Origin of the sequence: Acinetobacter sp. WCHA39, assembly GCF_002165385.1 — a bacterium.
In the GTDB taxonomy this organism is placed as follows: domain Bacteria; phylum Pseudomonadota; class Gammaproteobacteria; order Pseudomonadales; family Moraxellaceae; genus Acinetobacter.
The window spans coordinates 11316-68986 of sequence record NZ_NHRP01000016.1; the positions used below are offsets into that span (position 1 = coordinate 11316).

63 protein-coding genes, 2 tRNA genes and 1 pseudogene are annotated in these 57671 nt (G+C 41.0%); 16 read left to right on the forward strand and 50 right to left on the reverse strand.

Annotation, left to right across the window (positions count from 1 at the left end):
• Positions 1-3: 3 nt before the first annotated feature.
• Together CDG56_RS09580 and CDG56_RS09585 are read right to left on the reverse strand one after the other, a co-directional pair.
• Positions 4-80 (reverse strand) — tRNA-Arg (locus CDG56_RS09580).
• 11 nt (positions 81-91) lie between these two features.
• A tRNA-Ser gene (locus CDG56_RS09585) sits at positions 92-181 on the reverse strand.
• 260 nt (positions 182-441) lie between these two features.
• On the opposite strand from CDG56_RS09585, the gene rnr reads away from it, so the two are divergent.
• The 5 genes from rnr to CDG56_RS09610 all read left to right on the forward strand — a co-directional run bounded on the left by rnr (position 442) and on the right by CDG56_RS09610 (position 6908).
• Positions 442-2874 carry a ribonuclease R gene (gene rnr / locus CDG56_RS09590; protein ID WP_087547728.1) on the forward strand — a complete coding sequence of 811 codons (2433 nt, stop codon included), beginning with the start codon at positions 442-444 and terminating at the stop codon, positions 2872-2874.
• 180 nt (positions 2875-3054) lie between these two features.
• Complete coding sequence (locus CDG56_RS09595) at positions 3055-5094, forward strand: M3 family metallopeptidase (RefSeq protein WP_087547729.1); 2040 nt, start codon at positions 3055-3057, stop codon at positions 5092-5094.
• Positions 5095-5133: 39 nt separating this feature from the next.
• Positions 5134-5340: a YheV family putative metal-binding protein gene (locus CDG56_RS09600; RefSeq protein WP_087536469.1), complete on the forward strand. Its 207-nt coding sequence runs from the start codon at positions 5134-5136 to the stop codon at positions 5338-5340.
• 10 nt (positions 5341-5350) lie between these two features.
• Entirely contained in the window at positions 5351-5797 is a 447-nt protein-coding gene (locus CDG56_RS09605; RefSeq protein ID WP_087547730.1) for a hypothetical protein, read from the forward strand.
• A 226-nt stretch (positions 5798-6023) separates the two neighbouring features.
• Positions 6024-6908 carry a DMT family transporter gene (locus CDG56_RS09610; RefSeq protein ID WP_087547731.1) on the forward strand — a complete coding sequence of 295 codons (885 nt, stop codon included), beginning with the start codon at positions 6024-6026 and terminating at the stop codon, positions 6906-6908.
• 103 nt (positions 6909-7011) lie between these two features.
• Here the strand turns inward: CDG56_RS09610 and CDG56_RS09615 are convergent, their stop codons facing one another.
• The 5 genes from CDG56_RS09615 to CDG56_RS09635 all read right to left on the reverse strand — a co-directional run bounded on the left by CDG56_RS09615 (position 7012) and on the right by CDG56_RS09635 (position 12301).
• On the reverse strand, positions 7012-9216 hold the full coding sequence (locus tag CDG56_RS09615) for a TRAP transporter large permease subunit (protein WP_087547732.1): 2205 nt from the start codon (positions 9214-9216) through the stop codon (positions 7012-7014).
• Between the two features lie 178 nt (positions 9217-9394).
• Positions 9395-9976, reverse strand: coding sequence for a rhombosortase (gene rrtA, locus CDG56_RS09620; protein WP_087547733.1), 582 nt, complete (start codon positions 9974-9976; stop codon positions 9395-9397).
• Between the two features lie 76 nt (positions 9977-10052).
• Positions 10053-11117: a hypothetical protein gene (locus tag CDG56_RS09625; RefSeq protein WP_087547734.1), complete on the reverse strand. Its 1065-nt coding sequence runs from the start codon at positions 11115-11117 to the stop codon at positions 10053-10055.
• 544 nt (positions 11118-11661) lie between these two features.
• Positions 11662-12057: a hypothetical protein gene (locus CDG56_RS09630; protein ID WP_087547735.1), complete on the reverse strand. Its 396-nt coding sequence runs from the start codon at positions 12055-12057 to the stop codon at positions 11662-11664.
• The gene (locus CDG56_RS09635; protein WP_087547736.1) at positions 12044-12301 is read right to left on the reverse strand and encodes a succinate dehydrogenase assembly factor 2; all 258 of its coding nucleotides are present in this window, start codon (positions 12299-12301) and stop codon (positions 12044-12046) included. The genes CDG56_RS09630 and CDG56_RS09635 overlap by 14 nt, the downstream gene beginning before the upstream one ends.
• A gap of 189 nt (positions 12302-12490) precedes the next feature.
• On the opposite strand from CDG56_RS09635, the gene CDG56_RS09640 reads away from it, so the two are divergent.
• Positions 12491-13663, forward strand: coding sequence for an acyl-CoA dehydrogenase family protein (locus tag CDG56_RS09640; protein ID WP_087547737.1), 1173 nt, complete (start codon positions 12491-12493; stop codon positions 13661-13663).
• 53 nt (positions 13664-13716) lie between these two features.
• Here CDG56_RS09640 and CDG56_RS09645 read toward each other — a convergent pair whose 3' ends face one another.
• The 31 genes and pseudogenes from CDG56_RS09645 to CDG56_RS09795 form a co-directional block, all read right to left on the reverse strand.
• On the reverse strand, positions 13717-14223 hold the full coding sequence (locus CDG56_RS09645; RefSeq protein WP_087536462.1) for a DUF2059 domain-containing protein: 507 nt from the start codon (positions 14221-14223) through the stop codon (positions 13717-13719).
• Positions 14224-14345: 122 nt separating this feature from the next.
• Positions 14346-15836, reverse strand: a complete 1491-nt coding sequence (locus tag CDG56_RS09650; protein ID WP_087547738.1) for a flavin-containing monooxygenase — start codon at positions 15834-15836, stop codon at positions 14346-14348.
• A 418-nt stretch (positions 15837-16254) separates the two neighbouring features.
• Positions 16255-16620: a 50S ribosomal protein L17 gene (gene rplQ / locus CDG56_RS09655; RefSeq protein WP_004641032.1), complete on the reverse strand. Its 366-nt coding sequence runs from the start codon at positions 16618-16620 to the stop codon at positions 16255-16257.
• A gap of 18 nt (positions 16621-16638) precedes the next feature.
• Complete coding sequence (locus CDG56_RS09660; protein ID WP_004660372.1) at positions 16639-17646, reverse strand: DNA-directed RNA polymerase subunit alpha; 1008 nt, start codon at positions 17644-17646, stop codon at positions 16639-16641.
• 18 nt (positions 17647-17664) lie between these two features.
• A complete protein-coding gene (rpsD, locus tag CDG56_RS09665; RefSeq protein WP_004641035.1) occupies positions 17665-18291 on the reverse strand; it encodes a 30S ribosomal protein S4 in 627 nt (208 codons plus the stop codon).
• 12 nt (positions 18292-18303) lie between these two features.
• Positions 18304-18690, reverse strand: coding sequence for a 30S ribosomal protein S11 (rpsK, locus tag CDG56_RS09670; protein ID WP_001040166.1), 387 nt, complete (start codon positions 18688-18690; stop codon positions 18304-18306).
• 19 nt (positions 18691-18709) lie between these two features.
• Positions 18710-19066, reverse strand: a complete 357-nt coding sequence (gene rpsM, locus CDG56_RS09675; RefSeq protein WP_000090816.1) for a 30S ribosomal protein S13 — start codon at positions 19064-19066, stop codon at positions 18710-18712.
• A gap of 107 nt (positions 19067-19173) precedes the next feature.
• Positions 19174-19290 (reverse strand): 50S ribosomal protein L36, encoded by a 117-nt coding sequence (gene rpmJ / locus CDG56_RS09680; RefSeq protein ID WP_000867907.1) that lies wholly within the window; start codon positions 19288-19290, stop codon positions 19174-19176.
• Between the two features lie 20 nt (positions 19291-19310).
• Positions 19311-20630 carry a preprotein translocase subunit SecY gene (secY, locus tag CDG56_RS09685; protein WP_171287530.1) on the reverse strand — a complete coding sequence of 440 codons (1320 nt, stop codon included), beginning with the start codon at positions 20628-20630 and terminating at the stop codon, positions 19311-19313.
• A gap of 45 nt (positions 20631-20675) precedes the next feature.
• Positions 20676-21116, reverse strand: coding sequence for a 50S ribosomal protein L15 (gene rplO / locus CDG56_RS09690; RefSeq protein ID WP_004660366.1), 441 nt, complete (start codon positions 21114-21116; stop codon positions 20676-20678).
• A 3-nt stretch (positions 21117-21119) separates the two neighbouring features.
• Positions 21120-21296, reverse strand: coding sequence for a 50S ribosomal protein L30 (gene rpmD / locus CDG56_RS09695; protein ID WP_000849088.1), 177 nt, complete (start codon positions 21294-21296; stop codon positions 21120-21122).
• 6 nt (positions 21297-21302) lie between these two features.
• Entirely contained in the window at positions 21303-21800 is a 498-nt protein-coding gene (gene rpsE / locus CDG56_RS09700) for a 30S ribosomal protein S5 (protein WP_004657688.1), read from the reverse strand.
• Positions 21801-21802: 2 nt separating this feature from the next.
• Positions 21803-22153 (reverse strand): 50S ribosomal protein L18, encoded by a 351-nt coding sequence (rplR, locus tag CDG56_RS09705; protein ID WP_004660364.1) that lies wholly within the window; start codon positions 22151-22153, stop codon positions 21803-21805.
• A 14-nt stretch (positions 22154-22167) separates the two neighbouring features.
• The gene (gene rplF, locus CDG56_RS09710; protein ID WP_004660363.1) at positions 22168-22701 is read right to left on the reverse strand and encodes a 50S ribosomal protein L6; all 534 of its coding nucleotides are present in this window, start codon (positions 22699-22701) and stop codon (positions 22168-22170) included.
• Between the two features lie 13 nt (positions 22702-22714).
• Positions 22715-23110: a 30S ribosomal protein S8 gene (rpsH, locus tag CDG56_RS09715; RefSeq protein WP_004660361.1), complete on the reverse strand. Its 396-nt coding sequence runs from the start codon at positions 23108-23110 to the stop codon at positions 22715-22717.
• A gap of 12 nt (positions 23111-23122) precedes the next feature.
• Entirely contained in the window at positions 23123-23428 is a 306-nt protein-coding gene (rpsN, locus tag CDG56_RS09720) for a 30S ribosomal protein S14 (protein WP_004660360.1), read from the reverse strand.
• A 9-nt stretch (positions 23429-23437) separates the two neighbouring features.
• A complete protein-coding gene (rplE, locus tag CDG56_RS09725) occupies positions 23438-23974 on the reverse strand; it encodes a 50S ribosomal protein L5 (RefSeq protein WP_004660357.1) in 537 nt (178 codons plus the stop codon).
• Between the two features lie 15 nt (positions 23975-23989).
• The gene (gene rplX / locus CDG56_RS09730; RefSeq protein ID WP_004641054.1) at positions 23990-24307 is read right to left on the reverse strand and encodes a 50S ribosomal protein L24; all 318 of its coding nucleotides are present in this window, start codon (positions 24305-24307) and stop codon (positions 23990-23992) included.
• A 9-nt stretch (positions 24308-24316) separates the two neighbouring features.
• Complete coding sequence (rplN, locus tag CDG56_RS09735; protein WP_004657680.1) at positions 24317-24685, reverse strand: 50S ribosomal protein L14; 369 nt, start codon at positions 24683-24685, stop codon at positions 24317-24319.
• A 92-nt stretch (positions 24686-24777) separates the two neighbouring features.
• Positions 24778-25035, reverse strand: a complete 258-nt coding sequence (gene rpsQ / locus CDG56_RS09740) for a 30S ribosomal protein S17 (RefSeq protein ID WP_004641057.1) — start codon at positions 25033-25035, stop codon at positions 24778-24780.
• On the reverse strand, positions 25032-25229 hold the full coding sequence (rpmC, locus tag CDG56_RS09745; protein WP_004660354.1) for a 50S ribosomal protein L29: 198 nt from the start codon (positions 25227-25229) through the stop codon (positions 25032-25034). The genes rpsQ and rpmC overlap by 4 nt, the downstream gene beginning before the upstream one ends.
• Positions 25229-25642, reverse strand: a complete 414-nt coding sequence (gene rplP, locus CDG56_RS09750; RefSeq protein ID WP_004657678.1) for a 50S ribosomal protein L16 — start codon at positions 25640-25642, stop codon at positions 25229-25231. The genes rpmC and rplP overlap by 1 nt, the downstream gene beginning before the upstream one ends.
• Positions 25582-26398 (reverse strand): annotated as a pseudogene (gene rpsC / locus CDG56_RS09755) (30S ribosomal protein S3). Before rpsC ends, rplP begins: the two are co-directional and overlap by 61 nt.
• 1 nt (position 26399) lies before the next feature.
• A complete protein-coding gene (rplV, locus tag CDG56_RS09760) occupies positions 26400-26729 on the reverse strand; it encodes a 50S ribosomal protein L22 (protein ID WP_004657676.1) in 330 nt (109 codons plus the stop codon).
• Positions 26730-26740: 11 nt separating this feature from the next.
• Positions 26741-27016 carry a 30S ribosomal protein S19 gene (gene rpsS / locus CDG56_RS09765; RefSeq protein WP_004641066.1) on the reverse strand — a complete coding sequence of 92 codons (276 nt, stop codon included), beginning with the start codon at positions 27014-27016 and terminating at the stop codon, positions 26741-26743.
• A gap of 13 nt (positions 27017-27029) precedes the next feature.
• Positions 27030-27854, reverse strand: coding sequence for a 50S ribosomal protein L2 (rplB, locus tag CDG56_RS09770; protein WP_004660349.1), 825 nt, complete (start codon positions 27852-27854; stop codon positions 27030-27032).
• Between the two features lie 11 nt (positions 27855-27865).
• Positions 27866-28186 carry a 50S ribosomal protein L23 gene (rplW, locus tag CDG56_RS09775; RefSeq protein ID WP_038346096.1) on the reverse strand — a complete coding sequence of 107 codons (321 nt, stop codon included), beginning with the start codon at positions 28184-28186 and terminating at the stop codon, positions 27866-27868.
• Positions 28183-28785, reverse strand: coding sequence for a 50S ribosomal protein L4 (gene rplD, locus CDG56_RS09780; protein WP_004660347.1), 603 nt, complete (start codon positions 28783-28785; stop codon positions 28183-28185). The genes rplW and rplD overlap by 4 nt, the downstream gene beginning before the upstream one ends.
• 11 nt (positions 28786-28796) lie before the next feature.
• Entirely contained in the window at positions 28797-29435 is a 639-nt protein-coding gene (rplC, locus tag CDG56_RS09785) for a 50S ribosomal protein L3 (RefSeq protein WP_004777442.1), read from the reverse strand.
• Between the two features lie 57 nt (positions 29436-29492).
• Positions 29493-29804 carry a 30S ribosomal protein S10 gene (gene rpsJ, locus CDG56_RS09790; RefSeq protein WP_000070912.1) on the reverse strand — a complete coding sequence of 104 codons (312 nt, stop codon included), beginning with the start codon at positions 29802-29804 and terminating at the stop codon, positions 29493-29495.
• A 226-nt stretch (positions 29805-30030) separates the two neighbouring features.
• On the reverse strand, positions 30031-30759 hold the full coding sequence (locus CDG56_RS09795; RefSeq protein WP_087547739.1) for a type 1 glutamine amidotransferase: 729 nt from the start codon (positions 30757-30759) through the stop codon (positions 30031-30033).
• A 167-nt stretch (positions 30760-30926) separates the two neighbouring features.
• Here CDG56_RS09795 and CDG56_RS09800 point away from each other — a divergent pair, with 167 nt between their 5' ends.
• From CDG56_RS09800 to CDG56_RS09825, 6 genes are all read left to right on the forward strand, one after another.
• The gene (locus CDG56_RS09800) at positions 30927-32120 is read left to right on the forward strand and encodes a PLP-dependent transferase (protein WP_087547740.1); all 1194 of its coding nucleotides are present in this window, start codon (positions 30927-30929) and stop codon (positions 32118-32120) included.
• Between the two features lie 19 nt (positions 32121-32139).
• Entirely contained in the window at positions 32140-33687 is a 1548-nt protein-coding gene (locus CDG56_RS09805; RefSeq protein WP_087547741.1) for a helicase HerA-like domain-containing protein, read from the forward strand.
• A 142-nt stretch (positions 33688-33829) separates the two neighbouring features.
• Complete coding sequence (gene hmpA / locus CDG56_RS09810) at positions 33830-35041, forward strand: NO-inducible flavohemoprotein (RefSeq protein WP_087547742.1); 1212 nt, start codon at positions 33830-33832, stop codon at positions 35039-35041.
• Positions 35042-35120: 79 nt separating this feature from the next.
• Positions 35121-35573, forward strand: coding sequence for an RrF2 family transcriptional regulator (locus CDG56_RS09815; RefSeq protein WP_004660334.1), 453 nt, complete (start codon positions 35121-35123; stop codon positions 35571-35573).
• Between the two features lie 74 nt (positions 35574-35647).
• Complete coding sequence (yihA, locus tag CDG56_RS09820) at positions 35648-36424, forward strand: ribosome biogenesis GTP-binding protein YihA/YsxC (RefSeq protein WP_087547743.1); 777 nt, start codon at positions 35648-35650, stop codon at positions 36422-36424.
• A 129-nt stretch (positions 36425-36553) separates the two neighbouring features.
• On the forward strand, positions 36554-37498 hold the full coding sequence (locus tag CDG56_RS09825; RefSeq protein ID WP_087547744.1) for a metal-dependent hydrolase: 945 nt from the start codon (positions 36554-36556) through the stop codon (positions 37496-37498).
• 56 nt (positions 37499-37554) lie between these two features.
• On the opposite strand, the gene CDG56_RS09830 is transcribed toward CDG56_RS09825, so the two are convergent.
• Together CDG56_RS09830 and CDG56_RS09835 are read right to left on the reverse strand one after the other, a co-directional pair.
• Positions 37555-38796 (reverse strand): dicarboxylate/amino acid:cation symporter, encoded by a 1242-nt coding sequence (locus CDG56_RS09830; RefSeq protein ID WP_087547745.1) that lies wholly within the window; start codon positions 38794-38796, stop codon positions 37555-37557.
• A 136-nt stretch (positions 38797-38932) separates the two neighbouring features.
• The gene (locus tag CDG56_RS09835) at positions 38933-39805 is read right to left on the reverse strand and encodes an acyl-CoA thioesterase (RefSeq protein ID WP_004660328.1); all 873 of its coding nucleotides are present in this window, start codon (positions 39803-39805) and stop codon (positions 38933-38935) included.
• 329 nt (positions 39806-40134) lie between these two features.
• On the opposite strand from CDG56_RS09835, the gene plsB reads away from it, so the two are divergent.
• Positions 40135-42690 (forward strand): glycerol-3-phosphate 1-O-acyltransferase PlsB, encoded by a 2556-nt coding sequence (gene plsB, locus CDG56_RS09840; protein WP_087547746.1) that lies wholly within the window; start codon positions 40135-40137, stop codon positions 42688-42690.
• Positions 42691-42741: 51 nt separating this feature from the next.
• Here plsB and CDG56_RS09845 read toward each other — a convergent pair whose 3' ends face one another.
• Both CDG56_RS09845 and CDG56_RS09850 read right to left on the reverse strand, forming a co-directional pair.
• Entirely contained in the window at positions 42742-43722 is a 981-nt protein-coding gene (locus CDG56_RS09845) for a putative solute-binding protein (protein WP_087547747.1), read from the reverse strand.
• 125 nt (positions 43723-43847) lie between these two features.
• A complete protein-coding gene (locus CDG56_RS09850) occupies positions 43848-44666 on the reverse strand; it encodes an NAD-dependent epimerase/dehydratase family protein (protein WP_087547748.1) in 819 nt (272 codons plus the stop codon).
• A gap of 18 nt (positions 44667-44684) precedes the next feature.
• On the opposite strand from CDG56_RS09850, the gene recG reads away from it, so the two are divergent.
• From recG to CDG56_RS09865, 3 genes are all read left to right on the forward strand, one after another.
• On the forward strand, positions 44685-46730 hold the full coding sequence (gene recG / locus CDG56_RS09855; protein ID WP_087547749.1) for an ATP-dependent DNA helicase RecG: 2046 nt from the start codon (positions 44685-44687) through the stop codon (positions 46728-46730).
• Positions 46723-47406 carry a ComF family protein gene (locus tag CDG56_RS09860; RefSeq protein WP_205666494.1) on the forward strand — a complete coding sequence of 228 codons (684 nt, stop codon included), beginning with the start codon at positions 46723-46725 and terminating at the stop codon, positions 47404-47406. The genes recG and CDG56_RS09860 overlap by 8 nt, the downstream gene beginning before the upstream one ends.
• Positions 47407-47623: 217 nt before the next feature.
• Positions 47624-48637 (forward strand): CorA family divalent cation transporter, encoded by a 1014-nt coding sequence (locus CDG56_RS09865; RefSeq protein ID WP_087547751.1) that lies wholly within the window; start codon positions 47624-47626, stop codon positions 48635-48637.
• A gap of 42 nt (positions 48638-48679) precedes the next feature.
• Here CDG56_RS09865 and CDG56_RS09870 read toward each other — a convergent pair whose 3' ends face one another.
• The 8 genes from CDG56_RS09870 to dxs all read right to left on the reverse strand — a co-directional run bounded on the left by CDG56_RS09870 (position 48680) and on the right by dxs (position 57587).
• Positions 48680-48967, reverse strand: a complete 288-nt coding sequence (locus CDG56_RS09870; protein WP_087547752.1) for a lipid asymmetry maintenance protein MlaB — start codon at positions 48965-48967, stop codon at positions 48680-48682.
• A gap of 11 nt (positions 48968-48978) precedes the next feature.
• Entirely contained in the window at positions 48979-49611 is a 633-nt protein-coding gene (locus CDG56_RS09875; protein ID WP_087547753.1) for a phospholipid-binding protein MlaC, read from the reverse strand.
• Between the two features lie 19 nt (positions 49612-49630).
• Entirely contained in the window at positions 49631-50308 is a 678-nt protein-coding gene (locus tag CDG56_RS09880; RefSeq protein WP_087547754.1) for an outer membrane lipid asymmetry maintenance protein MlaD, read from the reverse strand.
• Entirely contained in the window at positions 50308-51087 is a 780-nt protein-coding gene (gene mlaE, locus CDG56_RS09885) for a lipid asymmetry maintenance ABC transporter permease subunit MlaE (RefSeq protein WP_087547755.1), read from the reverse strand. Before mlaE ends, CDG56_RS09880 begins: the two co-directional genes overlap by 1 nt.
• Positions 51084-51902: an ABC transporter ATP-binding protein gene (locus CDG56_RS09890; RefSeq protein ID WP_005156344.1), complete on the reverse strand. Its 819-nt coding sequence runs from the start codon at positions 51900-51902 to the stop codon at positions 51084-51086. The genes mlaE and CDG56_RS09890 overlap by 4 nt, the downstream gene beginning before the upstream one ends.
• 421 nt (positions 51903-52323) lie before the next feature.
• On the reverse strand, positions 52324-54276 hold the full coding sequence (locus CDG56_RS09900; RefSeq protein WP_087547757.1) for a DEAD/DEAH box helicase: 1953 nt from the start codon (positions 54274-54276) through the stop codon (positions 52324-52326).
• 449 nt (positions 54277-54725) lie between these two features.
• Positions 54726-55556 (reverse strand): inositol monophosphatase family protein, encoded by an 831-nt coding sequence (locus CDG56_RS09905; protein WP_087544121.1) that lies wholly within the window; start codon positions 55554-55556, stop codon positions 54726-54728.
• Positions 55557-55691: 135 nt separating this feature from the next.
• On the reverse strand, positions 55692-57587 hold the full coding sequence (gene dxs, locus CDG56_RS09910; protein ID WP_087547758.1) for a 1-deoxy-D-xylulose-5-phosphate synthase: 1896 nt from the start codon (positions 57585-57587) through the stop codon (positions 55692-55694).
• Between the last annotated feature and the right edge of the window lie 84 nt (positions 57588-57671).

A 57671-nucleotide genomic window follows, 5' to 3' on the forward strand; every position in this document is an offset into this window, starting at 1 on the left:
AGTTGGTGCGCTCAGAGAGATTCGAACTCCCGACCCCTTAGTTCGTAGCCAAGTGCTCTATCCAGCTGAGCTATGAGCGCTTTAAGTAAAGTGGCGGTGAGAGAGGGATTCGAACCCTCGGTACAGTTACCCGTACGCATCCTTAGCAGGGATGTGGTTTCAGCCACTCACCCATCTCACCGTAACACGAGCGCAATAATACAAACTAAAACCAAATTACACAAGGGATGATCCTGTTTTTTTCTCTTTTTTTTAAATCAATCAAATGTTTTTTAACCAATTCTTATATTTTTTCGGCATTTTTTAGCTCAACGCTTGTTAATATAGTGTTCTCTCCTTTATTCAGATTGGACAATAAACAGAATCTTGCAATCTTTGACGTGCAGTTAAAGTTTGAATGACTTATGCTAAACCGATCTGCCAGATGTGAAATGAAACGATATGACTACAAATTGGGTTGATCCCGAAGCAAAAGCAGAAGCGCAACGTTACGATAATCCTATTCCTAGCCGAACTCTTATTCTAACTACATTAGAACAATTAAAAACTGCACAGTCTCATGCAGAACTAGTTGATCACTTTAATATCCCAGATCAAAAAAGTATTGATGCATTGAATCATCGTTTAAGTGCAATGGTTCGCGACGGTCAGTTAATGAAAGATGGTTTTAAATACCAACCTGCAACCGATTTACCAAGCCATGAAGCAACGGTCTATATCAATAGTAAAGGTCTAGGTACGGCAAATATCGCAGGTCAGGATGATGTACTATTACCTGAACGTGAATTACGTCTAGTCTTTAATGGTGATCGCGTTAAAGTACGCCAAACTTCTGTTGACCGTAAAGGTAAAGCTTGGGGCTTTATTACCGAAGTCGTACAACGCCGTGTCAAACAAATTATTGGTAAAGTCGCTGAACATGAAGGTGAATACTTTATTCAGCCAAGCAATCCAAATCAGCACCAACCAATTACCTTAGAAAAAGAATTGATTGAACATGCCAATGCCAAAGTTGGCGATATGCTGCGAGTTGCGATTGATGATTACCCGACTCGTGAAGAATTAGCGACAGGTCATGTTGTACAGTCGATGGCGGACAAAGCTGACACTGAAATTATTATTCCGCAAACCATTTTAGAATTTGGTTTGCCTTATGAATTTCCAGAAGCCGTCATTAAAGAAGCTGAAAGTTTTAAAGAACCTTCAGAACAAGATCGCAAAGGTCGTGTTGATTTACGCGATTTACCACTCGTCACGATTGATGGTGAAGATGCACGTGACTTTGACGATGCCGTATTCGCAGAGAAACGCTCAGGTGGTGGTTACCGTGTTGTCGTGGCAATTGCAGACGTGAGCCATTATGTCCGTTTAGACTCACCTTTAAATGAAGAAGCTGAAGAACGTGGTACATCGGTTTATTTCCCACACTTTGTTTTGCCAATGCTGCCAGAAGCACTATCAAATGGATTGTGTTCTCTCAATCCACATGTTGACCGTCTGTGTATGGTCTGCGATTTAAAGTTGTCTCGTGCAGGTAAAGTCACAGGTTATGAGTTCTATCCTGCGGTGATGCATTCCAAAGCACGTTTGACCTATAATCAGGTGGCTGCTTATTTTGACGGCGCAACCGATGCCATTCCACAAGATAAAAGCGTTCATAAATCGTTAAATACCCTATTCCAGCTTTATCAGGCACTAAAAGAACTACGTGCCAAACGTCATGCGATGGAATTTGAAACCATTGAAACCTATATGACCTTTGATGAGTTGGGCGGCATTAAAGAAATCTTGCCACGTACTCGTAATGATGCGCATAAACTGATTGAAGAATGCATGTTATTGGCGAACGTTGCCGCAGCTGAATACTCATTAGAACATGATATTCCAATGTTGTATCGTGTACATGAAGCACCAGAATTCTCACGTATTCAAAAAGTCCGTGATTTTGTCAAATTACTCGGTTTGCCATTCCCAGAGCAACCAACCCAAGCTGATTACCAAGCCGTGATTGAAGCGACCAAAGATCGTTTAGATGCGCCAAGTATTCATGCAGTGTTATTACGCTCAATGATGCAAGCCTATTATGGTGCGAATAATGCAGGACATTATGGTCTTGCTTATGAAGCTTATACGCATTTCACTTCACCAATTCGTCGTTACCCAGATTTATTGTTACACCGTGCAATTAAAGCCTATCTCGATAAGAAAGCTTATCCATTGTCTGGTGCAGCTTTAGATGATGCAGGGGAGCATTTTTCACAAACTGAACGTCGTGCCGATGAAGCATCACGTAGTGTGACGACTTGGTTGAAGTGCCATTATATGCAACAGCATTTAGGCGATGAGTTTGTTGGTATCATTAGTGCGGTGACTGAGTTTGGTCTATTTGTGACGCTGAAAGACCTCTATGTCGATGGCATGATTCATGTCAGTCAGCTCGGTGAAGACTTCTTCCTGTATGATCAAGCCAGCCAAAGTTTGATTGGTCAGAATCGTGGACAGTCATTTAGCCTCGGTGATGAAGTCAAAATTCAAGTGGCGGGCGTAAATCTGGAAGAACGTAAGATTGACTTCCAATTGGTTCAACAACTGACGCATTTGGGACGTACAATTCGTCAAAAAGCGCCAAGAACCAATACTTCAAATCGTGCTTCAACCACTGAAGAGGTATTTGGCAAACCACAATCGACAACAGCTAAAGTTAGTGAAGATGGCGAAAAGCCTGTGCGTAAGAAAAAGGATAAGAGCAAATCAAGTTCTAATTCTTATACCAAAAAAACAGGTAAAAAATCTTCTGCGAAGTCTGAAAGCAAAGAAAAGCCAAAGAAGAAAGTGAAAAAGAAAAAGTCGAATGCCAAGACCAAGAGTGAATAACATTTAATTAGAGAGCTTCGGCTCTCTAATTTTTTGCTCTTGAAATATCTGCGTTAGCAATGAATAAAATTTATAGAACAACAAAATACTCATCTAATAAATAATCAATCAACCTTGATTTATCCCCCTCAAAGCCCTACATCTATAACTATGTTTAAAGATGAATATGGCAAAAATAGAATGACACTCCAACAAGCGACACTTCCCCTTCCTCAATTTGATCAAATTCAACTTGCCGATTTAAAACAACAGATCGAACAAACCATTCAAAACGGTCAAAATTTCTTAAATCAACTCAATGAAGTTCCGCAAGGGACTGAAGCCCAACTGGCAACATTGACCGAAGTTGATCAACTTGAAAATAATATGAGTGAAGCATGGGGCATTTTGTCACATCTCAATGCCGTGATGAACAATCCCGAAACCCGTGAAGTCTATCAAGCACTGTTACCAAGTTTGAGTGAATACTACACTCAGTTGGGACAACACACGGCGTTGTATCAAACCTATCAGCAGATTCATGATAGTAATGTATTTCAAACATTGAGCGAAGCACAACAAAGCGCGATTAAACTGGCGCTACGTGATTTTCAACTGTCGGGTGTTGCACTCCAAGGCGAAGCGAAAAAACGTTATGCAGAAATCTCAGCACGTTTATCCCAGTTGTCTTCAGACTTCTCAAACCATGTACTCGATGCTACCCAAGCCTATTTTAAACCTTTATCTGAAGAACAACTCATAGGTCTGCCACAAAGCAGCATTGAATTATTAAAACAATATGGACAACAGCGTGAGCTTGAGCAAGCCGTTGCCACACTGGATTTCCCTGCTTATTTTGCGATTATGACCTATGCCGATGATCGTGAATTAAGAGAAGAACTCTACAAAGCTTATGTAACCCGTGCATCTGAGCAGTCCGACAAGACTGAATTTGACAATACACCTGTGATGGAGGAAATCCTGAGCTTACGTCAGGAGATGGCGCAACTGCTTGGCTTTAATAACTTCGCTGAATATTCCCTTGCCAGCAAAATGGCACCTGATGTTGAAACTGTTCATCAATTCTTAGTGGATTTGGCAGAGCATGCGCGTACACCTGCACTGGCTGAAATTGCTGAACTCAAAAGCATTGCACAACAAGATGGAATTGAGGAACTCAAACCTTGGGATGCAACCTATTATTCTGAGAAGTTGAAACAGCAGCAATTCAATCTTTCTCAAGAAGCGCTTAAACCGTATTTCCCTGCGCCAAAAGTGGTGGACGGTTTATTCCAGATCGTGCAACGTCTTTATGGTATTCAAATCATCGAACGCCAAGCCCCTGTTTGGCAAAATGATGTACGTTATTTTGAAATTGCAGATCAAGGTCAAGTGGTCGGTGGTTTCTATTTTGACTTATATGCCCGTAACGGCAAACGCGGTGGCGCATGGATGAGTGGTTTCCGTTCTCGTGTGCAAACGGCCAATGGTCTACAAAAACCAATTTGCTATATGGTGTGTAACTTTACCCCACCGATTGGCGATCAACCTGCACTATTGACTCACGATGAAGTCATTACTTTATTCCATGAATTTGGACATGGCTTACACCATATGTTGACCGAAGTAGATAACATCTCAGTTGCAGGCACACACGGCGTGGCTTGGGATGCGGTTGAATTACCAAGCCAGTTTATGGAATTCTGGGCATGGGATAATGAAAGTTTAGACGTACTCAGCGAACACACTGAAACCAAGCAAACTTTGCCACAAGAATTGCTGTCTGCGTTACTCAATGCGCGTTTCTTTCAATCAGGCATGCAAACCTTGCGTCAGATTGAATTTGCATTGTTTGACCTAAGCATTCACCGTCAGGCACCTGCCTTAAACAGTCAGCAAATCCAAGCGACATTGGACGATATTCGCGATAAATTTGCCGTGGTTCCTGCGGTACCTTATAACCGTTTCCAGCACAGTTTCAGCCATATTTTTGCAGGCGGTTATGCGGCAGGCTATTACTCTTATAAATGGGCAGAGGTTTTAGCGAGTGATGCCTTCGATCGCTTCGAAAGTGAAGGTATTTTTAACACTGAGACAGGCAAAGAGTTTAGAAAGTTTATTCTAGCAGTTGGCGGAAAAGATACTGCAATTGATGCATTTCGCAATTTCCGAAAAAGAGAACCAAAAATAGATGCATTATTACGCCATCAAGGTTGGACGAACACCAATAAAACCGCTTAAACTACGTCATTATTGTTCACAGGGTGGTAATTAACTGACATGAAAAGACAGTTCATCGCGGGTGCAAAGTGCCCTAAATGTGGCGCCTTAGATCGTGTGGTTAAGATCATCACTGTGGATGACGAGTGGATTGAATGTATCGAATGTGCTTATAGCGAAAAACGCCCGACCCACGTGGAAGAGCAACAAACCGCTGAGCCAGATGAAATTGGGGTGATACAATTCAAACCTCGTCATTTTGACTAGAAGGTTAAAAATGATGTCCACATACCAAACTCAAAATTCCAAATTATTATGGATGATAATTGGTGGAATTAGCGTTGTTGTGGTTTTGTTTCTTGCAATTCAATGGTTTTTATCACAAAAAGATCAGCAATCGACAAGCACAGCTACACAACCAATTGCCGAAAAAACAATTATATCCAAAGCAGAAACAACTGTTAGTCCAAATATAAATACGGCGAGCAGTGCAGTTGCTGCACCAATACAATTAGTCGAAGAGTCAGTTGTCAAATCACCACTTCCTAGCAATGACAGTTTAGCCAAAGAAGAGATTGCAAAGCTAGATGATATTCAACAGCAACTGCACGACCAACAGCGTGACTTGAAACAACAAAATAATGATGTTGATACTTTAATTAAGCTCAAAGAAGATCAAATTAAACTTTTGGAGGCTCAAATCTCCGCACAACATAAATCTTAAAACAACAAAAGCTTTAATCCAATTTAAAGCTTTTTACTCATTGAAATATCAATCTCATATTTCTAATCGCGATTTTTCATACAGACCCTCATAAGTTTGTATTTACACTGATTGCGGTATGATAGATATAAGTCACTCAACAAATCTAAAATCCAGTTTAAAAGCACATTTCTTTCATCCGTTGAGAAGCATAGAATAACTTTAGTCTCAAAGCCTCGCGTCTAATATGAATTCACTTCAAACTAATCGTAACCTTTTACTTGCGATTGGTTGCCTAACAACCTCGGCCCTTCTCTTTTCGATCATGGGTATCTGTATTCGTTATGCATCACATACGGTTGATAACTATACAATTGTATTTTTCCGCAACGTGGTCGGACTCATCCTGTTTCTGCCTTTTATTTTTAAACAAGGTATTGGCTTTGTAAAAACAGAAAAACTATGGATGCATAGTTGGCGTAGTATTGTTGGACTGGCTGCAATGTATGGCTTTTTCTATGCGATTGCCCACCTGAAATTATCCAATGCTATGGTATTTACCTACTCTTCCCCAATTTTTATTCCAGTTATTGCATGGTTATTTCTAAAAGAAAAAATCACCATTGCTATGCTTTGTGCCGCGGGACTCGGCTTTATTGGGGTGTTCTGTGTGGCTAAACCCGATCAAGGTCTACTGAACTGGATTTCTGTGATTGGTATCGCCTCAAGCTTACTTGCATCAATGGCCTTTGTCACGGTTCGGGCACTCACCCAGACCGAGCCGCCTGAGCGTATTGTGTTTTACTTTTGCATGATTGGCTCCCTGCTTTCAGTAATTCCCATGTTTTGGGTATGGCGACCTTATCATTTACAGGAATTATTGTTTTTAATTGGTGCAGGTATACTGGCAAACATCAGCCAGATTTTTATGTCACATGCCTACCGTCTTGCTCCTGCTGGGCAGATCGCACCAGTCAACTATATGGCGATTATCTTTGCGGGTATTTGGGGCTTTTTGCTGTGGAATGAAGTACCTGATTTATACAGCGTGATTGGATTTTGTATTATTTTGCTGGCAATTTTATTATGTAGTCCATTGACTCAACGTCAAAAGAAAATGATTCAACGCTAAAATATTTGATTTTTAAAAATAACTTATCAACATTAATAATATCTAAAGCATTTTAAATCTGAGAAATAAAAAAGCACCCGAAGGTGCTTTTTTATTTCAACACTTAGTGTTTATACCAACCAAACATTTGGAAGATATATGGTGCATAAGTCACCAACACTAAAGATGAGAACAATACGATAATCGGTAATAACCAACGCTCATAACGATAATAGAAACTTGTGTATTTCTCTTTCGCTTCCTTATCAGCAGCCGATACCTCTTCATCCCCGACTGAGAGTCGTGTCAGCAAGTGGTTTAATGCAACAGGTGGTGTTACATAACCAAATTCGAATGCAACCAATACGATCATCCAGAAGTGAATCGGATGAATACCGTTCTCATAAGCAACTGGCGCTACTGTCGCAGCAACTAAGATTACCGCACCAAATGGATCTGTAGTCATACCAATAATTGCAAGTAATATTGCAATAAAGGCAAGAGAAATATAGATATTATCCAAGTGAGTTGGTAATAACTCAACCACTTCAGCACGCTCGATTAAACCACCAACGCTCGCAGATAATGCCATCAGTAGAATCAAGGCACCGATATGACCCACTGTTTCTGAAGTTGCAAAACGTAATGCTCCACCAAAACCAAAACTCTTACCACCATGAGGATCATGGGTTTTTAAGAAGTCTGATTTCTGTTCATGTTCAAGAACTAACGCCTCATGCTTTGCATCAATAACTGGAGCTGGTGCAAGTTTTGCTGCAAACAATTTGTCAAACAAAATCATTGCAATCAACACCAATGGTAAAATCATTGGCGCTGTAAATTCATTGATTGATGTATCTAACGCAAGTTTATAGAACATCACAACTGCAAAACCAATGATTACATAAGGAATCACAGGTACACATGCACGTAACATTCCAGGTACAGCAACTTTTGGTGAAGCAACACGGAACTTTTCTTCAGCAAGAATCAATGAAACGCCAAGGAAAATAAATGCAGTTAACCAGAAAACATAGATACCATGATCAAATAATTCTGTAGACGTTACATGGCGGCTATCTAGCATTGAAATCAAAATTACAAGTAAGCATGGACGAATCACCACACCTAAAGAACCCGACATTGCCGATACAGCTAATGCATATTGACGGCGCGCACCAGAGTTCCAAACCTCTTTATAAATGATTGCACCTGCGGCAATAACGAAAATACCAGAAGCGCCTGTATATGCTGTTGGAATTGCCGCTGCAATTAAGATTAACCAAGTTAAAGTTTCAGGTGCTAGATTCCACGGACGCAGGATATTTAAGAATAAATCCATCACACGCGTTTGGGTCAGTAACATACCTGCCCAAATAAACAATGCAAGGTTTAAGAAAATACCAGAGAACTCAACAATAATTCCCAAGTAGATCCCTTGCCCCATTGGATAATCCATGAAGAAAGTAAAGATTATCCCCGTGATCAGTGACATTTGTGCATACAATGGTACGCTCAGCACCGCCAAACCAAAATTACCTTTAGGTTGCGCTGTTTTAGGAATTAAAAATAATTGCACTAAGCTGATTACGGTTAAAGAGACAAAGAGTGCTATCCATAACCATGAAATCGCCAATGTCTTCGTAGTCAATTCTACGCCAGAATTCAGCAACGAGTTATATTGACTAATTGTCGATAAACTCAGTAAGGCATTACCTGCAACCATAAATGCTGAATAGACACGATAGTCCATCTTCGTCTTAGGTGCACGTAAACCGATGTGGTGATAACGTAAAGAAGCTGTGATAGAGGTGAACAACACCATGATCAGTAAAAGTACAGTCTGATTTTCAGAACCTAACTTAAAAATACCAAAGAAAGTGGTTTCAACTTGACGATAAGTACGAATACTTGGATGAGCTTCCAAGTGCTTCATTGCTTTATCATAGAACTGATATTTTTCTTCACACTGTTGTTGTGCAGCTAATAAAGAAGCGCGTACATCTGATTCAGATGCTGTACCAAACATACTTGCAAACTCATCAGCAGCATTTGCTTTCATCTGCTCTTGAACTTGCGCTTCAATATTAGGATGTCGATCACAAGATGGTTTTTCAGGTTCAGCTCGTAAAAACGAATACTGCATTCCTATTTTTTCATCACCATACAAACGCTCCCCCATACGGAGCATTTGACCGTGAATCATCTCGCCAGTACCAATAAGCAAAGTCATTAGCAACAAAGCAAGAATGATGAATGTTGATATCCAATCATTCCAGATATAACCCAGTCGGGCTAATCCAGACTTTTTCTCTTGATCATTTTGCATGTATATTCCAGTTTATTGTTATCAACACCCATCCAAAGATGTTGAATCATGCGATGTCCATGGTTGATAGATAAGTGAATTTACCCTCTTCGTAACCAATCCCTTTTAACCGCCTAAATTTGCAGCAATCTTTCCCAAAAAAGAATGACTACAATCATTTTTTTGTTGGTTTTTTTTATCAACTTATATGTTCTCTCTCTATCCTTCTTAACAATGAATAACCTAACCCACAGAACAAACCACCAATCGCACCAATCAAATGAGCTTCTGTCAGAACAGGACTACCAATTAACTGTGCAGTACCCGTCTGGCCAAAAGTATTTTCCCATATTAATTTTGCTGAGATCAGCAACAAGACCAATAAGGCAAATTTTCTTTCTTTGGGATATTTCAGATACACGAGACCAACAGCAACATATAATCCATGCAACACGCCAGAAAGACCAGCATATGCATCGATATAAGGTAAGTAGAAATAAAAGATAAGACTAATAAAGGGAGGAAGGATTAAAAGCAGAATACATAAGTGCCAATTACGAGCATGAGGAAAAATAAAAGGTAAACATGCAAATGCCAGCATATTTAAGAAAAAATGCATCCATCCAACATGAACCCAATGTGCAGTCCATAAACGCCAAAACTCAGCGAATAAACTAGGTTTCCAATAAATGAAGTGATCTGCAAATACTTGCAAGCACGCTGATATAGAAACACATACAGCGATTAAAATAACTTTCGGTATCCATACGTGATCTTTCATCCATTACCACCCCATGAAAAAACTGACCTTTTACCAGTTTAAATGTTTCACTTGTAAAAGGTCGTTTAATTCAAGTTTACTCTGCTGGTGCTGATGCGCCATCTCCACCATCAAATAAAGCATCCAATTCAGATGAACTTTCTTTCTTATCGTCCCAGAAAGAAGTCAAACCTTCATCATCAGAACGTACACCTGTATTTTCAGTCCAATAACGATCAGCTATACCACGGACCATCAAGCCAGCCATCTTATCGATCAATCTAAATTGAGGATTTACTGGTTTGTCTTCACCTGTTGCAGCAGCATAAGAACGGAAAGCATCACGCAGTTTGGCATCATCGCCACTTGCTTGTGCAGCAACTGCATATAATGCATGTGATAAACGAACACCTTTTTTCTCACCAATTTGCATTGATTCTTTCATGGTTGCATAAGGTTCAGGTTTACCGTCACCCGCACCTGGTAATAAAGTCCAAATCACTGCTCGCGTCGCCATCGGCGCGCCCCAGAATTTTTCATTATCCAAACAGGTCATGCCACGCTCAACAATACCCGCAATATCTTTCGGGACATTAATCGCGCCACCAGAGTTAATATCATTGGTCATCGCTTGCAGACCACTTACCATCCCTAAAAGGTAAACTGTCTGATCTAAATCATTGCGCATTGTTGGGCATGAATCACCCAATTTATATTTATATTTTGATTCCCAACGATTTGCAAAAAGTTGATAACCTGCATATTGACGTTCAGCAGCAATCCCCGCCCAACGTTTTTGTTCAATACGAGCATCTTGAGCTTCAGAAACTTGACCTGCTTTCGAAGCACGCAAATAGCGGAGTTCCGCTTCTAAGGCTTTATTTTCAGCACAAATACCTGCTGAGGTATACAATAACACCGCCATACGTGTTGGATCAGCACCCATATCCTTGGTTGACATCACCGCTGGAGTTAAGGCATTACCTGAATTACACACCATTTCGGCGTCATCCATCGCCAAAATTGGTGGAACAATATGATTCTCACTAAAACTTAATGCGACATTAGCCCCTGTTTTAATGATTTGTGAACACCCTGATAATATTGATGTTGTGAGTAACGCAACCGCCACACCCTGTCCCATTTTTTGGAATTTAGACATTCTTCCTGTCCTCTAATTAATTTGTTTTTCCTTTTAGACGTACCTTATCAGATGCAATACTTGAATTAAAGAGTAATTGCTCTAATTTAACATGTGCATTCTGACACAATTCACAGATAAGCGAATTGACAGAGAGTTGAAAATACAAAAATTTTAGGCAAAAAAAAGTAGCATTGCGACGGTTCAGCACATGCTACTTATTAACTGGTAAAAACGTGAAACTCTTTATCTTTTAGTTTTGTTGAAAGTAATCCTTGAGTAAAGTTGCTGCTCTTCCTATAACAATTGCAAAAACAATTGCAATCACCAGAAACGACCATGTTGGAATTTCCATTACTTTGGACTTCCACCACACTTTACGTTGGTGTTTGTACTTTAACGAAAATGAATACAAGTTGATGGTCAGATTGTCTGACAATTTATATTTTCACGAAATTCTAGAATATTTAATCTAACAATTTAAATGAACGCAAAGTAAAACCAACATAAAAGATTGAAAATAAACATATAATTAATTATATACAGTTGTAGAATTGTCCAACAATTAAAGCATTTTTATTAATAATTTTAAGTTTTTCCACTGCGAAATTGACAATTGATCCCACCAAATCGTTAAAGGTTGGTACTGAGTATCAGAAAAATAAATCGTAATATAGGCTTGGTGATCAATAATTTTAGTGATTGTTCGACCTTGGATTGCGATAGAAGTATCCACAAACTCAAATGACCAATGCTGATGATCCAAATACTCAAAACGCTTTATTAAAGGACGCCGTAACAACAGAAACCAAAATAAAACCATCACAACAAGGCTAAGCAGCCAAAATGAAAGAGCTAGCAATTGGTAGGCTAAAATTAGAACAGTGACAAAAACAGAAAGTTGCAATACAAGCGAAAATCGACTGTATTGCAACTCAAAAACACGATTAGCCATGAACATAATGTTTTAATTTTAAAATAAAATCTTTTAACTCAGCACGAGGTGGCTCACCCACTTCCATAAACCAATCCAATAAGTCTGGATCTTCTTGATCAACCAACTCTGCAAATAGCGCCTTTTCACCAGCATCGGCGGTTAAATAATAGTTTTTAACATAAGGATCGAAATACACATCAATTTCTTTTAAACCACGACGTGCGCGATAAACGACCTTACGTTCTTCCAAACTTATTTCATCAGACATTATTTGTTCCACTATGCAACAATTTTATAGTCATAGTGTACTCGATCCCCTATTAACTTCGCAGCGTTTTTTCTCAAGTGACCAAATACATCAATCAAATTGAGCATTGATCACATTGTTCACTATTTTCAATTTCTTGTATCGTGGCAATGAATGTTTAAATCCAACACTCTAGGGAAAAAATAACAAATGCAATCAGGTGCAATTCGTCCAATTCCAAGTATGCTCCCACGTAAGCTATTTACTTCTGAGCATGAAGCATTTCGTGAAACTGTACGTAAATTTTATGAAAAAGAAGTTGTTCCAAATATTGAGAAATATGAGAAACAACAGCATGTTGACCGTGACTTATGGAACAAAGCAGGTGAACTAGGTTTACTCTGTACCACCATGCCAGAACAATATGGTGGCTCTGGGGTTGATCGTTTGTACAGTATGATTCTCATTGAAGAACAAGCTTATGCAATGGACTCAAGTACAGGTTTCTCATTACACTCAGACATCGTTGCCAATTATGTCAATAACTTTGGTAATGAGGAACAAAAACAAAATTGGTTGCCAAAAATGGCAACAGGTGAAACAGTTACAGCGATTGCAATGACTGAACCAGGTACGGGTTCAGATCTTCAAGCAGTTCGTACTACAGCTGTGCTTGATGGCGATGAGTATGTCATTAATGGTTCAAAAATTTTCATTACCAATGGCTACCTTTGTGACATGGCAATTGTCGTCTGTAAAACAGGCAACAATGAAAAAGGCTCAGCAAATTTATCATTAATCATCGTTGAAGCTGATCGTGCTGGTTTTAGTAAAGGTAAACCTTTGAATAAAATCGGAATGAAAGGGCAAGATACTTGCGAATTGTTCTTCGACAACGTACGAGTACCTAAGGAAAACCTACTTGGTATGGAAGGTATGGGTTTCATCATGTTGATGAAAGAACTGGCTTGGGAACGTATGTTGGTTGCGATTATTTGCCAAGCAGGTGCAGAAGCAGCATTTGCGCATACTGTTCAATACACCAAAGATCGTAAAGCATTTGGCAAAGCCATTAGTACCTTCCAAAATACACGGTTTAAATTAGCTGAATTACGTACTGAAATTGATTTCTGCCGTACTTATTTAGATCGTTGTATGGAATTACAACTCGAAGAAAGCTTAGGTGTGGATGCAGCAGCAGCAGCCAAATACAAAATTTCAGATATGTTCTCAAAAGTTGTAGATGATTGCCTACAACTCCATGGCGGTTATGGTTATATGCTGGAATATCCAATTGCCCGTGCCTATATCGACAACCGAGCCAACCGTATTTATGCAGGTACCAATGAAATCATGAAAGAGTTGATTTCCCGTACACTTTAAACATAAATTGGAAATTTAAAGGGATCGTGTTTAATTACACGATCCTTTTTTATTTATTTAGTTTCAGATTTTTCAGTTGTTTGAGCTGGCGTAGGCGTTGGATTCATTCGTGCCATTAGTTGCTTTACCGTTGGATTATCAATATGTTGCTGCATAGTGACATTCAAAGCAGTACGTGCATTTTGCGTAGTGAAATGTGCAACTTCACTTCCTATCTCACTGGCTTTTTTAGCCCATGCTTTCCCTTCTGTAGATTGATAAAAGGTTAATGCAGCTTGTAATTCCTTTTGACTAAATGTTTCAACATAGCGTTGAATAATGAATTGCTTACGCTGTTCACTATTTAAATTTTTGATCAAATCTACGTAAAAATTTTCAGGTATATCTTTAGGCAAACGCATTCGGATTTGCTCTAAAATCATTTTATCAGTGTTTTGTAAACCTTGTTCGGTTCCATCTACAGATACCAATTTTTGAGCAATAACTTCTTTCTGTTTTACATCATCAGCAAAAACAAATGTACTGAATAATAATGTCCCCAAGATTAATAGCTTTTTCACTCAGTCATCCCTGTTTTAAATGTTATTGCGCTAAATATACGCGATATTTTTGATATTTAAATAGCCACTCAAATAAAAACCCTATGCAACTGCATAGGGTTTAAAAACATTCAAGCAAAAACTTATGAGACTAATTTTGGCTTACGATTTGTTTGATCGCCACGCTTATGAAATTCTAAAACCCCGTCATTAAACTTAGCATCTTTCAGTTCTTTACGATCAGCTAGGTAATTATTGGTGATCTTCCACGGTGCTTGTTTACCTTGTTTAGGCATTACATCAGCTGCACGTGCGATATAACCAGAAGACATTTTACCCATGATTGTATCATTTTCACGCTGTAAAGGATCAGCATGTGCAATCACTTCATCAAAACCATTTTTATCCATATGATTGATTAAGCGACAGATATAATCAGCTGCAATATCAACCTTTAATGTCCATGAAGCATTGATATAACCAATAATCATCGCCAGGTTAGGGACATCACTCACCATCACGCCTTGATACAGCATGTGTTGAGAAGTATCCATTGGCTTGCCATCAATTGTGCCTTTCACACCACCCAAGATCTGGATTTCCAAACCTGTTGCTGAAATCACAATATCTGCTTCAAGGTGTTTACCCGATTTCAATTGAATACCATTGGCTGTGAACTTTTCAATTTGATCCGTTTCAACGCTTGCCTTACCTTCACGTAATGCCTTGAATAAATCGCCATCTGGTACCACACACAGACGTTGATCCCAAGGGTTGTAGCTTGGCGTAAAGTGTTTCATATCCACTTTACCTTTAAGCTGTAATTCAATTCCTTTCAACAATAAACGACGTACAGTTTTCGGATATTTTTGAGCTAATGCATAAATAGCACGTTGCATACCAATATTACGTGCACGAGTAAATTTATACGCCGTTTCCTCAGACATAAATTTACGTGTTTTCTCATAAATAAAGTCAATTGAAGGAACCGTAGCAATATAAGTGGGTGAACGCTGTAACATTGTGACATGCTCTGCTCCACCTTTCACCATTGAAGGTACAAGCGTAATTGCAGTTGCACCACTACCAATGATCACCACTTTCTTACCCGTATAATCTAAATTTTCTGGCCAATGTTGTGGGTGAATAAACTGACCTTTGAAATCTTCTTGTTTCGGGAATTTAGGTGCATAACCCTGATCATAGTTATAGTAACCGGTACAACCGATGACAAAATTTGCAGACCAATTTTGTTTTTTCTTATTGTTATCTTCGATCTCAACTAACCATTTTTTCTTTGTAGAATCATAGTTTGCTGAAATAACACGATGGCCAAAGCGAATTTTATCTTTTAACTGATTTTCACTGATCACATCGCTTAAATAGCCCTTGATCTCAGCGCCACTTGCCAATACTTTATCTTTTGCCCACGGTTTAAAATTAAAACCAAAAGTCGACATATCCGAATCAGAACGAATACCAGGGTAACGGAACAAATCCCAAGTCCCACCAAAGCTATCACGACGCTCTAAAATCTCAAAGTTACGTTGTGGAGAGTTTTTAGAAAGATGCACAGCCAACCCAATTCCAGAGATACCTGCACCAATAATTAATACATCAACTTGCTTTTCCATTTTTTTTATACCCTGTATAAACCATGACTTTATTAAAGCACAAATTTGACAATACACAATGTCAAGTTTATTCATTCATCGGCTTTTTCATATCAGTTCGGGACATTTTTAAGAAACATAAGGGAAAAATCTTGAGATTTTTACTTGGATTTAGGTGTTTTTAAAATATATCTTATAACAACCTAATGCATTTTTCGAAGATCATCATGTCTTCAAATTTTTTAGTTATGGAACTCTACACAAAAGACAAGTCATACAGTTCCAACTTTTTCATGAGCCATCTTTAGCTAAAAATTAGGATGATATACATGCCTCTCGAAGACAAATGATCAATATTTGCTGTTTCAAATAGACAATAAAAAAGGTCGGAATAAACCGACCTTTTTTGGAACAACTGACTGTTCTACACGTAGAAGTATTATTTTACTTCACGGTCAACGAGTTCAACGTAAGCCATCGGTGCAGCATCACCTGCACGGAAACCCGCTTTAAGAACACGAAGATAACCGCCGTTACGTTCTTTGTAACGAGGGCCAAGAACGGTAAATAATTTACCAACAGTTGCTGCTGAACGAGTACGAGCAAACGCTAAACGACGGTTTGCAACAGTATCGTTTTTAGCCAAAGTGATTAAAGGCTCAGCAACACGACGAAGTTCTTTCGCCTTAGGCAAAGTTGTCTTAATTAACTCGTGCTCTACTAAAGCATTTGTTAAGTTTTGAAACAACGCCTTACGGTGGCTGCTTGTACGGCCTAATTTCACACCACTATTACGATGACGCATGGTGATAGTCCTACTTAATTAACGGCTACGATAGGCAAATCGGTCATCCATACGGAGACTAGCTGGTGGCCAGTTCTCTAAACGCATGCCGAGTTGTAAACCTTTCGATGCCAAAACATCTTTGATCTCTGTTAACGATTTTTTACCTAAGTTAGGAGTTTTTAACAACTCAACTTCAGTACGTTGAACAAGATCACCAATGTAGTAAATATTTTCTGCCTTCAAACAGTTAGCAGAACGAACAGTAAGCTCGAGATCATCTACTGGACGAAGCAAAATTGGGTCAACTTCTTCGCGAGGTTCTTGAGCGACAGGAGTTTGATCTTTCTGAAGATCAACAAAAATTGCAATTTGTTGTTGCAAGATAGTTGCCGCTTTGCGGATAGCTTCTTCTGGATCAACAGTTCCGTTAGTCTCAAGATCGATCACTAACTTATCAAGATCGGTACGCTGTTCTACACGAGCATTTTCTACTGTGTAAGAAACACGCTTGATTGGGCTATAAGAAGCATCTAACTGTAAACGACCTACTGGGCGTGTTTCACCTTCTGGGAAACGAGAGTCAGATGTCTCATAACCACGACCTTGAGCTACTTTAAGGCGCATTTTCAATGAACCAGAAGAACTCAAAGTACCGATTAAATGATCAGGGTTAACCACTTCAACATTATGAGGTAAACGAAGGTCAGCTGCTGTTACGTCACCTGCACCTTGCTTCTCTAATGTTAAATATGCTTCATTTTGATCGAACAGCTTAATAGACAATCCTTTTAGGTTCAGCAAGAGCTCGACGATGTCCTGCTGCAAGCCTTCTAAAGTACTGTACTCGTGCTCGACGCCTTCTATCTCAACTTCAACCACAGCAGCGCCAGGTAAAGAAGACAATAGAATGCGACGTAAAGCATTACCTAGAGTATGGCCAAAACCACGCTCTAAAGGCTCAAGAATCACTTTTGCCGAGGTCCCGCTCACCGCTTCGACCTTGATCGCTTGCGGAGTTAGAAACTCGTTTGCAGTACGCGTCATTTATTGCTACCTCAAGGATTATTTAGAATACAATTCTACAATCAAGCTTTCGTTGATTTCAGCAGGTAAATCAGAGCGATCTGGTGCAGCTTTAAACGTACCTTCCAACTTAGAATGATCAACTTCCATCCAAGCAGGGATACCACGTTGAGCAGCTAATTCAATCGCGTTTTTGATACGCAATTGTTGTTTAGCACCTTCATGCACTGCAATTACATCACCCGCTTTTACTTGAATAGACGCAATATTTACACGACGACCATTTAAAGTAATAGAACGGTGAGATACCAACTGACGAGCTTCTGAACGTGTAGAACCAAAACCCATGCGATAAACTACGTTATCAAGACGGCTTTCAAGCAATTTCAACAAGTTTTCACCAGTTGCGCCTTTAACACGAGCTGCTTCTTTATAGTAGTTACTAAATTGACGCTCTAACACACCGTACATACGACGTACTTTTTGTTTTTCACGTAATTGTAGTGAATACTCAGATTGCTTACCACCACGAGCCTGACCATGTTGACCAGGTGCTTTATTGTGTTTTTTGGTTTTTACATCAAACGGTTTAACGCCTGATTTAAGTTGCAGGTCTGTCCCTTCGCGGCGAGAGAGTTTGCATTTTGGACCAATATAACGAGCCATGAATGTTTCTCCTTACACGCGACGTTTTTTAGGTGGACGGCAACCGTTGTGAGGAATTGGTGTCACATCGGTAATGCTGTTAATCTTATAACCCACTGCGCCTAATGCACGAACCGCAGACTCACGACCTGGACCAGGACCTTTTACAAGGACGTCTAGGTTTTTCAAACCGTAATCTAAAGCTGCTTTACCAGCAACTTCAGCAGCTACCTGAGCAGCGAACGGAGTTGATTTACGTGAACCACGGAAGCCTTGTCCACCTGAGGTAGCCCAAGCCAATGCATTACCTTGACGATCGGTAATCGTTACAATGGTGTTATTAAAAGACGCGTGAATGTGTGCAACACCTTCAGAGACGGTACGAGTGACCTTCTTGCGTGTGCGAGTATCTTTAGCCATCTTTTAGCTTCCAGAAATCTTACTTTTTAATCGGTTTGCGCGGACCTTTACGGGTACGTGCGTTAGTTTTGGTGCGTTGTCCACGAACAGGCAAGCTGCGACGATGACGAAGACCGCGGTAGCAGCCTAAATCCATTAAACGTTTAATGTTCATGGAAATTTCGCGACGTAAATCACCTTCGGTCGGAACCTTAGCAACTTCTGCACGAATCGCATCAAGCTGAGCATCATCTAATTCACGGATTTTTGTAGTCTCAGTAATACCTACAGTTGCTAAGATGTTCTTAGCAGTGTGGCGACCGATACCAAAAATATACGTGAGAGAGATAACAGCATGCTTGTTATCCGGAATGTTTACACCGGCAATACGAGCCATTCAATTTTCTCCAAAAAGGCAGTCAAGATAATCAACCGCCCCACAAAAATCTTGAGGGGCGGATAATAACCTAATTAGCCTACTGAAATCAACAGGTCTTAATTAAATTAACCTTGACGCTGCTTATGACGAGGTTCTGCGCTACAAATCACGCGAATAACCCCATTACGACGGATAACTTTGCAGCTACCACAAATTTTCTTTACAGAAGCTTGTACTTTCATGATGAAACCTCTAAGTGCGCTTATCCCTTAGGATGAGCAGTCGTTTTTCTCATTAACGTTTGATTATCATATTGATGCGAAGTAAGGTGCGCTTGAAGTTGCGCCATAAAGTCCATTACTACTACAACTACAATCAGTAAAGATGTTCCACCCAAATGAAATGGAATACTAAACGAACTTTGTAGCACCATAGGCATTAAACACACTACAGTAATGTAAATTGCACCAATAAAAGTCAAACGGTTAAGAATATGATCTAAATAACGAGCCGTTTGCTCACCTGGGCGGATACCAGGCACATATGCTCCGCTGCGTTTTAAGTTCTCTGCAACTTCTTTTGGGCTAAATACTAGCGCTGTATAGAAATAACAGAAGAAAATAATTAACGCACCAAACAGCATTAAATACAACGGCTGTCCAGGCGATAACACCAATGCCAGATCTTGTAGACTACGCTTCACAATCCCTGCATTTGGATCAGCACTACCTAACCATTGCCCTAAGCTCGCTGGAAATAATAACAATGAGCTTGCAAAAATCGCTGGAATCACACCTGCCATATTAATTTTTAATGGCAAATGCGTTTGCTGTGCAGTAAAAACACGACGACCTTGTTGCTTTTGTGCATAGTTCACTGGAATACGACGTTGTGCTTTTTCAATAAACACAATCGCAGCTAAAACGGCTAATGAGAGTAAGCCAAATACAGCCAAACCAATTAAACTACCTTGACCATTATCTACAGACGTAAACGACTGTATTACAAGATTTGGCAAGCCTGCCACAATACCTGCAAAAATGATCATCGAGATACCATTACCAACACCACGTTCGGTAATTTGCTCTCCTAACCACATCAGAAACATTGTTCCCGCAACTAACGAAGTAACTGCAGGAACATAGAATGCTAAGCCTGATGTCAAAGTAATACCTTGACTGATCAAACCAGCACACATCCCTACACCTTGCACGAGTGCAAGGAATAAGGTGCCATAACGTGTATATTGATTGATCTTTCGTTTGCCTTGCTCGCCTTCTTTTTTCAAAGCTTCTAACGAAGGAACAACCGTAGACATTAACTGCACGATAATCGATGCAGAAATGTACGGCATAATTCCCAACGCTAGAATCGACATGCGTTCTAATGCACCGCCAGAGAACATATTAAATAAGCCTAAGAAGGTACCTTCATTCGCCTTAAAAAACTGTGCTAGCGCTATATTATCAATACCTGGCAACGGAATATGCGCTCCTAGTCGAAAGACCAATAACGCGCCAATCAAAAACATTAATCGACGAATAATTTCACGATATTTCACATGAAATGGTTGGCCTTTCATCATGTTTACATGACCTGAAGAACTAGGAGTCATAGACACTCGAGATTACTCCTCGACTTTACCGCCAGCAGCTTCAACAGCAGCTTTAGCGCCTTTAGTCAACACAACACCTTGAACAGTGAATGCGCGAGTGATTTCACCAGAAAGAACGATGCGAGCACGAATTTGATCACGACGAACAACGTTCGCAGCTTTTAAAGTTTCAAGGCTAATTACATCACCTTCAACTTTATTCAATTCAGACAAACGTACTTCAGCAGTTTTCAAAGCGATTTGGCTAGTGAAACCGAATTTTGGTAAACGACGATATAACGCTGTTTGACCGCCTTCAAAGCCTGGACGAGTACCACCACTTTTACGTGAGTTTTGACCCTTGATACCACGACCACCAGTCTTACCAACGCCAGAGCCGATACCACGACCTAGACGACGATTTTCACGCTTAGCACCTTCAGCAGGTGCAAGTTCATTTAAACGCAGAGTCATGGCTTATTCCTCTACACTAACCATATAGTAAACTTTGTTGATCATACCACGGTTAGAAGGCGTATCTTGCACTTCTACAGTATGACCAATACGACGCAGACCTAGACCTTGTAAGCAAAGTTTATGATTTTTTAAACGATGCGAAGAAGATTTAGTCTGGGTAACTTTAATCGTTTTCATGATTGATTACCCTTGAATTTGTTCTACTGAAAGACCACGTTTCGCAGCGACTTTCTCAGGAGAAGTCATATCACGCAAACCTTTGAATGTTGCGTTTACTACGTTAGCAGCATTTGTAGAACCATAACATTTAGCAAGTACGTTATGTACACCTGCAGCTTCGAGAACAGCACGCATCGCGCCACCAGCAATTACGCCAGTACCTTCTGAAGCAGGTTGCATGTATACACGGCTTGCACCATGACGAGCATTCACAGGGTGTTGTAAAGTAGTCCCCGCAAGGTCTACAGTAATCATGTTACGACGTGCAGCTTCAAGTGCTTTAGAAATAGCAGCTGGAACTTCACGCGCTTTACCACGACCAAAACCTACACGACCATTACCATCACCCACAACAGTTAATGCTGTGAAAGAGAAGATACGACCACCCTTAACAACTTTGGCTACACGATCAACGGCAACCAGCTTTTCAACGAGACCTTCGTTTTGTTCAACTTTCGCCATGATTAGAACTCCAAGCCGCCTTCACGAGCAGCATCAGCCAAGGCTTTGATACGACCATGATATTTAAAACCAGAACGGTCAAATGCAACTTTAGTAACGCCAGCTGCTTTAGCACGTTCTGCGATTAAAGCACCAACCTTAGTTGCTGCATCGATATTACCAGTCGCACCACTACGCAAAGATGCATCTAAAGTTGAAGCTTGCGCTAAAACTTTGCCACCATCTGCTGAAATAACTTGAGCATAGATGTGACGCGGAGTGCGGTTTACACACAAACGAGTCGCACCCAATGCACGAATGTGCAAGCGTGTGCTTTTTGCACGACGCAAACGGGTTTGTTTCTTTTCGTTCATAAGAACCTCGCGCCTTATTTCTTCTTAGCTTCTTTACGAAGAATAACTTCATCCGAATAACGAACACCTTTACCTTTATATGGTTCAGGAGAACGGTATGCACGGATTTCCGCTGCTACTTGACCTAACAACTGCTTGTTTGCTGATTTCAAAATGATTTCAGTTGCAGTTGGAGTTTCCGCTGTTACACCTTCTGGTAAAGCGTAGTCAATTGGGTGTGAATAACCTAAAGCAAGGTTAACGACAGTGCCTTTAACTGCTGCTTTGTAACCAACACCAACTAGCTGTAACTTACGTTCGAAGCCTTCGCTAACACCTTTTACAAGGTTGTTCAATACAGCGCGAGCAGTACCAGCTTGCATCCAAGCATCTTTCGACTCTTTAACTGGAGCAAGTTGAAGTTTACCTTCTTCCTGTTTTAGCTCGACCAGCGCATGCAGGTTGAAAGACAATGTACCTTTAGTGCCTTTCACTTCGACCTGCCGGCCGTTCTGAGTAACTGTTACACCATTAGGTACAGTTACTGGGGCTTTAGCCACACGAGACATGAGGAATCACCTATTAAGAAACAAAAGCAATAACTTCACCACCAACGCCCGCAGCACGTGCAGCGCGATCAGTCATGATGCCTTTGCTTGTAGAAACAATTGCAATACCTAAACCTTGCTTAACGCTTGGAAGTGCATCTTTACCGCGATACTGACGTAGACCAGGACGGCTTACGCGCTTCACAGTTTCGATAACTGGTTTGCCTTCGAAATATTTTAACGTAATAGTCAAAGTAGCTTTTGCATCTTCTTGAGCAACTTCTACATTTGAAATATAACCTTCTTGTTGAAGAACGTTTGCAATAGCAACCTTCAACTTAGAAGAAGGCATAGAAACAACTTGTTTCTTTGCCATTTGAGCGTTACGAACACGCGTTAACATGTCGGCAACGGTATCTTGCATACTCATTATAGTCGCTCCTTACCAGCTTGCTTTAACAACGCCTGGTACATCACCCTGCATTACTGTATCGCGTAATTTGTTACGGCTTAAACCGAACTTACGGAAGTAACCATGAGGACGACCAGTTAAACCACAGCGGTTACGAAGACGTACTGGAGATGCATTACGTGGTAATGCTTGTAACTTCATCATCGCTTCGAAACGTTCTTCATCAGATGCATTTACGTTTGCAATCGTTGCTTTTAATTCAGCACGTTTTGCAGCGTATTTAGCAACTGTCTTTTCGCGTTTCAATTCGCGATTAATCATACCTTTCTTAGCCATATCGACCTCTTATTTGAACGGGAAGCCGAATGCACGCATAAGCGCACGGCCTTCGTCATCGCTACGAGCAGTGGTCGTAATAGTGATATCTAAACCACGGATACGATCAATTTTGTCAAAATCGATTTCAGGGAAAACGATCTGCTCTTTTAAACCCATAGAGTAGTTACCACGACCATCAAATGATTTCGAAGAGAAACCACGGAAGTCACGGATACGAGGGATAGCGATCGAGATCAAGCGATCCAAGAATTCGTACATTTGGTCGCCACGTAAAGTAACTTTACAACCAATTGGCCAACCATCACGGATTTTAAAACCAGCGATTGATTTACGTGCAAGTGTCACAACTGGTTTTTGACCAGCAATCAGTTGCATATCAGCAACAGCGCCATCTAATAATTTCTTATCAGTTGCAGCTGCGCCTACACCCATATTCAGAGTGATTTTCGTGATGCGAGGAATATCCATCACATTCTTAACGCCAAGTTCTTCTTGTAACTTCGCTTTAAGTTCGTCGTTATAACGTGCTTTAAGTCTGGCCATCGCCTATTCAACCTATTACTTCGCTACCGCCACTGATTCACCATTTGATTTGTAAACACGAGTTTTCGCGCCATCAATCACTTGGTAACCAATACGGTCAGCCTTTTGGGTTGTAGCATTAAAAATTGCCACGTTTGAAATATGAAGCGTTGCCTCTTGAGTAACGATACCGCCTTCAGCGCCAGTTACACGGTTTGGCTTTTGATGCTTCTTCACTAAGTTAAGACCTTCGACCTTAACTCGATCTTCAGAAACAGACAAAACAACACCTTGTTTGCCTTTTTCTTTACCTGCGATCACAATTACTTGATCGCCTTTTTTAATCTTAGCCATGATTGCCTCTTATAAAACTTCAGGAGCCAATGAAATGATTTTCATGAACTGTTCAGTACGAAGTTCACGAGTCACTGGTCCGAAGATACGAGTCGCAATCGGAGCTTTGTTGTTGTTCAAAATAACAGCTGCGTTATCGTCGAAACGAATAACAGAACCATCTGGACGACGGATGCCGAATTTTGTACGTACAACTACAGCATTCATCACGTCACCTTTTTTAACACGTGCGCGCGGAATTGCTTCTTTTACAGTAACTTTAATAATATCGCCAACTGAAGCATAACGACGGTGTGAACCACCAAGTACTTTAATACATTGTACGCGGCGTGCACCACTGTTGTCTGCTACGTCGAGCATACTTTCGGTTTGAATCATTGCCCTACTCCAAAACCGAGCATCACCGGTCGCAATTTCGAAAGGCTCAAAGAGTACTCGAAATTGTCCGATGATGCAACAAGAACGTCTAATTACTCAGCAGCTGCTTCAACGACTTCCACTAAAGTCCAAGCTTTAGTTTTAGAAATTGGGCGGCTTTCTTTGATGGTCACTAAGTCGCCAGTTTTAGCAACATTGTTCTCATCATGAGCGTGTAATTTAGTTGAACGGCGGATTGATTTGCCGTACAACGGGTGTTGAACGCGGCGTTCAATAAGCACAACAATAGACTTGTCCATTTTGTCACTTACAACTTTGCCGGTTAACGTGCGGACTGTTTTTTCACTCATTGTCCGTTCCCCTGTTTTTCGGTAAGGAGTGTCTTGATACGAGCAATTGTCTTACGAGCAATTTGCACTTCATGCGATTTGCCTAATTGACCAGTTGCTTTCGCCATACGAAGACGGAATTGGTTAAGCTGTTGCTCATCAAGCAAAGCTTTCAACTCTTCTACCGACTTTTCACGTAGATCTTTAATTTTCATTACATCACCGTCCGAGTCACGATAGTGGTTTTAAACGGGAGTTTAGCAGCGGCTAAAGCAAAAGCTTCACGCGCTAACTCATCGCTAACACCTTCAATTTCGTACAGGATCTTACCTGGCTGGATCTGACAAACCCAGTATTCCACACTACCTTTACCTTTACCCATACGAACTTCTAATGGTTTTTCGGTAATTGGCTTGTCTGGGAATACGCGGATGAAGATTTTACCACCACGTTTAATACGACGGCTAATGGTACGACGTGCAGCTTCAATCTGACGCGCAGTCATACGACCACGTTCAGTTGCTTTAATTGCAATCGAACCAAATGATACTGTACTACCACGATGCGCTAGACCAGTGTTACGGCCTTTGTGCACTTTACGGAATTTGGTACGTTTAGGTTGCAACATGGATTATTCTCCCTTGTCAGCAGCACGGTCACCGCGACGACCACGACGCTCTTGACCTTCACCACGACCACGACCGCGTTTAGCTGGACGCTCTTCAGCAGGAGCAGGGTTCATGACTTGTTTCATGCCACCTAAAATCTCGCCACGGAAAATCCAAACTTTAACACCGATCGTACCGTATGTTGTTTCTGCACGCATAGTAGCATAGTCGATGTCAGCACGAAGTGTATGCAAAGGTACACGACCTTCACGATACCACTCAGTACGAGCGATCTCTGCACCACCTAAACGGCCAGAAACTTCAACTTTGATACCTTTAGCGCCAGCACGCATTGTGTTTTGAACCGCACGCTTCATAGCACGACGGAACATAACACGCTTTTCTAATTGAGAAGCAATTGCTTCAGCAACTAAACGTGCATCCAAGTCAGGGCGATCAATTTCATTGATGCTAACTTGAGCTGGAACACCCATAATGTTGGTGAGTTCGCGCTGTAATTTCTCAATATCTTCGCCTTTCTTACCGATCACGATACCAGGACGAGCAGTGCTAATTGTTACTTTAGCAGCACCTGTAGGACGTTCGATAAGAATATTGCTTACCATCGCATTCTTAAGTTTTTTAAGCAAAAACTCACGAACTTGAAGATCTTTAAGCAAGTATTCAGCGTATTGTTTCGGACTCGCATACCAGTTAGCGTTATGACGTTTCACAACACCTAGGCGGATACCGATTGGATGAACCTTCTGACCCATATCAAACCCCTACCTTAACGGTGATGTGACAAGTACGCTTAGTAATACGATCTGCACGGCCTTTAGCACGTGGCATAATACGTTTAAGGCTCATGCCTTCATCAACGTAAATCGTAGTTACTTTAAGGTCATCAACATCTAAGCTGTTGTTATGTTCAGCATTCGCGATTGCAGATTCAAGTGCTTTTTTAACGAGCACAGCTGCTTTCTTGTTGCTGAAGTTCAAAATGTCTATCGCACGTGCAACCGACTTACCACGGATCAAATCAGCAACTAAACGTGCTTTTTGTGCCGAGATAGCGGCACCGCGTAATTTAGCAGTTACTTCCATCATAGCACCTATTAACGTTTAGACTTCTTATCAACACCGTGACCACGATAGGTACGAGTTGGTGCGAATTCACCCAATTTATGACCAACCATGTGTTCAGTAACAATTACTGGAACGTGGTTACGGCCATTGTGAACAGAAATTGTTAAACCAACAAAGTCTGGAAGGATCATTGAACGACGTGACCATGTTTTGATCGGCTTACGGTTGTTAGCAGCAATCGCAGCTTCAACCTTAGCGAACAAATGCGCGTCGACGAATGGACCTTTTTTTAATGAACGAGGCATTATTCAGATTCCCTTACTTGACGCGACGGTCGCGAATAATCATCTTAGTCGTACGCTTATTGGTACGTGTCTTGTACCCTTTAGCTTTTTGACCCCATGGACTTACAGGTTGAATACCTTTACTACGTCCTTCACCACCACCGTGCGGGTGATCTACCGGGTTCATCGCCATACCACGAACGGTAGGACGAATACCACGCCAGCGCGCAGCACCAGCTTTACCCAATGAACGAAGGTTGCTTTCTTGGTTAGAAACTTCACCAATTACAGCACGACATTCAACGTGTACTTTACGCATTTCACCAGAACGTAAACGAACGATAGCGTAAGAACCATCACGACCCAACAACTGAACTGAAGTACCAGCAGAACGTGCTAATTGAGCACCTTTACCGATTTTAAGTTCAAGGTTGTGAAGCGTAGAACCGATTGGCATATTGCGAAGTGGCAAGCAGTTACCTGGACGAATTGGAGCATCGTTACCAGATTGTACTTTATCACCAGCACGTAAGCCTTTAGGTGCAATGATATAACGACGTTCACCATCAGCATATTTCAATAAAGCAATATGAGCTGTACGGTTAGGATCGTATTCGATGCGCTCTACAGTCGCTGGAATACCATCTTTGTTACGTTTAAAGTCAACAATACGGTAGTTTTGCTTATGACCACCACCCACGTGACGTGTAGTGATGTGACCATTATTATTACGACCACCAGTACGTTTTTTAGCTTCTACCAACGGTGCATAAGGAGCGCCTTTGTGAAGATGGTCATGAACCACTTTCTCTACAAAGCGACGTCCTGGAGACGTTGGCTTACATTTTTGAATTGGCATAATTCTCGTCCTTATTCCGCTGCGTTTTCAGCGGTATCGCCCAAGTCAGCCATTTCTACATCTTGGCCAGCTTTCAGGGTGACGTATGCTTTTTTCACATCAGAACGACGTCCTAATGTTTTACCAAAGCGTTTTGTTTTACCTTTAGTGATCGTTGTATTAACTTTTACAACTTCAACACCAAAGAGCTGCTCAACTGCTTTTTTGATTTCAAGTTTGTTTGCATTTAATGCAACTTTGAACACTTGAACACCAGCAGTATCACCTAAAACTTGTGCTTTTTCTGAGAATACTGGTCCTAATAGGACTTGATAGATACGTTCGTTGTTCATCCGAGTTCTACCTCAATTTTCTTAGCAGCAGCTACAGACATTACAACTTTATCAAATGCAATCAAGCTAACAGGATCAATAGCAGTAGCATCAACCACATCAACGTGTGGAAGGTTGCGAGCTGCAAGATACAAGTTCTCATCTACAGCATCTGTAATGATCAATGCACGAGTTGCATTCAAGTCTGTAAGTTTTGCAAGCAAGTCTTTAGTTTTTGGAGCTGCAACAGCAAACTCTTCAACTAATACAAGACGATCTTGGCGAACAAGTTCAGCTAAGATACATTGCATTGCACCGCGATACATCTTACGGTTTACTTTTTGAGACCAATCTTGTGGGCGAGCAGCAAAAGTTTTACCACCACCAACCCAGATCGGGCTACGAATAGAACCCGCACGAGCGCGACCAGTACCTTTTTGACGGAATGGTTTTTTACCACCGCCAGAAACGTCTGCACGTGATTTCTGAGCTTTCGAACCTTGACGACCACCAGCTAAGTAAGCTGTAACAACTTGGTGTACAAGCGCTTCGTTAAACTCACGTCCGAAAGCAACTTCAGACAATTCAACAGCAGAGCCGGAAACAGTTTTTAAATTCACAGTATTTCCCCTCAGGCCTTGATGGTAGGACGTACAATAACGTCACCATTCGTTGCACCAGGAACAGCACCTTTAACAACTAAAACAGAACGTTCAGCGTCAATAGATACAATTTCAAGACCTTGAACTGTTACGCGTTCATCACCTAAGTGACCAGCCATTTTCTTGCCTTTGAACACGCGACCAGGAGTCTGGTTTTGACCTGTAGAACCTAATACACGGTGAGATACAGAGTTACCATGAGTAGCATCTTGCGTACGGAAATTCCAACGCTTAACACCACCTTGGAAGCCTTTACCTTTTGATTGACCAGTTACGTCAACAATTTGACCAACTGTGAACAAATCAACACCGATAGAAGCACCAACTTCACGGCCTTCAAGCTCAGCTTCAGTAACACGGAACTCTTTAACCAGACGACCAGCAGCAACACCCGCTTTCGCGAAGTGGCCTTTCTGAGCGTTAGTTACGCGCGATTCGCGACGTTCACCAGTAGTTACTTGAATTGCTTGATAACCATCAGTTTCAAGTGTTTTGATTTGCGTAATGCGGTTTGGATCGACTTCGATCACTGTTACTGGAACAGAAACACCTGCTTCAGTAAAGATGCGAGTCATACCACATTTGCGACCGACTAAACCAATAGCCATGTGCATAAACCTCTAAAAAAGCGGCCTAATTAACTTAGAGTTAATTAACCGAAAGCCTTAACCCAAAGCGATCTGAACATCAACACCAGCAGCAAGATCTAACTTCATCAATGCATCAACAGTTTTATCTGTAGGTTGAACGATGTCGATCAAACGTTTATAAGTGCGGATTTCGTACTGATCACGAGCGTCTTTGTTGACGTGTGGTGAAGTAAGAACGTTGAAGCGTTCGATGCGAGTAGGCATCGGGATTGGACCACACACTTGTGCGCCAGTACGCTTAGCGGTTTCTACGATCTCTTGAGCAGATTGATCAATCAGGCGATGATCAAAAGACTTCAAACGGATACGAATTCTCTGGTTAGACATACCAGTAAACTCCAAGCCAAAAATATAAAGAATCACCCATGACGCACCTCACCTTACTGGCAAGTGTCAAGGGCAGTGAAAATCACTAAGGTCATGATCGATGCCACGACTGTAATGCGTTAACTACTTTCTTCGTAGTGAACGCCCTCCATTTGAGGGTCGCCCATTATAACGATTGTTTAAGTCTTATGCAATTCTTCTTTTATTTTTTTAGTTTTATAGTTGATTAAGCATTCACCACATACTCTATTGCTCGATTTAGTAATTGATTACCCTGTTCAAACTTACTTTTAATCGTTTTTTTTAATTCTGCGATTGGCTGAACATATTCACCATTAAATACCGCACTATCTTCTTCATTTTCAATCAATAATTGCAAAGCATGTGGTGTCATTTCTGGATGAAACTGAAAACCCAGAACATTCCGCCCGATCTGATAAAGCTGATTACGGCACACCCTGTTTTCTGCTAGACGCACACCACCTTTGGGGATTTCAAAGGTTTCACTATGCCACTGCATAATGTTAATTTTTTCTGGTATTTGAAAGTAATTTTCGGGTACCTGTGAAACACGAACTACGTCCATCCAACCTAATTCTTGATGTTGATTTCGACTCACAGATGCGCCGAGTGCATTCGCAATCAGTTGCCCCCCTAAACATAAACCAATTGCAGGTTTACCCGCAGAGAGATAACGTCTTAACCATCTTTTTTCCAATTTTAACCAAGGATAATTTGCTTCGTCATTCACACTCATGGTTCCCCCCATAATGATCAGCAAATCAACTTCATCAATATTAGGTAGGGCCTCCAATTCAAGAGATAAATCAACGGGTAAAGCAAAGAACTCTGTGGCGGTAATTTTTGCTTGATGTGCCTTTAAATAGTCATAGCAACTGCCAAAACCCTCGCCTGCAATGTGCTGAAAATAATGCACTCTTAAATGCGACTTCATGCGCGTAAACCTATTGTAGTTAGAATGATAATTAGTCTTAGCAAAAATAAAGCCAGTTTTGACTAAAAGCTTTGATTCGTAACGATTCTGTACAAAATATGCAAATGACTAGCAGGATTCGATATTTTCTCTTAACCTAAATCATTCTATTGATTTAATGTTGCCCCATGACTAAACAAAATAGCTTACAAACCACACTCATTCATGCACCACGCCAAGCTCCCCAATACATAGAAACGATTCAACCTCCCCTATTTCGTGCATCAACGATTATTTTTAAAACAACAGCGCACCTTTTTGATCGCCACTGGACTGACCCTTATGATTATAGTTATGGCACACACGGTACACCGACCACGTTTACATTAGGAGATAATATTGCTCGAATTGAAGGTGGAAATTATTGTTTACTTGCACCCAGTGGCTTATCTGCAATCAATTTAGTAAATAGTACTTTTTTAAGCTCAGGGGATGAAGTTTGGGTTGCAGACAATATTTATGGCCCAAATCTGGAACACTTAAAGAATCTGCAAGACCGCTACGGCATTCACGTCAAAATCTACAACCCAATTGATGCAAATAGCTTCCAACCAACTGAAAAAGCTAAATTAATTTGGATAGAGGCGGCAGGTTCTGTCACTTTAGAATTTCCCGACCTCAAAAATCTGGTTAAAAAAGCACAGCAAGCGAAGGTTCTCACTGCATTGGATAATACATGGGGTGCAGGGCTAGCTTTTAATGCATTTGATTTTTCAGATGAGCATTTGTCTGTGGACATCACTATACATGCACTCACCAAATACCCAAGCGGTGGTGGCGATATTTTAATGGGTTCAGTGGTTACACGAGATCCGCAATTACATCATAAACTGTACCGTATGCATGCAACCCAAGGGATCTGTGTTTCAGGCGATGATACCGCACAAATTCAACGTAGCTTGGCTCATATGCTACTTCGTTATGAACAACAATCTAACAGTGCAATAGCAGTGCTTGATTGGCTAAAGCAACAATCTCAATTTTGCCAAGTTTTACATCCAAGTGATGCCAACTCAGCAGGCCATTTATTTTGGCAGCAAGTCTGTGAAACAGGAAAAAGTGCAGGTTTAGTCAGTGTCATTTTCAAACCTGAATATGATCTCGCAGCGATTCGAAAATTCTGCGATAGCTTAAACTTATTTAAGTTGGGATTCAGTTGGGGCGGCCCTGTCAGCCTTGTTATGCTTTATGATTTAAAACAGATGCGAGAACTAGAAAATACACATTTACAACAAGGTTTATTGGTTCGCTTCTGCATAGGACTAGAACATCCAAACGATTTAATCCAAGATATTCAAAACGCACTAAAACAACTCGAATGAAATAAAGCATAGGTGAAGAATGAATACACCCATTATTATTGCAAAAAAAACCACAGATACAACGCAAGATATTGTTTTACATTCTCAATTTGCAAACCGCCACGGTTTAATTGCAGGTGCGACAGGCACAGGTAAAACAGTGACTCTGAAGGTATTAGCCGAAAGTTTCTCACGGCTGGGCGTACCTGTCTTTTTGGCAGATGCTAAAGGTGATGTCTCTAGTTTGGCTAAATCAGGAAGGAGCAACCCCAAATTTGATGAGCGTTTAAAAAACTTACAACTTGAACCCATTCCATTTGCTGCTTCCCCTGTTATTTTTTGGGATTTATTTGGGCAACAAGGTCATCCTATTCGTACCACAATTTCAGAAATTGGTCCGTTACTTTTGGCACAAATGCTCAATCTGAATGACACACAAGAAGGTGTTCTTTCGGCCGTTTTCCGCGTTGCAGATGATCAAGGGCTTTTATTAATTGATTTCAAAGACCTTAAAGCCATGCTGACCTATGTCAGCGAAAATGCAGCCGAATTAAAAGCCGAATATGGCAACCTTTCTCCAGCTAGTCTTGGGGCGATTCAACGTAATTTATTGGCTTTAGGTGATCAAGGTGGAGAGCAATTTTTTGGTGAGCCTAGCCTGAATATTCTCGATTTTATTCAGACCGATACCAATAGTCATGGCTATATCAATATCTTAGCTGCCGACAAGTTGATGAATACCCCGAAGCTTTATGCCACATTCTTACTATGGATGATGTCAGAACTGTTTGAACAGTTGCCTGAAGTGGGTGATATGGATAAACCGAAGTTAGTATTCTTTTTCGATGAAGCACATCTATTGTTTGATAATGCCAGTCCAGCCTTGCAACAGAAAATCGAACAGGTAGTTCGCCTGATTCGCTCTAAAGGTGTGGGGATTTATTTTATTACCCAAAATCCTCTGGATCTACCAGAAAGTGTCTTAGGGCAATTAGGCAACCGAGTACAACACGCCTTACGTGCATTTACTCCAAAAGATCAAAAGGCGGTCAAAACCGCAGCGGATACCTTTCGAGCCAATCCAGCATTCAAAGTTGATCAAGCAATTACAGAACTTGCTGTAGGTGAAGCATTAATTAGTTGTCTAGATGAGCAAGGGACACCGCAAATTGTAGAGCGCGGTTGGGTCATGCCACCTTACTCTTCATTTACGCCAATCACGCCAGAAGAACGCCAAATTATTATTTCGCAAAGTATTGTTGCAGGTGTTTATGATCAAGCTGTGGATCGTGATAGTGCTTATGAAATGCTGCAAAAGAAAGTGCTACAACAGTCTCAACAAAAACAGGCAGATGAATTAGAAAAGCAGCAAAGCAAAGAACAAGATGCTTTAGCCAAACAACAGGCGAAAGAACAAGAACGCTTTGCGAAAGAGCAACAAAAAGTCGCAGAGAAAGCACAACGAGATCGCGAAAAACTCACCCAAGATATTGTGGGAACTTTTGCAAAAAGTGCGGCTCGGAGCTTGGGCGGCTCTACAGGTCAAAAGATCGTTCGCGGTTTACTTGGCTCATTATTTGGCAAATAAAAATCTTTATTATGTTAAAAAACAGGGAATAATCATTTATCCCCTATTTTTTTTATGGTTTAATCAAAACTGATCTTGCAAATAAATTTTATAAGGTATATTTTAAATATATCTTATAAATGATAGCCAAGAGAGATCACCCATGACTCCGCAGCAAATTGACCTTGTAAAAGCAACTGTACCTGTACTCCGTGAAAATGGTGTGGCACTCACGGGTTACTTTTACAACCGTATGTTAGGTAATAACCCCGAATTAAAAGAAACCTTCAATATGGGACATCAACGTAGTGGTGCACAAGCACAAGCACTTGCGGGTGCTGTACTAGCTTATGCGGAAAATATTGAAGATCCTTCTGTACTTTTACCTGTGGTCGAATTGATTGCACACAAACATGTGAGCTTGAATATTCAATCACCTGATTACAGTATTGTGGGTGAGAACTTACTGCACTCTATCAGTGAAGTACTGAATATCTCGATGGAAGATCCATTGATTGGTGCATGGGCTGCCGCTTATGGTCAATTAGCTGACTTATTTATTAGCACTGAAAAAGCGATCTATGATCAACATCAACAAACCAAAGGCAGTTGGTTAGGTTGGCGCAATTTCAAAATTGCCAAGAAAGTAGTTGAAAGCGATGAGATCACTTCATTCTATCTAGCACCTGTAGATGGCGGTGAGTTACCCAAATATGAAGCAGGTCAATATATTTCGGTTCGCGTGTTTGTACCTGAACTCAATTTAAGACAACCACGTCAATACACACTATCAACAAGTCCTCAAGCAGACTACTTACGTATTTCAGTCAAGCGTGAAGATGAAAAAGGTGATTTGGCAGGTGGCTGGGTATCAAGCACCTTACATGGCTTGGCTGAGGGTTCAGAAATTGAGGTGTCTGCACCTACAGGCAACTTCTACCTGATTGATAGCAAAAAACGTAATGTGTTTATCAGTGGTGGTGTTGGCTTAACTCCAATGATTGCTATGCTGAATCAATTAGTGACAGAAGATATGCCTCAGCCTGTCAGCTTTATTCATGCCTGCCGTAGCAGTCAGGTGCATGCCATGAAACAGCATATCCATGAACTAAAAGCAAAGTATCCACGTCTGAGCACATTTACTGCCTATGAGTTCCCACATGAAAGTGATGTGCTAGGTGAAGATTATGACGTTGCTGGCCGTCTGGATTTAGCAGCGATGGATGCCGCTTTACTGCCAATCAATGCAGACTATTATCTGTGTGGTCCAATGCCATTTATGGCGGAACAGCATAAGGCACTGGTTGCCCGTGGTATTCCTGCCGAAAACATTCATAGCGAAGCATTCGGTACGGGTGGCGTAAAACTCAGCTAATCGGTGCTGCGTTTTGCATAGGGCTAGTCTATGTTAGATTAGCCCTTTCTGTTTAAAGCAATAGATTGAGTGAAAACCAATGCAACTCAATAAGTTTACTGATTATGCACTCAGAATCTTAATGTATGTCGCTCGTCCGAGTGATGTACCGTATACGATTGCAGATATTGCACGGGACTTGCATGTATCCCAAAACCATTTAGTGAAAATCGTTCACTTCATGGGAAAACAGCATTGGATTGTAACGATTCGCGGCAAAGGCGGTGGACTTCGTTTAAATCCAGAGGCTAAAAGTCTAAAATTGGGTGAGATTGTTCGTATCTTACAAGGCAATCATCAAATCGTAGAATGTAATACGCCACCTTGCGTTTTACGCTCTCATTGCGGACTTAAAAGTATTTTGGATCAAGCTTTAGAATGTTTTTATCAAAGCCTTGATCAATATACGCTTGGAGAAGTGGTGCAATATGGCATTCTTCCCTCTTCTACAAATTCAAATATTGATTTTTTACAACTCGTTCAAAAAGCCTAAACATCAAGATTCGCACGAATCTCTCACATCCTTTATAATAGTTGTTGCTATTTCAATTCAAAAAGTAAGCTTCTATGCGTCGTAGTGAAAAATCGAAAGACACCAAAGCCAAACTCGCACCTAAACAAAAAATCAGTTATGAAAAAAAGACTGATCCTGCTGTAACCGCATATGCAGTGCAGTCTTTGACTTGGTTACGCCAAGCTGAATTTTTGATGAGTGCACCTAAACTGGATTTGTGCGTAGAAGATACAGGTTATGAAATCGCATTTGCAGGTCGTTCCAATGCAGGAAAATCGAGTGCAATTAATGCTTTAACCAATCAAAAGCAACTCGCACGCGCTTCAAAAAGACCTGGGCGCACGCAAATGATTAACTTTTTTAGCTTAGGTAATCCAGATCAACGTTTGGTCGATTTACCAGGTTATGGTTATGCGGCTGTACCTGAAGCCATGAAAATCGTATGGCAGAAAGAACTTGAGAACTATCTAATCCATCGTAAAAGCTTACAAGGCTTAGTACTGTTAATGGACATCCGTCATCCATTACAACACTTTGACTTAATGATGCTGGAATGGGCACATTCACGCCATTTGTTTGTGCATATCCTGCTTACTAAAGCAGATAAATTAAATCGTGGCCCTGCCAATAAAGTACTATTAGAAATTAAGCAGCAGTTGAAGAAAATGAAACTTGATTTCTCGATTCAATTATTCTCTTCACTCAATCGAATTGGTTTAGAAGAATTGGCAAGCGTCATGGGTGGCCGTTTAAATTTCACACTTGATCAACCAGCAGAATTTAACCTTGATCAGATCCCAGAAGCTTCAGAAGTAGACGTCGAAGAATAAAAAATGCATTTTATGCAACTTGATGCATAAAATGATTTTTAATTGTCCTGTATTGCTAAACACAAGCACTAGGTAGTTTTCATATACTGCTTAGTGTTGGTTCATTGCACTATCGATTAGGACTAAACGATGAAATTACTATCATTTATGAAGAACAAAGTTCTTGGTTCTTCGATTGACTATAAAATTCTCCCACGCAAAGTGAAGTTTGACTGGGAAAAAACACCAGTGGATTGGATTCCAAACCAGCCTTATGCCAGTTATTTTATTAATGAAATTAACAATATTTTGCCTGCTGGTGAGTTTTGGTTCTGCCGCTTATACAACAAAGTTCTTCCAGAAATTACTGATGAAAAATTAAAACAAGACGTTCAAGCATTTATTCGCCAAGAAGCGATGCATGCGGTTGCACATACGTCTGCGAACAAAGAATATCTTAGCCAACGTAATATTGATATTCAGCGTAATCTCGATATTATGGATTTCTTATTTAACAAAGCTTTAGCTGATAAGCCTTTTGGTAAAGAAGTTCCTAAAATACTTGACCATCAATGGGATTTGTTCCGTTTAGGCATCATTGCAACAGTTGAACACATGACTTGTGTATTGGGTAAATACGCACTGTATAACAAACGTTGGGAAGAGCTCGGTGCCGATCCTGAAATGATTGATCTGATTAAATGGCATGGTTCTGAAGAAATCGAACATCGTACCGTTGCCTTTGATCTATATCGTCATTTAGGTGGTGGTTATATTGCACGTTATTACATGAGTGTCGCTGTAATCGTGGGTGTACTTGGTTTATGGGTTGATGGCGCGGCACATATCATGGGTCAAGATCCTCGTTTTACCGACAAAAAACCAAGTTTATTTAGACCATGGGTTTGGATGGAGTGGTACAAAATTGGTCGTCAAGATAATCAGGTTTTACCAAATCCAATTTGGTTAGTCGCTCAACAAATCGACTATCTCATGCCTTGGTATGATCCTGTGAAAGAAGGTAATACTCAAGATGCGGTGAATTATTTAAATAATTCACCGGCAGCAAAACGCGCTTTACAACAAGCTGCATAAGCATTTCAATAAAAAAGCAGGAGTCTTCTCCTGCTTTTTTTAGTTCTTAAATCGCATCAACTTGATTCAACTTCTGCTTGCTTAGCATAACGATCAACAACAACACTGATCATCATATCTCCCTGTACATTAACTACAGTTCGAACGGTATCTAGCAACCGATCTATCGGCAGTAAAATTGCAATCGCTTCCGCAGGTAAACCAACTGATTGCAACACCATTATCATCGTTACCATGCCTGCACTTGGAATCCCTGGCGCACCTAATGATGCAATCATTGCGGTGAGACAGACGATAAACTGTTGGGTTAGGCTTAAATCCAAACCCATCAAATTGGCAATAAAAAGTGCAGCTGCAGCCTCATAAAGTGCGGTACCGTCCATATTTAACTGTGTACCCAAAGGAATTACAAAACCTGCCGTTTGCGGTCGTACCCCTAAATTCTCTTGTGCGCAACGCATACTCAGTGGCATGGTCGCAGAACTAGAGCTTGTTGCAAATGCCGTCACCAATGCAGCTCGCGCACCTCTGAAGAACGTCAGAGGGTTCATTTTTCCAAAAATCCAAAGCAGTGTAGGTAAAACCACTAAGCCATGAAAAATCGTTGTCCCAGTCACCACGAATGCAAACTCAGCAAGACGACTTAATACAGATAAATCCTCAGTCGCAATCAACTTCGCCAATAATGCAAAAATCCCAAGTGGCGCGAGTTTCATTACCCAACTGACAAGCATCATCATCATTTCAAAGAATTGTTGGCTGAGTTGACGAACTGTATTAAAACGCTCACCACCTTTAACGAGAGCAACGCCTAAGAAAAGTGCAAAAACCACAACAGCGAGTACATTCCCTTCACTAAATGCTTTAAAAGGATTGATTAAGGTATTTTGAATAAAATTAGTGAGGAAACTAGAAGGTGTAAGCGTATCAGGAGTTTGATGATTTTGCATTGCTGACTGGAAAAGTGTGATATCAACACCCTTCCCAACATCAAAAAGATGTGCACAGCCAATCCCTAAGATCAGTGCAAGCGTTGTAGTAGTCACACAACTCAAGGCGGTAATCTTCCAAACTCGACCAAACTCCCCTCCAGCTTGTAAATTTGAAACACCTACAACGATCGAACTAAAAATAAGTGGGATGAGCAACATTTTTAGTAAACCAATAAAAATACTGCTTAAAATCCCCAGCCCATACAAACTATGTTCAGCAAAACTAGTCTGCGGATACAAAGTTAAGAAGAACCCATATATAACACCCAGTACGGCTGCGATTAGAATTTGTGTATTTAAATTCATTCTGATTAATAAAATATTTTAGCTTGTGGGTACTATGGCACGCTCACATTGAAGAATCGAGCAATTTTTTGTCACAACCTTATGACAAAAAAAAGCCATCTAAACGATGGCTTTTTTTGAATTTTTCAAATCTAATTTACTGGGTTTCAATTTCTCTCAATCGAATTAGACCCTCTTGCACAGTGCTACATACCAGCTGACCATTCTGCCACATGCGTCCAAAATTCAGACCACGTGAACTGGCACTAATCGTTGCTTCCATATCGTAAAGCATCCAATCATCAGCACGTAACGGGCGATGGAAGTAAATGGTATGATCAATGCTTGCACATTGTAAATTTGGCGAAATCCAAGATAACCCGTGTGGACGCAGTGCTGTGGTCATCAAAGTAAAATCTGAATAAAACGCAACGATGGCTTGATGTAATGAAACGTCATCAACATTTTCTGCAATACGATCATGGGTACGAATGTAGTGCGCATAATATGGTGCTTCAGGCTGCGGCTGAAAAGGATTAACTGGTCGAGTTGGTCTGATTTCAACATGACGTTCGCGCATAAAACTCGTACGTGCATTTTCTGGGACGAAATTGAGCATACTTTCCTTTAATTCTTTCTCAGACTTCAGCTCTTCAGGACTCGGATACTCTGGTTCTTTATGTTGATAATTTAAGCCTTCTTCTGGATTGGCAAAAGATACCATCGCCGAGAAAATGGTACGTCCATGTTGGATCGCACGCACTTGTCGACTTGCAAAACTTTTACCATCTCGCAATGGATCAACTTCATAAATGATCGGTGCATCGACATCACCACCATATAAAAAATAAGCATGCAACGAATGTGCTGGTCGGTTTGTGGTATATGATGCCGCTCTTAATGCTTGTCCAAGAACTTGCCCACCGAATACTCGTTTCCCAACCAAATTGCGACTGTTGCCTCTGAAAATATGTTCTTCCAACTTTTCCAAAGTCAAAAGCTCAACCAGTTCTTGAGTTAACGCATTCATGTAATAGCCTTCCAACATCAATGAGGAGAGATCAACTAATCCATTCAGGATTGATCATTTCGATTGTGCCACAAATTCCAATAAATATGCTCAGGATAAAATGATTCATCCGTCACATTAATCTTTATTTATAAGCGCTAAAAATACGATTTTTAACGATAAAATCCACCAAATACGCTATATTTTGTCAGAAAATAACATATCGTTTCATGACAGAATATCGCAGAATGTCGTGTTGACGTTTGTGTTCATCGAGCTATGCCGTACGCTGTGGTTTTACGGCACTATAACAACGCCTCATGCTCAAGGTTATCATTTAGGAGTCTGTAATGTCCAAGACTGGATTTGGTCAAATGTATCGCCAACTTTCAAGTAAGTTACTTGACCTTGTGGTCACTCCACATGTTCTTGGTGAAGTTCCTACAGAATCAACAACAACTGAGCAAAGCACACCAGATTCAAATAAAGTGATTTGCTATGTACTACAAAATTATTCACGTAGTAATGCTTTGGTACTTGATGGTGAAACGCGTCGCCTTCATCTTAAGCCAGCTTTAGATGCCATGAGTTTTGGAACTTATCACGAAAAAAACTCGATTCTATTTTTACATCAGAATGAAAATAACTTTTTTAATACTCAAACATATCCCCCACGCCTTCTACAGTTGATCGAAGCATTAGAACAAAATCAAGAAGTAGATGTTCAATTAGTTCCCGTTACAGTGCTTTGGGGACGCTCACCAGATAAAGAAGATTCATGGTTTAAGTTATTATTTTCTGATACTTGGGCAACACCAGGTACTGTTAAACAACTCATGAATATTGGCTTACATGGGCGTGATTCATATTTAGAATTCCATGAGCCTCAATCTCTACGTGAATTGGTAGATTATGCCAAGAGACATCATCCAAACATCTCTCCTGCCACGTATATCGCAAGTTCACTAGATGGCTACCTAGACCAGCAACGCGAAGTGGTACTTGGGCCTGACTTGTCAGACCGCCGCAACGTGATGCAGTCTGTCATTAAGGCACCCGATGTACAGGATGCCATTCGCCGTGAAAGCATTCAGCATAAAATCAGCATGCTTGAGGCAGAACGCCGCGCAATTGGCTATGTCAATGAAATCGTTTCTGATTATTCAGCGTCAGCAGTACGCTTCGCAGATATGGCTTTAACACGATTATGGACACAACTGTATGACGGCGTTGAAGTTCATAATTTCAGTACAGTTCGCGAACTTGCGAAAGATTATGAGATTATTTACACACCCTGCCACCGTAGCCATATTGACTATTTATTATTGTCTTACGTGATTTACAAACGTGGCTTGATGATTCCATATATCGCTGCGGGTGATAACCTAAACCTACCTTTTGTAGGTCAGTTATTACGTGGAGGTGGTGCATTTTTCATACGCCGATCTTTCCGCGGAAATGCACTATATACATCTGTATTCAAAGAATATTTATACAGCATTCTATCACGCAATACGCCTATCGAGTACTTCATTGAAGGTGGTCGTTCACGTACTGGTCGCTTGCTACCACCGAAGACAGGTATGCTTGCAATGACCGTACATGGTCATTTACGTGGTCGTGCTAAGCCAATCGTATTCTTACCGACGTATATTGGGTATGAGCGCTTAATGGAAGGCTCAACTTATGTAGGTGAAATGCAAGGTAAGCCAAAAGAAGCAGAATCAATTTTCGGTATCGTCAAAACTTTACGCAAAATTGAAAGAATTTTTGGCAAGGTACACGTTAACTTTGGTGAACCTGTTTTCCTCGATGATATTTTAAAGCAGCATAATGCGGATAAAATTCAAATCGAAAAAAATGATGCGCCAATTCCAGCCGAAGTATCAAATGTTGTTTCAAGCTCAGCTAATGTTATTTTAGAAAATATTAATCGCGCAGTGGTCATCAACCCTGTTTCTTTACTGTCTTTGATTTTATTGGCAACACCAAAACACACACTAGATGAAGAAATCTGTATTAAACAGCTTGATATCTACCGTGATTTGGCGACACAGCAACCTTATGATGAACGCACTCAAGTAACATCATTATCAGGTAAAGAAATCATTGCTTATGGTCTAAAGCTCAAACTGATCAAACGTGTGCAGCATGTTCTAGGTGATATTATTGCCATAGAAGACAATCAAGCCGTTTTATTAACCTATTTCCGTAACAACATCTTGCATGCTTTTGTCTTACCATCACTGGTTGCATCATTGGTTGAACATAACGGTAAGATTAATAAAACAGATTTAAGCAATGTGATTCGTACATTGTATCCATTCTTAAAAGCTGAATTATTCATGAAGTGGAAAGCTTCTGAATTGCAACAGCACATTGATAACTATATCAACGCACTTGTTAAAATTGGTCTAATTTTCCAAGATCATGATGGCAACTTATTTAGCCCAACACCAAACAGTGAAGAGCATCAGAAACTTTTGACTTTAGGTATGCCAGTTAAACAAAGCTTAGAGCGTTATTACATGACGCTTGCACTGATCACCCAACGTGGTTCTGGCAACATTTCAACTAAACAAGTCGAAGAATTAAGTCACTTATTAGGGCAGCGCTTATCTGTACTATATGAATTCAACTCACCAGAGTTCTTTGACAAGGCACTGTTCCAAAGCTTTATTAAGGTGCTAACTCAGCAGAATTATATTCGCAACAATGAACAGGGTTTCATTGAATATGATGATAATTTCAGTGAAATGGCCGCAGGTGCACAGTTGGTACTTGATGAAACGACCTTGCAAATGTTGCAACACATCACAACATTTACAGATAAAGAACTTGCAACCGCTTTAGAAGCAATGGCTTCTCAACAGGCAAAACGTCGTTTAAAACGCAAGAAAGCTTAATGTTTCGGTATTCACTTCTGATGGGTTAGTCAAAAATTTGGCTAACCCAATTTATTTGCGGCATTCTAAATATTTCGGATCATCTAGACATCTGAGTCGTTTGATTAGCTCGACAAAATAGGCATCGTAGTAACCTGAATCCACATAACGATTACGAATCTTAGCAACCAGCGCCTCATAGCCCTGCTTTTCATAACCCGAAATATCAGCCCAATAATACGCTGGTAAATGATTTTCCCATTGCATTGCTTGTGCAGCTAAAACATTACTATTTTTTACAAACCAAGTTCGGATTTGATATCCAAAACCATTGGGATACGCTTGAGGTCGAATCACAATATTAATTGCGAAATACGCGACTGGAAAATTGACAACTTGGGTCGATTCACCAAACTCTTTTTTCAAGTTATAAGGTAATACGCCATACGCAGGCGCAGCCAAAATATCGATCTTCTTTTGCTTGAAAGAATCAACAGCCGTAGCAAAATCCACATAAACAGGTTTTGCCGATACACTTTGTACCAATGCCAATTGAGGCGGATTATTTTCCAAAATACCAATGGTCTTATTCTTTAATTGTGAAACTTTCCTGATCTGCTGAGTATTCATGGTCATATATGCCGTGCCAATTGGAATCATGCCTAGCACTTCATAATTTTGATCTAGCATACGTTTTTCGACATTTGGATTGGTCAATAACTGCAACAACATACGTGCAACACGATTGTTTGAAATCAAACCAATTCCACTGGTACTTCCCATAAAATGGTTGTAACGATAGGTATGAAAATTAGATGCCACTAAACCTGAACATTTATTTTGATCAAATGCCTGTATCGCATTTTTTTCATCCTTAAAAGTATCAAACTTTAACTGAGTTTTATATTGAAGTGCATAGAGACGAATATCTTGTAAACGACGACTAATATCGCCCTGAGTGCCCAATGGATCAAAAACACACCATGTTTGTGCGCCCGCCCAACTTGTTGTTGCTACCAACCCCAGCATCATCGTAAAAATTATTTTTCTCATATCCACCCCTTAATGCCTCATCACAAACCATGTGCACAACTCAGGCAGTTCCTTTACGGCGTCTGTTGGTATTTTATCATCAAAATCTATACCAACTATTCAAATTGTCTTGCAATTTAATCTCATTATTTTTCATTATCATGTACCGACAACAGCGTCTGATAGTCATTAAAGCAAATCTGATGTTCAAATTTAAATCCCGTTTGTGGCAATCGAGTTGCATAAATTCGCTTCCCAGTTACTTGCTCAGACAAAAGTTGCAACTGAGGCAAGTTTAAATATTGTTGAAACCAACTTAATATTTCATGCATGGGTAAAGGATTGTTATTACTGATGATATAACTTGATTCAACAACATCTATAACAGCTAATAATGCTAAAAACTTGGCTAAATCATCGATATGAATTCGATTACTAAAATGTATCGTTGGATAAGTCAGTGTTTGTTCAGCAAGCTTTTTTAAACGAGCAATTGAGGTCCCATAAATTCCTGCTGGTCGGACAATAATGCTCTGATGTGGATAATGTGATTGCCACAACAACTCCATCTTCCGAAGCAGATGTCCCTGCTCATCGATGGGTTGAATGAATGATTCATCATCGATTCGCTCCCCTGCATTTTCACCATAGACTCGTGTCGAAGAAACGATGATGATACGTCGAACAGGATGATTTTTGAGAGCATTAGCAATCGGTTTAACGCTATCAACATAGGTTTGTTGATATGCTTCTATGCCGCTCTGCGAAGGTGCAAGAATGACATAAACCAAATCAATTGGATCAAGCTGAGTCAAATCTAAATAATGTATATCTTGAATATAGTGTCTTGCATAACAATCCATTTTTGGACTACGGCTAATTGTGCTAATGTGGTGACCTTGCTCAAATAAGTGTTTAGCAACGCGCTGAGATGTTTTACCATAACCAATAAATAAAATATGCATATACACCCTTGAATAGAGATGACTTCAGTCCAGCAATTACAAGGTGTTGGTGCCGCCGCAGCAACCCTATTAGAAAAGCTTCATATTTTTAGCACGGATGATTTGCTGTTTCATCTTCCTCGTGACTATGAAGATCGTAGCACCATTATTCCAATGAATCAGCTGGTTGTTGGACGAAGTTATTTGCTCGAAGGTGAGGTTCGATCCGTAGATTTTCCTCCAGGCAAAAAGAAATCACTTGCAGCCTTATTACAAGATGATTTTGGCAAGGTTACTTTACGGTTTTATCACATTTATAAGGGATTAACTGATCGCATCAAAATGGGACAACAGCTTCGAATATTCGGTGAAGTTCGTGTTGGAGCACGCGGTCTTGAAATTTATCATCCAGAAATACAAGTCATCCAACAGCATACGCCCTTACCCAAAACCCAACTCACGGCAATTTATCCTAGCACTGAAGGTCTGACGCAGCCTAAATTACGTGAATATATTCGTCAGGCGTTACAACATCATAGCGATGACTTGGCTGAGTTATTACCGACTAAATACAGCAACGGCTATGAACTTAAACAAGCATTAGAATATATTCATGAGCCACCTGTTGATGCCAACATGCAACAACTCAATCAAGGTTCGCATCCTGCCCAACAACGATTAATTTTTGAAGAGCTAGTCGCCCATCAAATTAGCCTATTAACACGCCGTGCCTATATCCGCCAAATTGCTGCACCTCGTTTTGATAGCAGTAAAATCTTGGCTAAGGCATTATTAGATGGTCTTCCTTTTCAAATGACCAATGCACAAAAACGAGTTTCTAAGGAAATCTTGCAAGATCTCAAGCAAAATCAACCGATGCTGCGCTTAGTCCAAGGTGATGTAGGAGCAGGTAAAACACTCGTCGCAGCAGTTGCAGCCTGCCATGCACTAGAAGCAGACTGGCAAGTTGCACTGATGGCACCAACAGAGATTCTTGCCGAGCAGCACTACTTAAACTTTAAACGCTGGTTTGAACCACTAGGCATCCAAGTGGCATGGCTTTCAGGCAAACAAAAAGGCAAAGCACGTACACAAGCTGAACAACAAATTAAACAAGGGCATGCACAACTTATTGTCGGTACGCATGCTTTATTCCAAGATGCCGTGGAATTTTCCAAACTCGGCCTGGTGATTATTGATGAGCAGCACCGTTTTGGGGTTGATCAACGGCTTGCTTTAAGAAATAAAGGCGCTAATCAATTTACCCCACATCAATTGGTGATGACAGCCACCCCGATTCCCCGCACACTCGCGATGAGTGCTTATGGTGATTTGGATACTTCAATTATTGACGAGCTCCCCCCGGGACGCACCCCGATTCAAACCGTAACGATTCCACTGGATCGGCGCGAGCAGGTTCTGCAACGGATTGCCAGCAACTGTCGTGAAGGTAAACAAGCATATTGGGTCTGCACCTTAGTGGAACAATCTGAAACCCTAGATGCTCAAGCCGCCGAAGCCACCTATCAAGAAATTAAGGAGCGCTTTCCAGACATCAATATTGGTCTAGTCCACGGCAAAATGAAAGCAGATGAAAAACAAGCGGTCATGCAAGCCTTTAAAGACAATCAATCACAACTGTTAATTGCCACTACCGTGATTGAGGTTGGGGTCGATGTGCCTAATGCATCAATCATGGTCATTGAGAATGCTGAACGTTTGGGTCTCTCGCAATTGCACCAACTTCGAGGACGTGTTGGGCGTGGTGCTACCGCTAGTTTTTGCGCTCTACTCTACAAAGTACCTTTGTCTCAAAATGGTCAGGAGCGACTGTCTATTTTACGAGAAAGTAATGACGGCTTTGTGATTGCTGAAAAGGACCTTGAAATTCGCGGTCCAGGTGAGTTACTGGGCACCAAACAGACAGGGGATATGGGCTTTCGCGTGGCGCGTCTGGAACGTGATGACCATTTACTCAGCCAGGCACATTATGTGGCGGCACAAATCCTCAAGGATTATCCACAACATGCTGACGGCCTGCTCAAACGCTGGCTGCCTGAAGCCCCAAGATACGCTTATGTTTAAATTACTTGGCACATCCGCCCAACAGGTTTTTGATTATTTCACGCCATGTAGCCTGTGTGACATTGGGATCAAACAGCATTTTGGTGTTTGTCACGATTGCTGGCAACAACTGCCGTGGTTGAAACAGCACATTACCCGTAACCAGCAACAGGTATTTGTTGCCTGTCATTATCAATATCCGATTGACCGCATTATTCAACAGTTTAAATATGAACAAAAACTGTATCATCAACGTTTATTAAATTGCCTGTTATCACAACTCAAACTTCCCAGAGTTCAGGCCATTGTGCCAATGCCAATTTCCACAGATCGTTTGGCAGAGCGAGGTTTTAACCAAACCCTGTTACTGGCGAAAGCACTGGCACATAACCTGAATATTCCTGTCTGGCAACCTATACAACGACTGGCACAGCATTCACAAAAAGGCTTTTCACGTCTGGAAAGGCTGGAAGACATTGAACAACAATTTATTGCCGCTCCATCAGGAAAAATCCGCTATCGAAAAGTGCTGATTGTGGATGATGTAGTGACTACGGGGAGTTCCATTACCGCCTTGTCACAGGCACTGGAACAGCTCGGCTGCCAACAAATCTATAGTGCGTGTTTGGCAGCCGCACAACATCGGGAGTCTAGCTTACAAGGTTTTGCTGACACCACGGAATCACCACCTCTTTAGTCAGTGGTGCCAATATTGTGGACTGATCATCCAAATAGAATTCATACAATTAAAACCGTTTTATATAACTGTCATGCTGATAAAGTAGGCTGTGTAACAAGATTTTTTAGAAATTAACGTTTAGGCAAGTGTTTTTCGTTTCATCCTTGTCTAAAATACACGCTGGTTTTCGGTACAATGCTGAAAATCTAACATTGGCTGCGCGAGGAAAAAAGACATGCTTGAAGCCTTTTATGCCACAGAGCGCGGTAGTCTGGAAGATGCAACAATCAATGGGAGTTTTGATCTCCACCCTGAATTGGTTTGGATTGATCTAATTGCTCCATCTCAAGAAGAACAACAGTGGGTATTTGATGCTTACGAGCGAAACCTACCCACCTTAAAATCACTTGAAGACATTTCCTCATCGGCACGATTTTACCGTGATGATGACGGTATTTTACATATCAGCACCTATTTTTTAACAAAGAATAAAAACTATCAGGTGGATGGAGATGCGGAAGAATCATCCCACATGCTGGCAATGGTGCAAACGGTTGCATTCATTCTGTATAAGGACCGCCTGTTTACCCTGCGCGGTGAAAAGCTGGTGGCGTTCCGTGCATTCCGTGCGCGTGCGCGGCGCAATGATTACAATATGGACTATAAAGATCCCACTTGGATCTTGCTCGGGTTACTTGAAGCAAAACTAGATGAGCTTGCGGATATCTTAGAAGATATCCACAAAGACTTGGAAAGATACTCCACAGAAGTACTCAATAACCATCATCGTGAAACCCTGCTCGATCTTGATGACATGATTACACGACTCGCACAACAAGAAGATATGCTTGGAAAGGCGCAACTGTGTTTGATCGATTTACGTCGTGTGCTTACCTTCCTTTCTCGTCCTCGAGCTTTAGGCAGTCATATTTATGATGCAGATATTCGAGAATTAAGTGAGGATGTCCGTTCACTGGTCGAACATGATGCATTCTTATTCCAGAAAGTCCGCTTCTTACTGGATACCACATCAGGCTTCATTAACACCGAACAGAATGACACAATTCGCCGATTCTCGATTTTGCCAAGTATGCTTGCACCACCGATGCTGATTGCTAGTATCTATGGCATGAACACTGAGGTCTTACCTTTCGCACATGGTAGTCTTAGTTTCTGGATTGTAGCGAGTATCCTGATGGCGTTCCTTGTACTCCCAATGGTGTATTTCCGCTGGAAGAAATGGATTTAATAAAAAAGCACCTGATGGTGCTTTTTTATTACAAGACTTTTTTCATATCAATTTCAAATCATCTTGCAAATGACAGGCTTGGATGATTTTCAGCATCTTATCAGACACATTTTTAAGATGCAGCCCTTTATTTTCAGGTGTCTGACGCAGCCATTGCACCAATACCGCCAAAGATAAGGTATTACCATTTTCAAGCTGAGCCAAATCAACCACCAGAGGGAAAACCTTGTGCTGTTGAATATGCTTTAAACCTGCTCGATAAACCTGTTCTGCATTCGAGAAATCAATTGTTTTTGAAACAATTAATTGCTGATCAATATACTGAATCACCCGTCACCTACTTATTTTTTATTAACAGCAGCATCTGCATCTGGTTTAAAGGTTGCAATCGCTTTATTCAGATCACCACCATTCCGCTGAACAGTAGCAGCAAACTGATTACGGAATTGCAAGCCTAAATCAATACCAGACACATTAATATTACGGACTTTCCACTGGTCGCCTTTATCTGTCAACTGGAACGATACAGGGATTTTCTCACCATTATGTAAGAAGTCTAATGTAACAACGGGATTCTTACTATTGGTCGACTTAAAAGGACGCATAGTATAACTTTGGTTGGTATATTTAGCGAAAGCACCACCATAGTTTTCAATAATCACCGCACGGAAATTTTGTTCAAACTGAGCACGTTGCGCAGCAGTTGTATATTGATTGTTTGCATACGTACCTAATACGATACGTGTAAATGCTTGTGAATCAACATACGGATCAAGGTTTTGACGAATAATCGATTTAACTAAAGCAGGATTACTTTGTAATTTCGCATGATCTGCTTTTAGACGTGTAATTAAACCATCAGCCACACGTTTAACAAAATCAGGTGGGGTTTCTGTTGGTGCTGCAAATGCAGCACTCGCAAGCATGGTTGATAATACACTTGCTGTTAACGTCTGTTTCAATAATGTATTCACTTCAATCTCCTAACCTGAATTACTCAACAAATGATGGTTCTGCTTCAGTAGCAGCTGGCTGCGATGCCGAACTCACTGAAGTTGTTGAGCTTGATGTGGCTTTACCAGCACCACCAGTAATAAACTTACTGATCAAATCTTCTAAATCCATTGTACCTTGGGTATTTGAAACAACATCACCACGCTTTAGGTAATTCACACCACCACCTGGTACAACTTTCAAATACTTCTCACCCAGTAAGCCATTGGTTGCAACCATAATATAAGCATCCTCATCCAAACTGGTGATGGAGGTCATGTTACTGATAAGTTGCTGTTCCATTGCTTTTTGTTTCGCAGCATCAGCTTGTTGATAATCTGAGCTATAACGCAATTCTTCTAAGGCATTTTTCTGCACTTCTTTTAATTGCTCAGTATTAAAGCTGGTTAATTTACCATCCAAATCAAACTTAACTGTTGCTAAACGTGTTACTGGATCAAGCGTAATAGATTCTACACGACCAATGGTCACACCACTCATGGACACCTTTGCTCGTGGTTTTAAACCATTTACGTTATCAAACTGCGCTGTCATGCTATAGCTATCACGTAGATTTGTACCCACTAAACCACTAACTTTCATCGCAAGAAAAAATAGAGCGATACCGAAGATAATCACAAAAATACCTACGGCCAGCTCACTAGTACGTGATTTCATTAAATCCCTCCGAACATGACCGCAGTCAACACGAAATCAAAACCTAATACACAAAGTGAAGAATATACGACCGTTCTGGTCATCGAAGTCGCGATACCCTCTGGTGTTGGATCACAAGCATAACCTTGATAGACCGCAACCCATGTACAAATCAGCGCAAAAACAATACTTTTAATAATAGTGCCATTAAAAATATCATGCCAAAACTGAACTGTACTTTGCATACCACCCCAGAAAGAACCTTCATCAGCACCTAAAAAATCTACGCCAACCAACTTGCCGCCAATGATACCGATCGTTGCAAAAATCACAGTCAACATCGGCAAACTCACAATACCTGCCCACAAACGCGGAGCCACAATTTGACGAAGTGGATCAACGCCAATCATTTCCATACTGGCCAATTGTTCACTCTGTTTCATTGAACCAATTTCGGCAGTGAGAGCCGAGCCTGCGCGCCCTGCAAATAGTAATGCAGCAACAACCGCAGCAAGTTCACGTAACAAAGTTAACGAAATCGCAGTCCCTAACATAGCTTCACTACCAAAAGTGACCAAAATGCTATACATCTGTAAGCCAAGGACAGCGCCAATAAACAAACCTGACACAGCAATAATCAGCAGAGACATGACCCCAACACGATGCATTTGATAGACAAAGCGTTGAAAGCCACCCTTTGAAGGCGCTGAAAATAAAATCTGGATGAGCATAAGTGATGCTGCACCTATCCCCTTTATTCGCTCAATAACGAGTCTACCTAACCAGGCAATCGTATTCATGCACGAACCTCGTTATCTAAATATGCTTGATGAGTAAATTGATATTCAACAGGACCCTCAGCTGAGCCTGTTAAAAATTGACGTACAAATGGGGAAGCATGTGCCTGTAGCTGCTCAGGTGAACCTTCACCCTGAATTTTACCTTCAGCAACCACATAAATATAATCAGCAATCGATAATGTCTCTGCGACATCATGCGAGACAATAATTGTTGTTAAGTCTAAAGCTTCACGCAAAGAACGAATCAATCGTGTTAGAACACCTTTAACAATTGGATCTTGGCCAGCGAATGGCTCATCATACATAATCAATTCTGGATCAAGTGCAATCGCACGCGCTAAGGCAACACGACGATTCATACCTCCTGAAAGTTCAGATGGCATTAAGGGTTCAGCACCACGTAGCCCAACCGACTCCAACTTTAAAGCGACTAACTCAGCAATCAAATGTTCTGGTAATTGTGTATGCGCACGAATAGGAAATGCAACATTTTCATAAACTGACATATCAGTAAATAACGCACCACTCTGGAATAACATCCCCATACGTGCGCGTGCAGCAAACAAGTCTGGACGAGACATGGCTGCAATATTCTTACCATCGAGCAATACTTCACCATGATCAGGGATTAACTGCCCACCAATCAAACGGAGCAAAGTGGTCTTACCTGTTCCTGAAGGCCCCATAATTGCAGTAATTTGACCACGTCGAATTTTAAGACTGACATCATCATAAATGACGCGTTCCCCTCGGTTAAAGCTCAAGTTTTTAACTTCAATGAGGGCTTCAGCATCGAGAGGAGATTTGTTATTCATACTGGCATTCATTCCTGCACTTTTTATGCACGCATACTATACACTGAAAGATTAAGCGCTTGTTTTTATTTTGATATGCTACGTATGAAGATTATTAATTTATGTAATTGTTCTTTTTATGAACTTCTGTGCTCAACTCATGTTGTGAGCTTGCATTCAAAGAATCGGTATTATTGCGTGCAATAAGTGCATATGCAAAAAATAACCCATTACAAAGCATTAAAATAACAAATAGACATGGCAACCCTTCACCACAAATGAATGACCATATTTGACTTAAAAGACTTTTATTTTGTTTAAATTTATTCATTTCTTCTATAAAATTTGAATTAGTAGACATTTTTGTAATTTTACATGACTAATCTTGAATAAAAAAGCCAGTTTTACAACTGGCTCTTCTTTTCATCGGTTTTTTTAACGATTAAAAATCGTTTTTGCGACGACGGTCACCACCGAAGCCACCTTCACGTGCTGGACGATCACCAAAATCACGCTTTGGACGGTCTTCACCACCGAAACTACGCTTTGGACGGTCTTCACCACCGAAACTACGCTTTGGACGGTCTTCACCACCGAAACTACGTTTTGGACGGTCACCAAAACCACCTTCACGTTGTGGGCGATCACCAAAATCACGCTTTGGACGGTCGCCGAAGCTACCTTCACGACGTGGTTTGTAATCTACACGGTTACCACGGTTGTCATCATTCGAATCAAAACGCGGTTTATCATTGAAACCACCTTCACGACGCGGGCGATCTGAATTGAACTCGCGACGTGGACGATCTTCACCACCAAAACTACGCTTTGGACGATCTTCAAAACCACCTTCACGACGTGGGCGATCTGAATTGAACTCGCGACGTGGACGGTCTTCACCACCGAATGATGGACGTTCACCACGTGGTTTATCATCAAAATTACGACGTGGACGGTCTTCAAAACCACCTTCACGACGTGGACGGTCAGAGTTAAACTCGCGACGTGGGCGATCTTCACCACCGAATGATGGACGCTCACCACGTGGTTTATCATCGAAGCTACGACGTAGACGATCTTCACCGCCTTCACGACGTTTGAAATTGCTCTCGCCTTCAAAACGACGACCACCACCAAAACCGCCACGACCGCCATCACGGCCGCCACGACCACGACCACCGCCATCACGACCGCGACCGCCACCATCACGACCTGAACGAGCAGGAGGTGGAGATGGCTCTAAACCTTCAATTTCAGATACATTTAAACGTGCATCTAAATAATCTTCTAACGCACGGATTTTGCCACGCTCGCGATAAGTCGCAAGTGTAATCGCTTGACCAGTACGACCCGCACGACCTGTACGACCAATACGGTGTACATAATCTTCGTTTTTCATCGGTAAACCGAAGTTAATCACGTGAGAAATAGTTGGTACGTCTAAACCACGTGCTGCTACGTCAGTTGCAACTAAGATTTTTGCACGACCTTCACGGATGCTGCGTAAACGACGGTTACGAACAGTTTGTGGCATAGCACCATGCAATGCAACAACTGAGTGACCTGCTTCAGCCAATTCTTCAGCAAGCATATCTGTATCTTCTTGCGTGCTTGCAAAGACAACAGCTTGATCTACTGACTCGTCAGACAACCAGTGAGTAAGTAATTTTTTCTTATGCTCAAAACCATCTGTCCAATGTAATGTTTGTGTTACATCAGTATTAGTGCTGTGACCAGTTTCAATTGCGATACGTTGTGGATCATTCATCATACGTTCAGCAAGGCGAATAATACGATCAGCAAAAGTCGCAGAGAACATTAATGTTTGATTACGGTTTGCAGCTAACTCGCCAATTGCTTCTAAATCTTCAGAGAAGCCTAGATCAAGCATACGGTCAGCTTCATCGACGATTAACGATTCAACTTTATCAAGTTTCAATTGGCGACGATTTACCAAGTCAAGCAAACGACCTGGCGTTGCAACAATCACTTGTGCGCCTTTAAGCTGTTGAATTTGCTTACCAAAAGGCATACCACCCATGATTGCAGCAATACGAACACCTTTCATATGACGTACAAATGCAATCGCATCTTGGCTTACTTGTTGAGCCAATTCACGCGTAGGACATAAAACCAAGATGCTTGGTTGAGTCACAGCTTTCATGCGTTCTTTAAATGGCACAAAAGTTTCCTGACCTGCCAAAGCATTTAATGTAGGGAGTAAAAATGCTGCAGTTTTACCAGAACCTGTCTGGCTTGAAACTAATAAATCTTTTCCATCTAACGCAGCTGGAATCGCTTGTTCTTGCACAGGAGTTGGGCTTGTAAAACCTAAACCTTCTAGGGCTTGTTGTAAGGTTTCGTGCAAAGAAAATTCGGCAAAAGTTTTGCTCATAGAGAGTTTCACCCTAATGGGTGCTCCATTTTAATAAATACAAAAAATAGACATCGGCAAAAAGCGGCAAAGCGACTCAAGCTGAAAATAGATGAAGTTCAGCGGCAATCCGAATAACGACGATGTGGACTAAACGCACGCTTGATTACTGCCTCAACCTGAAGAATCGCTAAGCGATTTGGGCGCAAGATATGGTCCTCTCTATGGACAGCGTGCGCTAATATGAATAGAACTGAATGTTCAGGTAATGAACTGGAATTTAAGTGCGTGGGCGGATTATAGCAGAATAATTTTAAAAGTCACCCTTTTTAATAGGTTTTTCTACTGGATCACCTTTATTATTTTTATCTGACCGATTAAAGAAGATGAAATTATAAAAATAACTCCTTTATTATGATCAGATCATAATTAAAAACCCTCAAATTATTGAGGGTTTTTTAATCTAAAATTTATTTTGCAGCATCGCCCCAAGCTGGAACAACTGTTTGCATCAATGGTTTTAACATTTTCAATGAGCAAGCAAGTACTTGACCATTATCAAATGATTCATTACCACCACGAGCATCCACAACCACACCGCCCGCTTCTTTTACAATCAGTTCACCCGCAGCTATATCCCACGGTTTTAAACCAAGCTCAAAGAATCCATCAAAACGACCTGCAGCGACATAAGCTAAATCCAAAGCAGCAGAGCCACCACGACGGATTTGCGCGCCTGATTTAGTGACAGCCAACAAAGAAGCGAAGTGTTGTTCTGCATAAGAAACGATTTCACCATTACGCTTCGCACGATAAGGATGACCTACCGCAAGGAATGTGCTTTCTAAAGAGTCTTTAACATTGACACGGATACGGCGTTGGTTCATGACCGCACCACGACCACGACTTGCAGAGAATAATTCATCACGCACTGGATCATAGATCACACCGTGTTGAGTTACGCCTTTATGTTGTACTGCGATAGAAATACAGAAATGAGGGAAACCGTTGATAAAGTTTTGAGTACCATCTAAAGGATCAATCACCCAGCACCAATCTGCATCGTGACCTTTACCTTCTTGCATACCAAACTCTTCACCAAGGAAGCTGTGGTTTTTATAGCTTTTGCGAAGTGTATCAATTGTAAGTTGTTCCAAGTAACGATCAACACGTGTTACTGGACCATCAATGCCCTTTTCTTCAACTTGTAAATCGAGTTTATGACGATTTTGATGTGCCTTTAAAAGCTCTTGACCAACTGTTTGAGCCGCACGCGCAGCCATAACCACCATAGGTTCCATTGAACACCCACTACAAATTTGAAGATTTTGACAAAGAATAATGCATAAAAGCCCTCATATTCTATCAAATATAAGGGCTTTTAGGTAAAAAATGTTTGCGAAAGATTATTTTCTAATTTACAAAGCGTTAGCGATCTATAACCAAGCTTTCTCAATTGAAGCAAAAATCCCTTGTCCATCTAAACCACAATCTGCAAGCATTTGCTGATGAGTTGCTTGATGTAAAAATGCATCTGGCAAACCTAGATTTAAAATTGGCTTAATGATTTTAGCTTGTGCTAAAAATTCATTTACTGCACTTCCCGCACCCGCCATAACCGCATGCTCTTCCACAGTTACAAACAGTTGAGTACGAGGCGTTAAATCACGAATGATTTGTTCATCCAATGGCTTCACAAAACGCATATTCACTACACGTACGGCAACCGAATGTTTACTTGCAAATAATTCTGCTGCTTCAACTGATGCTGCAACACGACTACCAAAAGCAAGGATACTGATCTGCTGATCTGCGTCCTGATTAAATTGCGCAACGATTTCAGCTTTACCAATTTGTAAAGCAGTCATTTGCTGTTGGATTTCAGCACCTGTACCAACACCACGTGGATAACGTACGGCAGTTGGTCCATTATAGTGATATGCCGTATGCAACATCTGGCGACATTCATTTTCATCTTTTGGTGCCATGATCACCATGTTAGGTACAGTACGCATATAGGCATAATCATATGCACCTGCATGGGTCGGACCATCTTCACCGACCAAACCAGCACGATCAATCCCAAAAGTGACATCTAGATTTTGCAAAGCAACATCATGGATCAATTGGTCATAACCACGTTGTAAAAAGGTCGAATAGATTGCTACAACGGGTTTTAAACCTTCACACGCCATACCCGCTGCTAAAGTCACTGCATGTTGTTCAGCAATCGCAACATCAAAGAAACGTTCAGGGTATTGCTTTGCAAACTGAACCATCCCTGAACCTTCACACATCGCTGGAGTGATTGCGAGTAAACGATCATCTTGCGCTGCTTCATCACATAACCATTGTCCAAACACGTCTGAGTATTTAGGCGGTGATTTTTTTGCAGGTGCAGATGCTCTAGCTGCAATTTTAGTAATCGCATGATAGGTAATCGGGTCTGCTTCAGCAGGCGCAAATCCTTTACCCTTTTTGGTATAAATATGAACTAAACGAGGGCCTTTACGTTTTTTTAGCGCATGAAAAACTTGTGTGAGTTGTTCAACATCATGCCCATCAAATGGCCCAAAATAATCAAAACCAATCGCTTTAAATAAGTTATCCGCCGCATCTGTTGCAGATTGATGTAACCGTGAGTTATAAGTCCACTTCGGATGTGGTTGAACATAGGCTTGGCCATGTTCGTCGACATTTACCAGTTGACCTGTTTCCCAAATTGCAGCCAAGTGTTTAGCAAAACCGCCAGTACTGCATGAAATCGACATATCGTTATCATTTAAAACAACGATCAGATCAGCATCATGTGCAACCGCATCATTCATGGCTTCAAATGCCATACCTGCTGTCATTGCACCATCACCAACAATTGCAACCACATCACACGGATCTTTTTGATAACGACGCGCAAGCGACATTCCTAGACCTGCAGAAATTGCTGTTGACGAATGCCCTACACCAAAGGTATCAAATTCAGATTCTTCACGCGCAGGGAAAGCAGCTAAACCATCTTTACTACGAATCGTAGTAATTCGCTCACGACGCCCCGTCAGTACTTTATGTGGATATGCTTGATGCCCCACATCCCAAACTAAACGATCATCTGGTGTATTGAAACAGTAGTGCAAAGCAACTGTCAGTTCAATCACACCTAAATTTGCGCCAAAGTGGCCACCGCTTTGCCCTGCCGCATACAAAATATATTGACGCAACTCATCCGCCACTTGTGCGAGTTGGCTTTGCTCGAGCTGACGTAATTGTTGTGGATGATCAATTCCATCTAACAATGGCGTAACAGGACGTTGAGTTGGAATTTCGGTATACAACATAATGTGGCAAAGCCTTTTTAAGCCTGGCAAATCCGAAGCTGGGTTAAATGGGGGCAATCATACAATTAAATATGATCTACCTTC

What these genes read in the sequence shown, in the direction of transcription:
- CDG56_RS09795 (WP_087547739.1), bottom strand. Translation starts at nt 30,759, where the DNA reads ATGAAGTCGCATTTAAGAGTGCATTATTTTCAGCACATTGCAGGCGAG.
- CDG56_RS09860 (WP_205666494.1), top strand. Translation starts at nt 46,723, where the DNA reads ATGTTTAAATTACTTGGCACATCCGCCCAACAGGTTTTTGATTATTTC.
- CDG56_RS09825 (WP_087547744.1), top strand. Translation starts at nt 36,554, where the DNA reads ATGAAATTACTATCATTTATGAAGAACAAAGTTCTTGGTTCTTCGATT.
- CDG56_RS09615 (WP_087547732.1), bottom strand. Translation starts at nt 9,216, where the DNA reads ATGCAAAATGATCAAGAGAAAAAGTCTGGATTAGCCCGACTGGGTTAT.
- rpsQ (WP_004641057.1), bottom strand. Translation starts at nt 25,035, where the DNA reads ATGAGTGAAAAAACAGTCCGCACGTTAACCGGCAAAGTTGTAAGTGAC.
- rpsK (WP_001040166.1), bottom strand. Translation starts at nt 18,690, where the DNA reads ATGGCTAAAGATACTCGCACACGCAAGAAGGTCACTCGTACCGTCTCT.
- rplQ (WP_004641032.1), bottom strand. Translation starts at nt 16,620, where the DNA reads ATGCGTCATCGTAATAGTGGTGTGAAATTAGGCCGTACAAGCAGCCAC.
- rplC (WP_004777442.1), bottom strand. Translation starts at nt 29,435, where the DNA reads ATGGCTATTGGTTTAGTCGGTCGCAAATGTGGTATGACTCGCATCTTT.
- mlaE (WP_087547755.1), bottom strand. Translation starts at nt 51,087, where the DNA reads ATGAATACGATTGCCTGGTTAGGTAGACTCGTTATTGAGCGAATAAAG.
- rpsD (WP_004641035.1), bottom strand. Translation starts at nt 18,291, where the DNA reads ATGGCTCGTTATATTGGTCCAAAATGCAAACTCTCTCGCCGCGAAGGG.
- CDG56_RS09635 (WP_087547736.1), bottom strand. Translation starts at nt 12,301, where the DNA reads ATGTCTGATGAAATAAGTTTGGAAGAACGTAAGGTCGTTTATCGCGCA.
- CDG56_RS09595 (WP_087547729.1), top strand. Translation starts at nt 3,055, where the DNA reads ATGACACTCCAACAAGCGACACTTCCCCTTCCTCAATTTGATCAAATT.
- CDG56_RS09650 (WP_087547738.1), bottom strand. Translation starts at nt 15,836, where the DNA reads ATGGAAAAGCAAGTTGATGTATTAATTATTGGTGCAGGTATCTCTGGA.
- dxs (WP_087547758.1), bottom strand. Translation starts at nt 57,587, where the DNA reads ATGTTGTATACCGAAATTCCAACTCAACGTCCTGTTACGCCATTGTTA.
- rnr (WP_087547728.1), top strand. Translation starts at nt 442, where the DNA reads ATGACTACAAATTGGGTTGATCCCGAAGCAAAAGCAGAAGCGCAACGT.
- CDG56_RS09880 (WP_087547754.1), bottom strand. Translation starts at nt 50,308, where the DNA reads ATGAAATCACGTACTAGTGAGCTGGCCGTAGGTATTTTTGTGATTATC.
- rplF (WP_004660363.1), bottom strand. Translation starts at nt 22,701, where the DNA reads ATGTCTCGTGTGGCTAAAGCCCCAGTAACTGTACCTAATGGTGTAACA.
- rplW (WP_038346096.1), bottom strand. Translation starts at nt 28,186, where the DNA reads ATGAACAACGAACGTATCTATCAAGTCCTATTAGGACCAGTATTCTCA.
- CDG56_RS09600 (WP_087536469.1), top strand. Translation starts at nt 5,134, where the DNA reads ATGAAAAGACAGTTCATCGCGGGTGCAAAGTGCCCTAAATGTGGCGCC.
- CDG56_RS09890 (WP_005156344.1), bottom strand. Translation starts at nt 51,902, where the DNA reads ATGAATAACAAATCTCCTCTCGATGCTGAAGCCCTCATTGAAGTTAAA.
- rplB (WP_004660349.1), bottom strand. Translation starts at nt 27,854, where the DNA reads ATGCCAATTCAAAAATGTAAGCCAACGTCTCCAGGACGTCGCTTTGTA.
- CDG56_RS09815 (WP_004660334.1), top strand. Translation starts at nt 35,121, where the DNA reads ATGCAACTCAATAAGTTTACTGATTATGCACTCAGAATCTTAATGTAT.
- CDG56_RS09640 (WP_087547737.1), top strand. Translation starts at nt 12,491, where the DNA reads ATGCAATCAGGTGCAATTCGTCCAATTCCAAGTATGCTCCCACGTAAG.
- plsB (WP_087547746.1), top strand. Translation starts at nt 40,135, where the DNA reads ATGTCCAAGACTGGATTTGGTCAAATGTATCGCCAACTTTCAAGTAAG.
- hmpA (WP_087547742.1), top strand. Translation starts at nt 33,830, where the DNA reads ATGACTCCGCAGCAAATTGACCTTGTAAAAGCAACTGTACCTGTACTC.
- rplE (WP_004660357.1), bottom strand. Translation starts at nt 23,974, where the DNA reads ATGGCCAGACTTAAAGCACGTTATAACGACGAACTTAAAGCGAAGTTA.
- rrtA (WP_087547733.1), bottom strand. Translation starts at nt 9,976, where the DNA reads ATGAAAGATCACGTATGGATACCGAAAGTTATTTTAATCGCTGTATGT.
- rpsS (WP_004641066.1), bottom strand. Translation starts at nt 27,016, where the DNA reads ATGCCTCGTTCATTAAAAAAAGGTCCATTCGTCGACGCGCATTTGTTC.
- rpsJ (WP_000070912.1), bottom strand. Translation starts at nt 29,804, where the DNA reads ATGTCTAACCAGAGAATTCGTATCCGTTTGAAGTCTTTTGATCATCGC.
- CDG56_RS09835 (WP_004660328.1), bottom strand. Translation starts at nt 39,805, where the DNA reads ATGAATGCGTTAACTCAAGAACTGGTTGAGCTTTTGACTTTGGAAAAG.
- rplP (WP_004657678.1), bottom strand. Translation starts at nt 25,642, where the DNA reads ATGTTGCAACCTAAACGTACCAAATTCCGTAAAGTGCACAAAGGCCGT.
- rplX (WP_004641054.1), bottom strand. Translation starts at nt 24,307, where the DNA reads ATGGCTAAGATTAAAAAAGGCGATCAAGTAATTGTGATCGCAGGTAAA.
- CDG56_RS09610 (WP_087547731.1), top strand. Translation starts at nt 6,024, where the DNA reads ATGAATTCACTTCAAACTAATCGTAACCTTTTACTTGCGATTGGTTGC.
- rpsE (WP_004657688.1), bottom strand. Translation starts at nt 21,800, where the DNA reads ATGGCGAAAGTTGAACAAAACGAAGGTCTCGTTGAAAAGCTGGTTGCC.
- rplO (WP_004660366.1), bottom strand. Translation starts at nt 21,116, where the DNA reads ATGACTCTGCGTTTAAATGAACTTGCACCTGCTGAAGGTGCTAAGCGT.
- rpsN (WP_004660360.1), bottom strand. Translation starts at nt 23,428, where the DNA reads ATGGCTAAGAAAGGTATGATTAATCGCGAATTGAAACGCGAAAAGACA.
- rplV (WP_004657676.1), bottom strand. Translation starts at nt 26,729, where the DNA reads ATGGAAGTAACTGCTAAATTACGCGGTGCCGCTATCTCGGCACAAAAA.
- CDG56_RS09605 (WP_087547730.1), top strand. Translation starts at nt 5,351, where the DNA reads ATGATGTCCACATACCAAACTCAAAATTCCAAATTATTATGGATGATA.
- recG (WP_087547749.1), top strand. Translation starts at nt 44,685, where the DNA reads ATGACTTCAGTCCAGCAATTACAAGGTGTTGGTGCCGCCGCAGCAACC.
- rpsM (WP_000090816.1), bottom strand. Translation starts at nt 19,066, where the DNA reads ATGGCTCGTATTGCCGGTGTAAACATTCCGGATAACAAGCATGCTGTT.
- rplR (WP_004660364.1), bottom strand. Translation starts at nt 22,153, where the DNA reads ATGAACGAAAAGAAACAAACCCGTTTGCGTCGTGCAAAAAGCACACGC.
- CDG56_RS09630 (WP_087547735.1), bottom strand. Translation starts at nt 12,057, where the DNA reads ATGTTCATGGCTAATCGTGTTTTTGAGTTGCAATACAGTCGATTTTCG.
- CDG56_RS09900 (WP_087547757.1), bottom strand. Translation starts at nt 54,276, where the DNA reads ATGAGCAAAACTTTTGCCGAATTTTCTTTGCACGAAACCTTACAACAA.
- rpsH (WP_004660361.1), bottom strand. Translation starts at nt 23,110, where the DNA reads ATGAGTATGCAAGATACCGTTGCCGACATGTTAACGCGTGTTCGTAAC.
- CDG56_RS09850 (WP_087547748.1), bottom strand. Translation starts at nt 44,666, where the DNA reads ATGCATATTTTATTTATTGGTTATGGTAAAACATCTCAGCGCGTTGCT.
- secY (WP_171287530.1), bottom strand. Translation starts at nt 20,630, where the DNA reads ATGAAAGGCCAACCATTTCATGTGAAATATCGTGAAATTATTCGTCGA.
- rplN (WP_004657680.1), bottom strand. Translation starts at nt 24,685, where the DNA reads ATGATTCAAACCGAAAGTATGCTCGACGTAGCAGACAACAGTGGTGCA.
- CDG56_RS09805 (WP_087547741.1), top strand. Translation starts at nt 32,140, where the DNA reads ATGAATACACCCATTATTATTGCAAAAAAAACCACAGATACAACGCAA.
- CDG56_RS09905 (WP_087544121.1), bottom strand. Translation starts at nt 55,556, where the DNA reads ATGGAACCTATGGTGGTTATGGCTGCGCGTGCGGCTCAAACAGTTGGT.
- CDG56_RS09865 (WP_087547751.1), top strand. Translation starts at nt 47,624, where the DNA reads ATGCTTGAAGCCTTTTATGCCACAGAGCGCGGTAGTCTGGAAGATGCA.
- CDG56_RS09845 (WP_087547747.1), bottom strand. Translation starts at nt 43,722, where the DNA reads ATGAGAAAAATAATTTTTACGATGATGCTGGGGTTGGTAGCAACAACA.
- yihA (WP_087547743.1), top strand. Translation starts at nt 35,648, where the DNA reads ATGCGTCGTAGTGAAAAATCGAAAGACACCAAAGCCAAACTCGCACCT.
- CDG56_RS09800 (WP_087547740.1), top strand. Translation starts at nt 30,927, where the DNA reads ATGACTAAACAAAATAGCTTACAAACCACACTCATTCATGCACCACGC.
- CDG56_RS09830 (WP_087547745.1), bottom strand. Translation starts at nt 38,796, where the DNA reads ATGAATTTAAATACACAAATTCTAATCGCAGCCGTACTGGGTGTTATA.
- CDG56_RS09660 (WP_004660372.1), bottom strand. Translation starts at nt 17,646, where the DNA reads ATGACGCGTACTGCAAACGAGTTTCTAACTCCGCAAGCGATCAAGGTC.
- rpmJ (WP_000867907.1), bottom strand. Translation starts at nt 19,290, where the DNA reads ATGAAAGTACAAGCTTCTGTAAAGAAAATTTGTGGTAGCTGCAAAGTT.
- rpmD (WP_000849088.1), bottom strand. Translation starts at nt 21,296, where the DNA reads ATGAAAACGATTAAAGTTACCCAGACTAAATCTTCTTCGCATCGTTTA.
- CDG56_RS09625 (WP_087547734.1), bottom strand. Translation starts at nt 11,117, where the DNA reads ATGTCTAAATTCCAAAAAATGGGACAGGGTGTGGCGGTTGCGTTACTC.
- rpmC (WP_004660354.1), bottom strand. Translation starts at nt 25,229, where the DNA reads ATGAAAATTAAAGATCTACGTGAAAAGTCGGTAGAAGAGTTGAAAGCT.